Raw genomic sequence first — 57,671 nt, forward strand, 5'->3', positions numbered from 1 at the left:
TTTCAACATTTCGAATTAGTGTTGCTTCATCAGAAATAGAAGCAACTTTTGGTTCGAAGTCACATTTCATTACAAAGACGAACGGATCGTCAAAGTATTTGCGAAGTTTTGCCTGAACAACGAGAAATACACCGCCGCGTACAGCACTTGTATCAATATAGGTATAGACGAGCGGTTCGTTTGTATCCTTAAAGGTTTCTTTCGTTTCTGCAAAGCGAATGCGGTTAAATAGGTTGTAGTTCGGGTTTGAATCTAATTCATGGCCAACTTCAACAATGAAGCAACCGATTTTTGTCGGAACTTGTTCACTTTTAGGATGACGGTCTACTTTTCGCTTCGAAATTTTTAATAATTCTCCGTCTAGAAAGTCTTTTAATGGACTGTCTTCGTATTCTTCTGCATCTAACGTTTGAAAATGTTTATAACGTTTGTCTGCTTGTTCACCTTGTCCGTCTACTTGTACGACGTAAAAGGAGAGGAAATTTATTTCAAAATCCATGATTATCACCTTGTTTCATTTCGTTAACTCTTTTCAGTATAGAGATGGAGAAAACATTCGTCAATTTAATAACAATGGTGTTTTCATTCGTGCGGATGGGGGACACTTATTTATCTTAAAAAGAGTCATTATGTATTACATTTTTAAGTAATATTGGTATAATAAAATATCGAGTGTATAAAAATTGTCACAGTGTATTTTTTGGTATATACTGGATGAGTAAGGCGATAAAATTTTCACATGAAATATGTGTAGACTTTTATGAAGGAAAAGAGTAACTTAAGATATGGTATAAATAAGACAGTAATACATAAAATTTATTTTAAAAAGTAATGTAATTATACATACATAGAATTGTTGAAACTAGAAAAAAAGATAGAGAATAGAAGGAGAGAGTAATTTGTTGCGTAGGGTTCGAATTTTAGTCGTAGGAACATTCTGCTTAGGTGTAGTTAGTGGGTGCGGAACGAAAGCTAATGAAGTTGCATTAGTGAGTGGCGTTGGTGAACATGCTGTAGAAGCGAAAGCAGAGGTAAATAAAAGTATTAGTTTAGTAGATGGCAGAACTGGAAAAGAAGTAAAAAAGATAGATTTAGCAAGTTTAGGTTATTTTGAAGATGAAAAGACCTTTAAAAAAGAAGTCTCTAAGGTAGTTAGCGAAGTTGCAAAGAGTGTAGATACAAAGATGGTTCCTTCTCGTATGAAGAGTGATGGTACATGGGTAGAAGGAAAGCCTGCTTACGAATTAATGGAAAAAGAGTTAGTAGATAAATTAATGAATGTTGGAATGTGGGATTCTACTTATCAGTTGCCAATTGTAGAGAAAAAGCCTGTTGCTACAGCAGAAGCTGGAAAAGGAAATGGAACAGTCGTAGGGAGATTTGAAACGAATTTGGGTGGTTCTACTGGTGGTAGAATAGAAAATATCCGTTTGTCTGCAGGCACTGTCAATGGAGTTGTATTAGGTAAGGGAGATAGATTTTCCTTTAACGCTTTAGTAGGAGATACAACACCTGACAAGGGCTATCAATTAGGGAAAGAGATTGTAGATGGTAAATTAGTAGATGGATATGGCGGAGGGGTATGTCAAACTTCTTCCACATTTTAATGCTGCAGATCAAGCTGGATTAAAAATGGTGGAGAGATCAACACATTCAAAAGAAGTAGGTTATGTACCTAAAGGCAGAGATGCGACGATTGCATATCCATATTTAGATTTAGTATTTGAAAACGCAAGTGATAACCCAATAAAGCTTGTAATGTACTTAGATGGTCAGAAATTAGTTGCAGAGGTACGTGCTGTATAGGTTGTTATAGGTGTAGGTATTGCGCTCTTTTTAGAAAACTTCTGAAAAGATGTGAATTGAAGTAAATAGATGTACACAAAAAGGTGCTACTTATGAAAGCGCCTTTTTGTATTGCCAATTAAATGTATCTTTACTTCATACGTTATAATGCAATCCAATATCTTTTTACGACATTACCATCTTCTTCAATATAATTTGAATCAGGTATACCGCCATTTTTGATAATTGTTTTTTCTGAATCGATATTACTCTCGTCACAAACAAGAAGCGCTTTTTTGATACCTAGTTCTTTCGTTTTTTCCAATGCTAAATGTAATAAAATAGTAGCGTACCCTTTTTGTCTTTCGGAAGGGCGAATGCCATAACCGATATGCCCGCCGCAATCCAATAGTTTCTCTGTTAATTGGTGGCGTATATTTACAGCGCCAACGACTTTATTTTGTTCGGTAATTAACCAATACGTAGAATCAGGTACCCAACCCTTAGGAAGGTTTTTACCTTTCTCAGAGTCTATTAGAAACTGAATCATACCATGAAAATCTGTTGGGTCTTTACTAATGACCCACGGCACCCTATTTTCTCCGCTATTTTTCCATCCTTGATAGAAATTTAAATATGCATCTTGTAGTTCCAGTGTAGGTTTTACTAATGAAACATTCATTTGCATGCCCCTTTAATATAGAATATTTATAATATTAACACAGTTTTTGTTATTTATAATATGGGTTCTGAAGTAATAGCTGTTTCTACTTAACTGAGATAATTTAATTAGGTATTCTTTTTCATAGAAGAGATTTATATGTTGAGAAATGAAAATCGATATAAAATATACTAATTAATAATCAATTTCCAAATTATTTTTCTGTATTCTTTTTATAATATCAATTAATATATATAAAACAATGCTAATTCAACAAACTAGGAGTGAAACATAATGGACTACCAACAAATAAAAATGAAAACATTAGAGGGGAAAAAATTAAGTAGATTGAAATCATATATAGCAGAAACAAAGTCTGTTTTAAAGAATTCTTTACATATTAATCCGCTTATAAAAAATAATCAAAAAAACAGCGAGAGGGAAATTAGATATTATGCGATAAATTCTTGTCTAACAAAATTAAATCATTATATTGATTTGACCTTTGAGGTAGCTGGATTTTCCGAAGAAGAAATTAACAAAAATGTTTTTTCTGGAGAAAAAGTAGTTTCTGTTTTAAAGTTCATTGACTTTTCAATCGCTAACAACAAAATAAATATGAAAACATTGAAAGATCGTGAATTTTGTATTTTTTCTGATGCTGAACATACGAATCTGTTTTTATTACAGGCTAAGCACGAGATGTTAGTGTATGGGGATATTAAAACTTGGATTATTAATTCACTTTCATATAAGGAATATATATAGACTATAGAGAAGTGAATGATTGATAAGGAATAAAGAAATTTTATTAGTATGATTTGTATTTTTTCTGATTAAAATGTGCTGATTTATGGAAGCGGGGTATTTTTTCTCCTATTAAAGAGCTAAATAGTCATAAAAAAGAGGTATAATGAAAGACTTTGTCGAATTTTTTGTGAAATATCAAATTCCGAAATGTAAATAATTTAGGGATTTTAGACAGAAAAAGGGGTCTTATCATTGGAGAAAATAAAGGAACTATCAATCCCAAATAACGTAAGAATTATTGTTATTTCCGATATTCATGGGGAATTAGAACTTTTCAAAGCGCTATTAGAAAAGGTTAAATTTAGTAAAGAAGATTATTTAATCATTAATGGTGACCTTTGTGAGAAGGGGAGTAACAGTAAAGGTGTTGTAAACTACGTAATGGAACTCTCATTTAAGAATCCAAATGTTCACGTTATAGAAGGGAATTGCGATACTGTAGTTGAAGAACTTTTAAATGAAAATCCACATTTAATAAACTATTTATGTACAAAGCAGCACTCTATATTGAATGAATGGTTGGAGCATATAGGCTATTTTGTGAGTGAAGATACAAACATCAGAGAGATAAAGGAGATACTGGAAAATCGATTTTCAAAAGAAATAAAGTGGCTTACAGAATTACCTACTGCAATTGAAACGGACGATTACATTTTTATTCATGCAGGATTAGATGAAATAGAGAATTGGAAAGATACAAATCGAGATACTGCCATTACATTGCCGGCATTTTTACATAAGTCACATCGTGCAAATAAATATGTAATCGTTGGACACTGGCCAGTTGTTAATTATTCTTCAGAATTACCATCAGATAATCCAATTATTGAACATACAAAAAAAATAATTTCAATTGACGGTGGAAATGCGATTAAAGAGACGGGTCAATTAAATGCATTTATTATTCATAAGTCATCTAGTGAAGATACATTTTCACATACATATGTTGATCATTTTCCAAAATATAAGGTGTTAGAGGACTTTTGTGCGGAACCTATGATGAGCGGTTTGATTACATATCCACGATATGAGATTATACCAGTTAAAAAAGGTAAGCATTTTACTTTATGTGAGCAGCTTGAAGCAAAACAATTACTTAACGTTAAAAACGAATATATACATCAAAATGAAGCGGGAAGTTCTTATGCTAAAACGGATGTTTCTTGTGCGCAAATAGGTGTAAATAAAGGGGATACTGTCTCTATAATTGATGACAGCTGCACAGGATATGATTTGATAAAAAGAGATGGTGTAGTTGGTTGGGTAGCTAAAGGTATCTTAGCTAGTGAAATGGAGGTGTGACAATTGGTTTCTCAACTGGAAATAGAAGAAGTGAAAATAATAGATAAAGATATTGAAAAGCTTGCGGAACTTTTGAGAGTAGTAGTAGATGACGGGGCATCGATAGGTTTTTTACCACCAATGACACAAGAAGAAGCGATAAAGTACTGGAAATCCGTGTTAAGTTCTGAAGTTATACTATTCATAGCAAAGATAAATAATGAAATAGCGGGCAGTGTACAATTGCATTTAAGTACGAAGCAAAACGGAAGGCATCGAGTTGAAATTGGAAAACTAATGACTCATCCGAAATTCAGACGTAATGGAATTGGACGTGCACTTATGCAAAAAGCAGAAAAAAGAGCGATACAAGAAAATAAATCGCTTTTAACATTAGATACTAGAGAAGGGGATCCTTCGAATCAACTCTATATATCATTAGGGTTTGTAGAAGCGGGGAAAATTCCCCACTATGCTAGGTCGGCAAATGGAGAATTACATACAACGGTGTTTTATTATAAAATGATTTAGTGAATTTTTGAATGCAAAATGTAAGCGACTATGATGATCTTTATTTTGTGTGAAATTACTTGGAAATGACATGATAAATTAACATTTTATAATAATCTATTAGCAGCACTATTTTAGAATTTTGTTAGCAAGGTTCTAAGATAGGGTTTTATGTTTTTATAAAATATTTCTTTTTTTAAGAAAAATATTGAGAAAATCTTTCATTTGTCAGATTTATAAAAATTAGAAAGGTGAAATTTTACCTACCCTAGAATTACTCGTACATTCGAAACAATTCTAGAGTAGGAGAGTGATAGTTTTGTTGAAAAAAGTTGTCACAGTTGCTACCGTAATTCCATTGATTTTTGGTATGATTCATACTGTTTCAGCGGTAGAAGAGATACAAGGAAAAGTGCAAAATGTCTCACTACAAGAACAGGCAACCGAATATTTAAAAGGGAATGCAGCGCAGTACTCTTTGAAGTCGGATATATCAGATTTACAATATGTTTCTACGACAGATACAGAGGTGGCATCTTATGTTAGATTTCAACAAGCAGTTAATGGATTTCCTGTATTCTCTAGACAAGTAACCGTAACGCTCAATAAAGGAGGACAAGGTGTGTTGGCAGTTTCGGATTACCTTCCTGTACAGAGCGTGAAGGAAATTAAGCAAAAGCTAAGTGAAAAGGAAGCGGAAGGTAAATCTACTCAGTATCTAGAAGCTGATGATGCGACTTTATGGGCTCCAACTACGCGTGAATTTGGATATATAATAGAAGAAGGTGTGGCAATTCCCGTGTATCGGGTTGTCATTCATTCTCAAAAACCATTTGGTGCTTGGGAAACATTTATTGATGCAGAAAATGGGAAATTACTTAAGAAAAAAGATTTAAACCGAAAAGCAGAAGGACAAGGGAAGGTGTTTCTTCCAAACCCTGTAGCAACGAGTGGAAACTTGGCCAGATTGACTGATAATAAAGACTCAGATTCTACTGCGTTGAATAACCAATTGAAAACGGTCACTTTAAAAGGTCTCAATGGGTCAGGATATTTGGTTGGAGATTATGTGACGATTGCGTCGAAAGTAAAAACGTATTCTGCTTCTCTTCAATATAACTACACACGTTCAAATGATAGATTTGAAGATGTTATGGCATATTATCACATCGATACTTTGCAGCGATATATACAACAACTTGGGTTTAATAATATTAACAACCGTTCTATTAAAGCAAATGTGAATACATCTACAGCAGATAATTCTTTTTATTCGCCTTCAACTAAGGCGCTGACATTTGGTTCTGGCGGAGTTGATGATGCGGAAGATGCAGGGGTGATTGCCCATGAATATGGCCATTCTATACAAGATAATCAAGTTGCTGGATTTGGGAACTCTTCGGAAGGCGGAGCTATGGGAGAAGGGTTTGGAGATTTCTTAGGAGCTACATATGAAGATGCTGTATCAGATACAGGTTATGGAAAAGCTTGTATTGGAGAATGGGATTCAACTTCTTATTCCAATATGAATCCAACTTGCCTTCGTAGATTAGATAATAACAAAGTGTATCCGAAAGATATAGTGAATGAAGTTCATGCGGACGGTGAAATTTGGTCACAAGGTGAGTATGACATGGCGCAAGCTTTTGGCCGAGATATTGCGACAAAAATTATTTTACAATCGCATTGGTCTCTTACTCCTAACGCTACTTTCCGTGACGGTGCTAAAGCGATTAAGCAAGCGGATGCCCTCCTATATGGAGGACAGCACGGTGCAGAAATTGATCGCATTTGGACGGCGCGAGGCATCAGTACAAACTAGTTGTAAAATAGTGAATTTAAAGGGAATAGATCTAGAAATATAGAAGGTAACAGGGTATCGACATTTGTTGATATCCTTTTATATATGCTTAAATTGGAAAAATATCGGGTGAATTTATTGACAATAAGTATAATTGTAACTAAAATGATTACATCTAATTTATTATTCTATATTCTTGTGAAGTGATGCAGGTGAAAAGGATAGACATAATTTGGAACATAAAATGAAGCTTCTAGTATTGGGAGTTTGTTTCATTCTGCACACTTGTGCAGGAGAAAAAGGAGGTTAAATAATTGCAAACAGAATTACAAATGAAAGTACAAGTCGCTAAGGATAAGCGAATTATTTTAGCAATCATTCTCGGAAGTTTATCTGCGATTGGACCGCTTTCTATTGATATGTATCTTCCAGCTTTTCCAGCTTTAACAGACGATTTGCATGCGACAAGTGCACTTACACAGTTAAGTTTAACGGCATGTTTGTTAGGAATTGCGTTAGGACAATTGTTGGTCGGTGCATGGAGTGACCGTCAAGGAAGGAAAAAACCAATTGTAATTGGTCTTGTTATTTATGCAGTTACGTCATTATTATGTGCGCTAACCCCCTCTGTCTGGACACTTATTGTATTACGTTTTATTCAAGGGGCAGCTGGTTCAGCGGGGATTGTACTTTCACGTGCGATTGTGAGAGATTTATACACGGGATCAGAGCTTACGAAATTCTTTTCTGCTTTAATGTTAGTAAATGGAGCTGCACCAATCTTCGCACCTATTATTGGGGGACAAATTTTAAGTTTTGCTTCTTGGCACTGGGTATTCATTGTGTTAGGTATACTAAGTGTATTTATGTTATTAAGTGTTATATTTATATTGCCAGAAACGTTGCACGAAGAAAAAAGAACCGCAGGTGGTTGGGGAGAGAGCTTATCGCATTATAGACGCTTATTACAAGATCGTGTATTTATGGGGTATGCACTTTCTCAAGGATTTATTACAGCAGCGATGTTTGCCTATATTTCAGGATCACCGTTTGTCATTCAAAATATTTTTGGTGCTTCGCCGCAATTATATAGTTTATTTTTTGCGATTAACGGTTTTGGGATAATCATTGCCTCACAAGTTACAGGGCGTTTGGCAGGGAAAATTAAAGAACGTACTTTATTAGTAACGGGACTTCTTTTAGCTTTATTCGGAGGCACAATGCTTCTTCTGATTATTTTGCTGGCTCCTTCTTTAATAGGGGTGTTAATCTGCTTCTTTATGATTGTTTCTAGTGTAGGGATTGTTGGGACGACGGGGTTTACGTTGGCGATGCAAAATCAGCAAAAGGCAGCGGGAAGCGCTGCGGCTTTACTAGGACTGTTACCTTTTATCTCTGGCGCTGTAGTAGCACCTATAGTGGGCATTCAAGGAGAGCAGACTGCCGTACCAATGGGAATAACAATTGTTTGTTGTCATATCGGTGCAATGCTTAGCTTTATCATTTTAACGAAACGAACAAAAAATTAAAAATTCTAATTTGAAATTATTATGCATGATAATGTTTACATTTTAAAGGGGCACAGTTTTTAGGTAGCTTTTATATTAATTATATAAGTCGTTTAAGTATACCCCTCTTTTGTTGTGAGCGGGGGTTTTTTATAACGTTTGAAGGTGAGAAAAGATGGATGGAAATACGGGAAGCGAGCACATATTAATAAAGAGGCATGCTGATCTTTTCTCACCGATTAACGGTAAATGGGAGAGATATTCTTTGATGTGACAAGGAGAAAATGATAAAGATATCTATATATTTTGTTCAAGAAAAAACGGTTTAGCTGAAGAGATATTATTACATTACTGGCTATTATATGATTATTGATTCAGGTAAGGGAATGACAATCCAATTTTTAATATAACGTAGAGGAATCCGAGAACGGATTGGATATATGAATTGATTGTGGCCGTTATGCGGATTTATTTGATTATGATGAAGAAGTGAGACAATTGTTTATAGAAGAATAAATGGGAGTATGTTTTATGGTATTCTTATGAGAGCAAAGGTCGATTATTAGAAGATAGGGGTGAAGAAAATGACGTTGCAAGAGATTGCACTTCATATACTTGTAGCTATATTTGCTGGGGCCCTTATCGGGACGGAGCGTCAGTGGCTTCATCGTATGGCAGGTTTAAGAACAAATGCTTTGGTTTCATTAGGTGCATGTTTGTTCGTTTTATTATCAGTGATTGTGACAGGGGAATCGAGTCCCACCCGGATTGCAGCTCAAGTTGTTAGTGGAATTGGCTTTTTAGGAGGGGGAGTCATTATTCGCGACGGCTTTAGTATTCGAGGGTTAAATACAGCTGCAACATTATGGTGTTCTGCAGCGGTAGGAACTCTTGTTGGAGCAGGTTTTCTAAAAGTGGCTATACTAGGGGCATTTGGCGTTTTAATAGCTAATATTTTCCTTCGTCCAGTTGCACTATTTATGAATAAGAAATCAACTGATCAAATGCCAGAAAAAATGAGTTATGTATTATCCGCAACATGCTCTAATACAGATGAAGTTCATATTAGGTTGTTACTTATGCAAATGTTAAATACAGAAGACATTGAGTTAAGAGAATTATATAGTGAAGAGATTGAAGAAGGTAAAAAAGTAACGATTCACGCAGTTTTACATTGTAATACTAAGAAAACAATTCTTATTGAAAAAGTAGTGAATGGTCTTAGATTAGAAGTAGGCGTTACAGCTACTGGATGGAAAGCTATTTTTGAGCAAGAGGGCGATTAAAAAGATACAAGTATAAATTTCGTACGTGTCAAAGAACAATTACAGTCAACTACCCACCACTGGGCTCTTGCCCGTCACGCGCTTGAAGGTGAAGGCTTCTTTCGGAAATACGTTAAAGTGGAAACGCCATCATGTAAGGATGAATTAACATAGTGTGTATGTTGATTCATTTTTATTTGAATGACGTTTTAAATATTTAGATTATTCTGTATAATTGAAAGCAAAACTTTTTAAATTATACAGTGAGGCGGTTAAAGATATGAAAAATGTGAAAGAAATGATCAAAATTGAGGATATTCTCGTTGCATATAATACGTTAAAAGATGTGATTCGAAATACATCTTTAGAGCGCGATTCAATTTTATCAGAGAAATATCAATGTAACATATATTTAAAACGAGAGGACTTACAAGTTGTTCGTTCTTTCAAAATACGAGGTGCCTATAACTGTATTAGCAGTTTACCGATGAAAGACTTGAAAAAAGGAGTTGTCTGTGCAAGCGCTGGTAATCATGCACAGGGCGTAGCTTATACATGTCATAAATTACAAATTCCAGCAAAGATTTTCATGCCAAATACCACACCAAGCCAAAAGGTATCACAAGTACGCTTTTTTGGAGGGGATTACATAGAGGTAATCTTGCAAGGAGATACATTTGACAGCTCATATGGGCAAGCTGTGAAATATTGTGAAGAATTTGGATTAACATTTATTCATCCGTTTGATGATCCAAGGGTTATTGCAGGACAAGGGACGGTTGGTGTAGAAATTTTACATGATACGGATTGTACGATTGATTACATGTTTATGGGAATTGGCGGAGGAGGCTTAGCAGCAGGAGTAGGAACATACATAAAAGGAATTAGTCCTTTAACGAAAATTGTTGGGGTGGAACCAGAAGGTGCTGCTTCGATGAAAGAGGCGCTTGCGCAAGGAGTGGTTGTCACGCTTCCACATATTGACTCATTTGTGGATGGAACAGCGGTTAAACAAGTTGGTTATCTTACATATGAAATTTGTAAACGTGTGCTAGATGATATTGTTGCTGTACCGGAAGGAAAAGTATGTACAACATTACTTGAGCTTTATAATAAAAATGCGATTGTAGCAGAGCCATCTGGTGCACTGCCAATTGCAGCGCTTGATTTATACCGAGATGAAATTCGCGGAAAGACAGTTGTTTGTATCGTAAGTGGTGGCAATAATGATATCGATCGGATGCAGGAAACAAAGGAAAGATCATTAATTTATGAGGGACTGAAGCATTATTTTATTATTAATTTCCCGCAGCGGCCTCGGGCGTTACGTGAGTTTCTAGATAACGTACTCGGACCACATGATGATATTACACGTTTTGAGTATACGAAGAAGAATAATAAAGATAATGGTCCGGCACTAGTTGGGATTGAACTGCAGAAAAAAGAAGATTATGAGCCTTTTATTAGAAGAATGGAAGAACAAGGAATACATTATATGGAAATCAATCACAATCCAACATTATTTAATCTATTGATTTAAAAGGAGCATGAAAATGAATTTAGAAAAAAGGAAATCAGCTGAAGAAGAAATAGTAGAATTAAAGGAGCTTGTAAAAGAGTTGCATGGTTCTATCCATCAACTGCAATCAGAAGTGCAGCAACTGCGGCATGAAAGGCCAGTTGTACAAATGAAAAAGGGGATTGAATGGACACCAACAATGGTTGGACAGGTTGGCGGAATCATTTTAGGTGGTCTTGCAATTATCGGTATCTTTTGGTGAAAAAGAAAGGTTTACGGCTCATGCCGCAAACCTTTTTACATTAAATAACGTAAATAAATATATGCATGTGATAAAAGTAGTGCAACAATTGTTAATGGTAACCCGATTTTTAAGAAATCCATGTACGAGAAACCGCATCCTTCACGTTTAGCAATGCCTGCTACAACGACGTTGGCAGAAGCACCAATTAGCGTACCATTTCCTCCTAAGCAAGCTCCAAGTGATAATGCCCACCATAATACTTCAATTTGCGGGGAATCTGCTGCAAGTCCAAGTCCGCTTGCTAAGTTTTGAATAAGCGGAATCATCGTTGCGACAAACGGAATGTTATCAATTGTGGCAGAAGCAGCGCCGGATACCCATAAAATTAAGATAGATGCATAGCCGATATCTCCATTTGTTACGTCTAATACTTTTTTTGCAAGTGAGGAAATAAGTCCGATATCAACAAGTGCACCGACAAGAACGAATAAACCTGCAAAGAAGAAAATCGTTACCCATTCAATATGTGCAAATACATTTTCAATTTCGTGCTCTTTTACACCGATTAGCATTAAAAGGACAGCGCCAAGTAGAGCGATAACGGCAGCATCAACATGAATAATAGAATGGAAAATAAATCCAAATATTGTTAGTCCTAAAATGGATAAAGACTTAACGAGTAGGCTGCGATCACGAATATAATCAGTTTCATTTAAAGACATCAGTTTCTGGACTTGTTCGTCTGTTGTTTTTAATTTGTTACGATACATGATATATAAAATAAGTAACGTAACGGCAGAAATAATAGCAACAATCGGTGCTAAATTCAGTAAAAATGCATTAAAATCAAGATGCTTATTTGCAGATCCAATCATAATGTTTGGAGGGTCACCAATAAGCGTCGCTGTTCCGCCGAGATTAGAAAATATTACTTCTGAAATTAAAAATGGAACAGGAGGTACCTTCAAAATACGTGTAATCGATAATGTAACAGGTACAACTAATAAAACCGTTGTTACATTGTCTAAAAATGCAGAACCAACTGCGGTTAAGAGGGATAGAAGCAGTAAAATGCGAATTGGCTTTCCGCCCGCAACTTTAGCAGCTTTAATTGCCACATATTCAAAGACACCAGATTGACTTGTGATATGTACGAGGATCATCATTCCGATTAATAGAGTGATGGTTTCCCATTGAATATGTGTAGAAAAAGCAGTATGTAAATCTACTATTCCCATAATCACCATAATAGCAGCGCCAAGTAAAGCAATAACAGCACGGTTAATTTTTTCAGAGATAATAAAGCCGTATGTGATTAAAAATACAGCAATGGCAAAATAGTATTGCCAGTTTGCAACTTCGTGTGCGGAATGATCCAATGTGTTCACCTTCTTTTTAAGAATCCTATACGTAGTAGTGTATAAAAATGTCGAAATGCACCCTTCTGCATAAATATTATTGTAGCAAATTCACATGCAGAAAGAAATGAAAATACGGAACACATCAAAAAGATAAATAATTTCATATACCGTATTAAATATAAAAAATAAAAAGCAAAAAAATATGCAAAGTAATCATTGTCCTCTATTATAAGAGATAGCAATTTACATTATTTTTTCGTAAACTGATTAAAAGAGGTGAAATCCGATGGAAATAATTACAGATACTACTGTCGTACAAAGTGAAATCGAACATTTTCTAAATCAAGATGTATACCTTCATTTAGAGACGACAAATGGTGCATATGCTTCACATGTAAATGAAAAAACGATGACAGTTGGGGCGTTTATCCGTAATACAGTGATTCGCTTTGAACGCGGCAAGATTACAGGAACGAATCCATATCGTATAGGTTTAAAAATGGAGCATGGCTGGGTATACGCAGAAGGTGTGACACATTGGGAAAAAGATGAAAAAAATCGTCTTTTATTAGCGGGACATGATGAAAAAGGGCGTCTTGCAGTTGCACTGCAATTAAGTTTAACGCCATTTGCATAAGGAGTGGAGATAATGGAAAGACACGTACTTGTAGTATTTCCGCATCCAGATGATGAATCATTTGCGGCGGGGGGAACAATTCGTCAATATCGAAATAATGGAGTCCCTGTTACGTATGCTTGTGGGACACTTGGTCAAATGGGACGGAATATGGGGAAAAACGTATTTGCCAATCGTGAAACAATTCCAAGTATTCGTAAGCGAGAATTAGAAGAAGCTTGCCAAGCGATGAGAATTGAAGATTTACGTTTACTTGGCTTCCATGATAAAACGTTAGAATTTGAAGACGTTGAATTTGTAGCGGATAAAATTGAAGAAGTAATTCGTGATGTGAATCCGTCTTTAATCATCACATTTTATCCTGAACACGGTGTACATCCAGATCACAATGCATTTGGACGCGCAGCTGTTCGTGCAGTAGAACGTATGCCGAAAGAAGAGCGTCCAGTTATTCATGCGGTGGCTATCACGAAAAATCGTGAGGAAGCATTAGGAAAGCCAGATGTAGTTAATGATATAAGTAACGTATTACCGCAAAAATTAGCAGCGCTTCGTGCACATCGTTCCCAAACAGAAGCGATGTTAGAAGAAATGGAAGAAAAGCTAAAAAAACAAGATCCAGCAACGACAAAATGGTTACAAGGTGAACAATTTTGGACGTATAAATGGGAATCATGAGTTAGAAGTAGCAAACCTTCTAGCTTGTGAAATAGAACGAGAGGCCGTAATGATGGAATCTCGTTTCTTTGTGTAAATAGGCACATCGAGCTAATTCCTTTCATACAATACAAGCGAGTTGTAGAAAGAGGGGGATATTAATGGACTATTCATACGAAGATGTATACGGAGATTTTCGAAATGGTTATCAATTAAGCGGAGAAGTAGTTTCTAGCGTGGATCCATATGTTGTGCAAACGTTACAAATGATTGTTGGGAAAAATGTTGTTGTCGACACAATGCGCGGTAGCTTGCAGGGGATGTTAAGGGCTGTTAAACCAGACCATATTGTAATTGAAGAGGAAGATACACCGTTCTTTATTCGGATGCAGCAAATTGTTTGGATCACGCCGGAAGGATAGTGTGGATGAAAGAACATTTAACTTTTATACATTAGTAATGATGGTAATAACCAAGAAGTCTGCTAAGTTGTAATGTAGGTTTATAAAAAAATTTGATAAAAATCACCTCGTGAGATATTACAATCTTAAGAGGTGATTTTTTGTCTAATAGAAAAAGAGTAACTTCTATAAAAAAGAGGTTGAAGATTATAAGTAAGGTGAAACTTTAATCAGAGGGGGGGCTTCATTCCCCACTGATTATCAGCCCTCACCAATTGGGCTTTTACGGGCAGTTTATCTCCTACCTAACTTCTTTGTTTTTGCCGAATTTTGAGGTAGGAGTATTACTACCCACGACTAGCGGGATAAATCTTTAGGCTTTCTTATTGTTGTAAAGAGCGAATGTTACTTCTGCTTCACAAGCGATTTCTCCATCTACTAAAGCAACAGCATTTGCTTTTGCAATTAAACCACGAACTCTTGTTATTTCTACTTCTAAATGTAACTGATCTCCAGGGTGGACTTGTTTCTTGAAACGACAACGATCAATGCCAGCAAACAACCCAATTTTTCCTCGGTTATCATCTTTCATTAACATGATAACTGCACTTACTTGTGCCAACGCTTCTATTATTAGAACGCCCGGCATTACTGGATAATCTGGAAAGTGACCATTAAAGAATGCTTCATTAGCAGTAATATTTTTAATTCCGACTGCGCGTTTTCCTTCCTCTATTTCAAGTATGCGATCAACTAATAAAAATGGGTAACGATGTGGAATAATCTCTTTAATTTGTTGAGTGTTGAACATGAATCCCTCTCCCTTATACTTTCACAAGTAATTATTTAATTTCCATTATTTTTATTTTATATTATTGACACAAATTGGTATGTGATACTAATATTAGATTATAATATCAAGTGTAAAAATAGTAAAGGAGGACAAATAAATGAGGTCAAAAGCAAGAATTACAGCTATTGGTACATATGTACCTGAAAAGAAATTAACAAATTTTGAGCTGGAGCAAATGGTTGAAACAAATAATGAGTGGATTATTCAAAGAACAGGAATTCACGAACGCAGAATAACTCGTCCTGATGAATTTACTAGTGATTTATGTGTATCTGCCGTAAAGGACTTAATGTACCGATATAATAAAAAAGTCGAAGATGTAGATATGATTATTGTGGCAACTAGCACACCAGATTTTCCATTTCCATCTGTCTCCAGTATAATACAGGACCAATTAAATATATCCCAAACTGGTGCCATAGATTTAAGTGCAGCATGTGCAGGGTTTGTTTATGCATTGCATACAGCAAACAGTTTAATTTCTTCTGGGCTCCACAAAAAGGTGCTAGTTATTGGAGCAGACACAATCTCAAAAATTACAGATTATAAAGATAGAAGTACATGTGTTTTATTTGGTGATGGTGCTGGCGCGGTATTAGTTGAAAGGGATGAACAATCAAAAAGCTTTATTGAATTCCACCTAGGAAGTGATGGGAGAGGAGCACAACATGTATATCGTCCTGGACTATCAAAAAAGATCAATGGAATTGAATTAATCGATACTCAATATCTTGTACAAAATGGTAGAGAAGTTTTTCGATGGGTTGTAAGGAATGTTCCAGATAGTATAAGACAGATTTTAGAAAAAACGCAAACGAGTTTAGATCAGGTTGATTGGTTTATACCTCATAGTGCTAACTTACGGATAATAGAACCGATTTGCGAAAAATTAGAATATCCATTGGAAAAAACCCTTTATAGCTTAGTTAACTTTGGAAATACTTCTGCTGCAACAATTCCTTTAGCTCTTGACCTTGGAATCCGTGAGGGAAAAGTCAGAAATGGAGATCGAGTTCTTATGTACGGATTTGGATCTGGTTTGGTTCACGCTGGACAGCTTTTAGAATTAAATTTTGATGAACAAATTAATACTCCTACACCGTTGTGATGTATACCAAATCATTATTTAACTAACCAATGATTTGATGAACAGGGCTGCTCTTATCGACATACTACTTTTCTTATTCACTACCATAGAGGAACTTAATCCTCTTAAAAATACCTTCAATATTATAAAATCTAACCTTTATTTATTCCACAGAAGTTCGATTACTTAGTTGTTGAATTAAATCTACTAACTCAGGTATGTCGTTTGAAAAAGCTTTCTAAACTTCAATAAAATCCCCTCCTTTGAATAAATGATGTATTTATTTTAAATTTTGCTTCTAGTATAATCAATTTAATTGTTATTATGAAAAAAATTCCAAAGGAGGGGTTGTTTTTGAAAAGAGTGAATGTAGTTTCAGCTTTAATTTATGATGATAATGACCATATATTAATAGTTAAAAACAAAAAGGGTGATTCTTATTATTGGAGTCTGCCGGGTGGGGCAGTTGAAGGAGATGAGACTCTAGAAGAGGCTGCAATTCGCGAAGTAAAAGAGGAAACAGGGTTTAATATTGCTGTAGATAAATTACATTCTATTAGGGAAGTGTTTTTTGAAGAAAGAGGTCATCATGCTTTAATTGTTACATTCCATGCAAAGATTATTGATGGAGAAATAAACATTAATGATCCAGATAATGATATTGTAGAAGTTAGATGGGCACATAGTGAAGCCGTAAAGAAATTGATGCCGTCTTTATTTGAGATGTTAAAAATAAATTTTGATAAGGATAACATACAGGCTTTTTATGCATTTGAAGGTACCAAATAAAATCAAGAACAGGTTCTATTGTTAATAAAAGAGTAGTGTACATAGTGGTAATTAAATATTTATTGTATTTGTGTTTTTTCTATTAAGTGAGAATTTTGGTAGCATTAGATTTGTAATTAGAGGAAAGAGGCTGTCCTAGAAGTGAAACTTTTAGGACAGCCTCTTTCATTATATAAAGGAGAGTGGAACCTATTTCACACCAACTGCATCATATGACTGCTTCACGGCTGTCACTTCTGCAGAGTTTGCGCCGTATAAATCAGCTGCTGCTTGTACTAAACCAGCACGTGCTTGACTAAAAGTTGCAGATTCAGTTAAGTATACAGTATTTGCACGATAGTAGATTGCACCTACTTTATCTTTGCCAATACCATTTACCGTTACACCATAATGTGTACCACCATTTGCTAATAAGTACGCAGCTTTATTGATAATACCGCTATTTGTATGAACGCCGCCATTATCACTTGAACCTGTATAACGTTTAGAGTAATGATCTGGATCATCATATTTTGTTGGATCACTCATCGAACGAAGTGCATCCCCAGCTGTACCAGGTGTATAAATATCTTCTCCAACTTCCCAATCTGGGTTACGGTTATCATAGTATTCTATTAATGTTCCAAAGATATCAGAAAATGCTTCATTTAATGCACCAGATTCATTTTGATAAATAAGGTTTGAACTATATTCTGTAACGGCATGCGTTAACTCATGTCCGACAACATCAATCCCTCCAGAAAATGGAATGAATGTATATCCATCTCCATCACCGTACACCATTTGTGATCCATTCCAAAAAGCATTGTTATAATTTTTTCCATAATGAACCGTCGATTTTAACTGTGCGCCAGCATCGTTATAAGAGTTGCGGTTAAAGGTTTTCTTATAATAATCATATGTTACACCTGCATAATAATGTGCATCCACCGCTGCCGCATCACGGGTAGCATTAAAGATGTTATCTGTATCAGCCCATAAAGTTCCTGGAAGAGTCGAACGATTCTTTGCATCATATGTGTAAATGGTTGCACCGTGTGTATTGTCTTGTAAATAATAGCTAGATCTAGATAATGTTGTATTAATAGATTTTGTATCGCCTAATACTCCTTTACCTGTTCCAACTTTATTTGTTCCTGTTACAGGTTTAATCGGTGCAGTATTCTCAGTATTAGCATTATGAATTGTATTGTATTTATTCAGTACTTTACCGCTATCAGCTTCAATGAAATAATAATAGTTTCCTGGCTCTGGATCTAAGAAATTTAATTTCACAACATATGCGTATGTTGTTTCCTCACCATTTTGATATATAAATAAATCTGCCGCCGGCTCTACTTCATATTTTGGATTCATTCCTAAGTCTTTTTGCGCAGCAGCAATTGCTTCTTTTCCGTCAATTTTATTTTTATTTCTCAGCTTCTCTTTTTTATCTAAATCAGGCGCAACTGTTCCTGATACAACCTTTAATACACCATCTTTTCCAACATGAGCTACTTGAGTATATCCCCATACCGGTACGCCTTCATACATTTGCTGCAGGCGGACAACAGTTGCTTCTCCAATAGGATCTTTTATAATTTTTTGTACTTTAAAGGATTCTTCTGCACCTTTTTCGCCTAGTTTATAATCTTTTTTAGCAGAGTTTAAATAATCAAATACAACAGACTCTGCTTTCTTTCCTGATTCGCTTGTTAGGTTTCCTGATACAAACTCTGGAGACTGAGTAGTCTCATTGTATTTTTTTGTGGAAAGTACATTCTTTGAATCTGCAAAGGCAGAGCTTGTCCCCCCGAACGTTGTCACTGCCATTCCGGTTGCCAACACAAACGCTAGACTCTTTTTCTTCATCATTCTTTCCCCCTAACAAAAATTTAAAAGAATAGATTTATAGTAACATTAAGTTTCTATTATTAGAATACTGAAAATTCAAATAATTTTTTTCTCAAGTTTTTTTGAGTTTTGATAAACAATTTAAAAAGTTGGGATTTTCAAAAGAAAATTGTAACTCTAGAAAACAAGCGAAACGATCGAGTGTTTTTGGCTAAAGTCGTTATGAAACGGTACATATAAGCATAATTCATGTTGCTACAGCATATAAAACTGATAGCACCCATACAAATGATAGAGGCTATTTAGAGTAGGTTTACATAATGGGAGGGGGAATATTAATGAATCAAAATCTTTCTACAAAACTAGTTGTAGCAATTGGAATTGGCTCAGCAATATATGGTGTATTAGGATTATGGGGATTTTCTATTGCGCCGAATACTTTTATTAAACCAGCACTTGCTTTATTAACGATTTTCGGTGCTATCTTTGGACCAATCGCAGCTTTATTAATTGGACTTATCGGTCATACAATAACAGATGCTATTGCTGGTTGGGGCATTTGGTGGGGCTGGGTATTAAGTTCAGGAATCATTGGTTTATTTATGGGATTTGTCCAAAAGCGCCCTGCATTTAGTGTGAAAAATGGAACGTATAGTAAGGGAGATATCGTTTACCTTTCTATTACGGGTGTAATTGGTATTCTTTTGGGAATCGTCTTTGCTGGTATATTTGACATTTTCATTATGGGCGAACCGTTTGATAAAATTGCTATTCAAGTAGGTGGTGCGATTATCGCAGATGTTCTCGTGTTCTTTATCCTCGGTTTACCAATCGTGTTAGGACTTGCGAAGGCAAATAAAAAGAATACACAATTAAAGGTCGAGAAGTAAAAATATGCATATGAAACCCATTGTTTCGTTTGAAGAATTTACATTTCAATATAAAAGCGTAGCTGAACCGACTCTAAGGGATATTACCTTTCATATTTATCCTGGCGAAAAAGTATTAATTGCTGGGCGAAGCGGGTCGGGAAAATCTACATTGGCTCATTGTATCAATGGGCTCATTCCTTTTTCTTATGAAGGGACAAGTACAGGAAACCTTTCCGTGTGCGGTATAGATCCTAGACATACGAGTATATTTGAGTTAAGTCAATATGTAGGAACGATTCTGCAAGATCAAGATTCTCAATTTATCGGATTAACGGTTGAAGAAGACGTTGCGTTTGCGATGGAAAATGATTGTACGGGGCAAGAGGAAATGAAGCAAATTGTAGAACGTTCACTTGAAGAGGTAGACATGATTAAGTTTCATTCACATAGCCCTCACGATTTATCAGGAGGACAAAAACAGTCCGTTTCTCTTGCAGGCGTACTAGCTACAAATGCCGAGATTCTCCTGTTTGATGAACCTTTAGCGAATTTAGATCCTGTAAGCAGCGAAAAAGCAATTCAACTTATGAAAAAGATTCATAGACAAACGAATAAAACAATAATCATTATTGAGCATCGCATTGAAGAAATACTCAATCTTGATTTAGATAAAATTATTATTTTGGAAAATGGCCGTATCATTGCAATCGAAACACCGCTTAAGCTATTACAGAAAAATATTCTACAAAAGGCAGGGCTAAGGGAGCCTGTATACGTAGAAGCATTAAAAACATTGGAATATCCACTTTCGGACGAGGAAGTGTATCCTATAAAAAGTGTTAATTCTCATATATTACACGAAACGCTATCAAAATGGATGTTACAAAATCGAATACATGCAGAAAGATTCGAAAACAAATGTATATGTAAAATAGAGAATATATCGCATGCATATCCAAATAGAAATTTTGCATTAAAGGATATATGTATGCCTATATACAAAGGAGAAGTTCTCGCTCTTTTAGGAAACAACGGTGCTGGAAAATCAACACTTGCTCATATCATGACAGGAATGAAAAAAGCCCAGCAAGGTAAAATTCTTTTAGAAGGAACGGATGTGACAAGATGGTCAATCCGAAAGCGGGGAGAGGTGGTCGCTTATGTGATGCAAAACCCTAACCATATGATTACACAAGCGACAGTATGGGAAGAAGCCGCTTTTGCTTTAAAATTGAAGAATACTTCAGAAGAAATACATAAAAAAGTAGAACAGGCATTACAAATTTGCGGTTTGTATCCATTTCGAAATTGGCCAGTACAAGCATTAAGTTATGGACAAAAAAAGCGTCTAACGATAGCTTCGATTCTCGTTACAAGTCCAAAAATTATTATTTTAGACGAACCCACTGCAGGACAAGATTATTTTCATTACAAAGAATTCATGAATTTTATAGAAAAAATAGCTAAATGTGGAATTTCTTTTTTGTTGATTACACATGATATGAACTTAGCGATAGAATACGCCAAACGGGCGATTGTCTTACATAATGGCGAAATCATTGCAGATGATGCGGTAACTACCGTGTTAGCCAATGAGCATGTTTTAAAACGTGCAAACCTCCGCGAGAGCACACTTACCCGTCTAGCGAAACATGGGAACATACCACTTCCGCAGCTATTTGTTCAATCTTATATAGAAGCAAAAAGGAGGAACCGTCGTGAGTAAGAGGGGGACACTATACATAGAAGATGAATCATATTTCCACCGTATGGATGGTGCTGTAAAGCTCATCCTATTTATTATATGGATGATTCTTACATTCCTGTTTTTTGATTTTCGTATTTTATTATTCTTATTACTAATTGGCTGCATACTAGTAGGTATCGCTAAAATTCCATCGCGTAGGATAGTACTTATTTTTACTGTTATTTTCACATTTAGTATTCTGAATTCTACCATGATTTTATTTATTACCCCAACACATGGATCGGAGCTAACTGGTACATATACACCACTTCTTCACATTAATTATGCGACTATTACACTCGAGACTCTTTTTTATGCAATGACATTATCATTAAAATATTTTACCTTATTACCGTTTACACTTATTTTTATTTACACAACTCATCCAAGTCAATTTGCCAGCAGCTTAAATAAAATTGGATTCCATTATAAAATAGCCTATGCAGTTAATATTGCACTGCGCTATATTCCGAATATACAAACAGAATATGAGCTCATTAAACATGCGCAGGAAGCAAGGGGGATTCCGTTTCATAAAGGAGAAGCAACTCTACTTCAACGCATTAAAAATCGAGTGACGATTTTTGGGCCGCTTGTAATCAATTCATTGGATCGAATTGATACCGTTTCGAATGCTATGGATTTACGAGGTTTTGGAAAAAAGGAGAAACGAACTTGGTACTATAGAACGGAAATGCAGTTTCTTGATTATCTGGCGCTTCTTATTGGGGTATGTGTTTTGATTTTCGCTATTTATTTAAAACTTACAACTTTTCATTCGTTTTGGTATCCATTATGAATAATAGAAGAATGATTAGATAAGAGAGGAGGAAACTGTATTAGTTTCCTCTTTTCTTGCATATTGATTGTTTTCTTTGAGCGGAGAAGCCGTAGTTATAATTGAAACTTTTAAGTCACTAAGCTCGCCACCAATTAGTTGTAAAAATTGCTTTTTGATTTGTCCCGTGAAGAAGCCGTTAGAGGTTAATAATAATTTACTCATTTTAGATCCCGATCTTTTGAATCATTGACACCGGGACGGCAAAGAGCATATATTATTTATTTTTCTCAGCCCAAACAATCTAAAACTCGAGAGTCAAGGATTGGGAAATGTATCGAGAAAATTCTCGATGGAAAGGGATTAAATGATTGTACTTGTGGGCTATCTCAAAAGCAACCTAACTGTGACGGTTCACACAAATCATTGGATAAGAAAAAAATTTAATCAAACTTTAGGATATTATCTCACTTTGCGTTACCTGTGAACTCTTTTTAGTTCGCAGGTAACGCTCAATCAAATAATTTAAAATGAAAAAACAAAAAAATGATTCGTAGAGTATAAGCAAACTACCGTATAACAGGCTTACGCATTACCAGTTAAAAAAACTGCACACAAAAGTGTACACTTTGGCTTTTTGCTGAAAGGTACACTTTTCTTGAATTAATGGGTGCACTTCACCTGTACGCTAAGAACTTCGGATTTTTATCATTCCATTATTCTTTAAATTGGTTTCACAAGCAATGCTATGCATGAGTATTTTGAATAAAATCTATCATTTTCTCCTTTAATTCAGTAGCAAATTCTGTACGTGTACTGAGATAGAATTGATTATTACTAGACAGATGTACACGTATAAGGTTTGCTGATCGCAATATCATCAGGTGATGATGGAGATTCCCTTTCGCTCCGCCTATATAATTTAGAATATCCGTAAATTTATATTTATCTCTTGAAAGAAACTGAAGTATATCTAAACGTTTTTGATCTGCTAGCGCTTTTGAAATGTTAAATATTTTTTCTCTTGATTCTTCAAAACTTACAGGATACCAAACAAATATTTTTTCTTTAAAAATACTAAAAGTATGGAGCGGACAAAAGTGAAGAGAAGGAATTAGAACAACGTGCTTAATTGTTGGAATTTCTATTTTAAGGCCAGTCGCAAACACTTCTACCAATTTTTCTGGTGAATATGTTTCAGCTTTTTCACTAAATCTTGAAGCCTCGTTAGCTATTTTTTTCTCTATATTCTCAAATTTAAAGTACTGGTTATACCACTCCGACAGGAAATAGAAATAATTATTTTTTTGATTTTCTAAACCAAGTAAAAAATGAGAATCCTCTTTTTTTAAGTGTGGCGCTAGTAATTCATACAATGTCGTTATTGATGCTTTCTGGAACCAATTTAAAAATGAATGAATATTCTCTTTTTGAGGACATCCTTCAATTATTAAGCATAGTACATCCCCGAACGATACATCTTCAAATTGATCAAGTTTATTTTTATATTCATCAGTTATTTTAGAATCAACTTCTTCAACCCAATTCATACCTTTATACAAATATTTTAGATTTTTCCTTCTTTTATATAATAAAAAACTTAAAAGTAATTCATAAACTATTGAATCATCCACTGCTACACGATATGACATTACTTACCTCCTACTAGGATATTAATTATAGAATATCAAAAAATATAACAATTGAACAATGTGTAAAATTCCGGATTTATTTACATTTTCATGATTTTCTAATATTATTGAACTGTAAATGAGTTCTTTATTTGAAGAACTAAATAAAATACCATTGGAGGTTGTATTTATGAATCAAATTTCTCATGAGCCTACATGTTGGAATTTACAAAGATTATATCCAAATGGATTGAATCAAACTTTATCCAATGAATTAAATGAAATTAAAACCTTAATTCATTATTTAAAAGAAGAGACTTATTCAAAATTCAACTCTGAAAGTTTTATTGATGAAAAAATGCTGCAAACCTTCTCCAAGGTCCGCAGCAGGCTTGAAAAAGCGGAATATTATTGTTACTGTCTTAGTTCTGAATCAAAAGATCATTCTATTCTTACTTCATTGCATAGCGATATAACTTCTTTCAAAGACGAAGTTCATTCTTTATTATTGGATTGGAAAAAATATATAAGTGAACTTCCTGTTGAAATCCAGAAGGAATGGTATAGTCTTCCTTTTGTGCAACCCTTTATTTTTGATTTATCTCCTAATATTTATAATGATATTGAAGAACAAATAATAAGCATAACAAAAAATGAATTAAATCATTGGAAAGCTATGTATACTCAACTTAAAAATAAATTAGAGATTGAATTAATTTATGATGATAATAAAAAGATAGTTTCTTTTAGTGAATTGAATCATTTAGCTATGAATCATGATGATCCCATCAAAAGAATGGAAGCGTTTGAGTTGCTAACGATTAAACTAGATAAGGAAAAGGCTCTTTTTGCTACCGTTTTTAATAACTTTGCACGGTTACGTCTGTTCCAAAACTGCACCCTACAAAAAGACGATATATTATCAGATTCTCTTCATTTAAATGGAATTTCTCGAAAATCACTCTTTACAATGTGGGAGACAATAGATGAGAATTTGAAAAATTTAACTGTTTTTCTGAACTTTAAAAGGAAGAATGTAGAAAAGCTAACATGGCATCAATTGATGACTTCTCAAGAAAATGAGCAAAGAAAAATGCCTTTTTCAAAGGCCGTAGAAGAAATATTCAATGCATTTAAAAATATTGACGATGAAATTGCTCAATTTGCACTTCATGCCATAACAGATGGCTGGGTAGATGCAGAGCCAAGAACGAATAAACCTTCTGGAGGTTTTTGTGCGCCTTTTCTAAGTGAAGGAGAATCTAGAATTTCTTTACGATATGACGGAACGATAGAGAGTGCAAGGATACTAGCACATGAACTAGGCCATGCATGGCATTTTAAGCAATTAGAAGATGATCCCTCAATTTCCTTTTTAGAAGAACGTTTTCCAATGAGTATCGCAGAGTGTTCATCTATTTTATTTGAATTAATTTTTGTGAATCATTTAATTACAGTTACAAGTGATTTAGAAATTAAACAATCTTTACTTAACTATAAAATACAAAGTAGTTTAAATTATTTAATGGCAGTTCGAGGATCATTTATATTCGAGCAACTTTTCTATGAAAAAAGTAAAGATGGCCCATTAAGTCCTATTCAGATAGAAGAATTATCAATTGAATCTCAGAAAAGAGCCTATGGTAATAGCTTAGAACAGTATCAACCTTTTGTTTGGATGAAATATGAGCATTTTTATGAACCTACCGTTCCTTATTATAATTATCCTTATACTTTTGGTTATCTATTAAGTCTAGGTCTGCTAGCCATCGCAAAGCAAGATGGTAGTGAATTTCATTCGAAATATAAAAGGTTCTTAAGTGAAACTGGAAAAAGGCCAGTTGAAGAATTAGTATACCATTACTTTAATATTGACCTTTCTAATCCACAATTTTGGCAGCAGTCTGTTAATCAAATTATTACGGATATAGAAGAATATATTCATCTTTCAAATAATTAATTTTAATCCCGTTAATTTCAAAGCCAGAATAATTTTCTTGTGTCAAAGATACCTTTAGTAACTATTCAAGTCTCATAAACGACCGTTTTTAGAAAATAGAATGACTTGACTGTCCTTACAACTTTTAATTCGGATTTCTAGGACTAAAAGTATCACCAAAATTAAATAACTGAAATTTCAATGTATTAACCGTTTTTGGTACAGAATTAGCGTGGGTTTTATGTTATTTGGTGGCGGTGACCCATGCTATTGGTGAATTTATTTCTGATTTCTACATACTTCCTGATATTCTACTATTAATTGGTGAGTTAATGGTAAACGTCAAGTAACTCCAAAATATACAATAAAGATTGCTTTTAGAGTTGTTTGCCGTATTTATTATTTTGGTTCTAGATGCTAATTATTTTGTTGTGTGGTTTTCTCTGAAGGTTTTTAACTAGTAACCAAATATGTATAATTGCATAAATAAATTGAAAAATATGAGGTATTATTAAACTATATATTTCATACAGGTGAGTAGTCTTACTTAAATGTGAAACCGTTTGTATTTTTTAGAAAGAATTATTTGTTACTAATGAGAGAAAATTAAATTTTAAAGGGGATTGGTGTATATGGTGTTCCGAAATACAAAACTTGCTATTTTTACTATTTCTTCATTTTTCATTTTAGGTTCTGCATCCTTATCATTTACTAATACCGTGTATGGTGAAGGAACTTCTTCATCTTCGAAAGTAACTCAAGGGGTAACTTCAACTAATTATGATGATACATATTATAATAGCGTGAAGGGGAAAACGGGCCTAGAGTTAAAAAAGGAACTTCATAATATTATTGATAATCATACAAAGATATCCTACAGTGCAGTTTGGGAAGCGCTAAGAGATACTGATGAAGATCCAAATAATAAAAATAATGTACTTCTCTTATATACAGGGCGTTCGCAAGGGAAATTTACAAGTGGTTCAGGGGTCGATAATTGGAACAGAGAGCATGTTTGGGCAAAATCTCACGGTGAATTTGGGACGGCTGCAGGGCCTGGAACGGATCTTCATCATTTAAGAGCTACAGATGTATCTGTAAATAGCTCACGTGGAAATTTGGATTTTGATAACGGTGGTGTGAACCATCCAGAAGCAACAGAATGTAAATATGATAATGATTCTTGGGAGCCTCGTGATAGTGTAAAAGGCGATATTGCTAGAATGCTATTTTACATGGCTGTTCGTTATGAAGGGGATAACGGTGAAGTAGATTTGGAACTAAATGATAAAGTAAACAATAATAAAGCTCCCTATATGGGAAAGCTATCTGTTTTGCTAAAATGGAATGAACAAGATCCTGTTGATGATTTGGAGCGAAAGCGTAATGAAATAATCTATACAAAGTATCAACATAACCGGAATCCATTTATTGATCATCCTGAATGGGCAAATAAAATTTGGAAATAAATAAGTAAAAACATAGTTTGAAAAATATAAAGTGGAAAGGAGTGGTCATAAGGATCACTCCTTTTTCGTGTTTATTATACAATAATTGGTCTGTAATGGATAAGTGAGGAAAGTAAAAGACTTTTTGCTAAACCTCTATTATTATGTATAATTGAATTATCTGAAAAATATAATCGCATGCTTACGGAGACGGTATTATGAATTATATGGATTCTAATAATTTTGTTTTACATGCAAAAAGTAAACAGTTTTATTGGGAAGGTCACGGCCAATTATCTATTAAAACATTTTCTAACGGAAAAGCACATTATAGGACTAGTAAAGGTTTTTTTGCTGTCGAGGAAAGTAGATATTTACTTCTTAATAAAGGGTCTTATACAATTTCAATTGATGAAAATAAGGAAGTTGAATCTTTTTGCATCTTTTTTAAAGACGGATTTGCAGAGGGAATTTTAAACTCATTACGAGAATCAAATAATAGACTTCTTAGTGATCCGTTTAAGAATAGGAACGATATTGAATTCTTTGAAAAAACTTATGATACAAGTAAAACTTTATTATCTCAAATAACAAAATTTAAAGAGAATTTACCTATTCTTGAGAATGACCCAGTTGGCTATGAAGAACAATTTCATAAGTTAATACAAATCATTCTATTTGAACATTTTGACGCATGGAAAGAAGTCGAATCATTAAGAGCAGTACGTAATTCTACAAGAGAAGAATTGTATAGAAGGATTAGTATCGCACATGAATATATAAGGGCCTATTATGATAGACCAATTAAATTGAATGAAATTGCCCAAATTGCTTGTTTATCGCCAAACCATTTGTTAAGAACATACTCACAAATATATCGTAAAACACCTCATCAGCACATATCAGAGTTTAGAGTTCGGAAAGCGAAAAAGCTTTTAACACAACTAGATTTCAATATGACTGATATAACATTTGAACTAGGATTACAAAACCCTGTATCTTTTAGCAAAATGTTTAAACAACATGTTGGGATTTCCCCTATTGAATTTCGGAAAAAGGTGATTTTGGATAAGAAATACAAAGTTTAATCGTATATTCTTAGAATGAAATGATTTTGAAAGGGGAATTCTCATTGGAAACTACTATGATTCAAAAAATCGGACAAATTGGGGTACCAGTTAAAGATTTAGATAGGGCAATTCATTTTTATAAAGATAAACTGGGGCTATCACTTCTATTTAATACTGATAGTATGGCATTCTTTGAATGTAACGCGTTGCGTCTCTTTTTAAGTCTTCCAGAAAAAGAGAAATTTGCTCAATCTAGTTCAGTCATTTATTTTCAAGTTGAAAACATTAAAGAGACTTACGAAGATCTATTAAGCAAGGAAATTATTTTCATCGATGAACCACATATTGTAGCGAAAATGGGACAATTAGAAACATGGATGACATTCTTTAAAGATACAGAAGGTAATACACATGCATTAATGAGTGAAGTGCAATGTCAATGAAAGAGACCGTTGATAACGGTCTCTTTCACTACTTTTAGTTTTTTAGTATTTCACAAAATAGAAAAAATTTCACTTTGTTTGGTGGTACGATACTAGCGAAAATGTGAATAAGACAGATAAAAGGATAGTACTAATATCGGAGGGAGAATAAGTTGGTCATTGAATTGTTTATCAAAGGATTAATCATTGGGCTTAGTATCGCTGCTCCTGTTGGACCTATTGGAGTTTTATGTATACGACGCACATTGGAGTACGGAAAATGTATTGGTTTTATGTCAGGATTAGGTGCAGCAACAGCTGATGGGCTGTATGGGCTGATTGCTGGACTTGGTTTAACATTTATAACTAATTTTTTAGTTGAACAACAAGGGTGGATTCATATTGTTGGTAGTATATTTTTATTATATCTAGGATTGAAGATTTTTGTTTCAAAACCATCAAAAACATCAGCTAAGGCCAATGGTAATAATGTTTTTGGAGCATATGCTTCAACCTTTCTTTTAACTATTACAAATCCAGTAACCATATTATCTTTCTTAGCCATTTTTTCTGGACTTGGAATGTCTAATTCGAATAATGATACAATAATTAGCTTAGTCGTAGTATTAGGAGTATTTTCTGGTTCTACATTATGGTGGTTCATTCTTAGCAGTGTAACAGGAGTATTGATGAGTCGAATGAAAAATTTCCCTTTAAAAATTGTAAATCGTATTTCTGGATTCATTATAATAATGTTTGGTTTATGGTCTATGTACAATTTAATGAAAGGCTTTGTTACATAAAATAAGAGATTTTAGATTACCACTTTTTTCTTTGTTAGAATAATATTATTACGATATTACAAATAATTGACAGTTATGTATTGGTAAAATATAATTCATATGTGAAATATTTGTTAACTTATAGAAAAATGAGGAAAGTATGTAGGGATAGTTGTAAAACTCCAGATAAATGATTGGGAATACAATTATTTTTATTTTCCTTGTTTAGTGTAGAATTTGTTCTCTGCAGAAAGGGTGTTTTCTATGCAAGTAGCAGCAAGGGAATTATATGCTTTAATTAGAGAGGTATATCATCAATTACAAAATAATCTCGAGAATCAATTGAAACAATTCGATATTAGTGTAGTTCAATTTGGAGTTATACAAGTGTTATCAGATTCAGAAAAAACTTCGATGTCTCATTTAAAACAAAAAATTGGTTGTGCTCCTAGTAATGTTACTACTATAATTCAACGGATGAAGAGAGATGGGTTTGTAACAACGACTAAAAATCCAAACGATCAAAGAGAAACGTTAGTATATTTAACTGAAAAAGGTAAAGAAACGAAAGAAAAGGTAAATCTTCAATACAAAGCATTTCTTAAAGAAAATTTTTCATATTTTGATGAAGAAAAATGTATTACTTTATCAGAAATTCTCAAAGACTATAAGCATCATTTGTTAAATGTTGGGGAAGAAGTGCAAAAGTGTAACTAATAATTGCATTTTTGTTTACAAAAATAATTCATATATGAATTATTTTTCTGAGTATTTATTTCATATATGAAATAAAGTCTGAAGCCGAGGGGAAGATGGAAATGATTGATAAAGGAATGAGACATATGCTAATTCTACTAGCAATTGTAGCATTTTTTATTGGAATGGATTCTTTAGTGGTATCACCTTTAATTCCTGATATTGCTAAAGCTACTGCAACACCACTGGAAAGGGGAGGATGGTTAATTACTTCTTATGCATTATTCTATGGAATAACTGCTCCATTTTTTGGTCCAATTTCTGATAAATTTGGGCGTAAACAAATGATTGTGACAGGGATGGTTATATTTTCAATAGGAACGTTTTGTACAGGACTATCAGAAAATTTTAATACAATTTTAGTTTTTCGTGCTTTAACAGGCTTATCCGGGGCTATGGTGATGCCAAGTATTTTTGCGTTAATAGGTGATAAAGTATCATATAAAATGCGGGGCAGTGCAATGGGAATGATCATGGGGGCTATGGTTGGTTCTACTGTACTAGGGGTACCAATTGGAGCTTTCTTAACTTCCATCGGTAATTGGCAATGGACTTTTTATGGTATTGGGATTTTAGGGATGATTGTAGCATTTATTATTATGGGTATCTTGCCTAAAACACCACAAACAAATCAAATTCCGATTTTTGCATCAGTAGCAATGATTTCTGCCATAAAGACAGCCTTTACAAATACATCTGTGTTTTTTGCATTATTGTCTACTTTTTTATGGACTGTCAGTTTGCAAGGCATGTTTTCTTATATTGGAGTTTATTACAAAGAGAATTTTGACTTTAGTGTTGAAAAAATAGGAATGGTCATTTTTTTAGCAGGAGCCGGTAGTATTATTGGTAACGTCATAGGAGGTAAATTAGCAGATAAAATCGGTAAAAAAGCAGTTGTCTCAATTGCTACTATTATCGCTGCAGTTGGAGTTGTTAGTTTCACTTTGTTAACTGAACATATAATAGTTGCAGTAATTGTACATATATTATGGAGTACATCAATTGGATTTGGACAATCTTCATTAACAGCATTAATTTCAGAGTTAAGTCCCAAAGTAAGGGGTACTATAATGGCCCTAAATGGCTCAGCGATGTATATCGGAATGATGATTGCCTCTGCAGGTGCTTCCTGGCTATTGGAAGGCGGACAGACATTTTTAGCTATTGGTATAATGTGTGCAATTGCAAGTTTCTTAGTGCTGCCAATTATTCATTACTTAATAAAAGAAAATTCAATTACACCAGTAGATGAACAACGAGTTCAAGTAAAATAATTTGAGAATATATCATAGAAAATACTTTGCTATTGTGGTGGCTAATATTAAAAAAGGTCTTTTAATGGTCATATGAGTAAAGAGATTTTTTGAGAAGTAATTCCTTGGTAATTGTATAGGATTATTATTAAGGAATGATAATTAAATGTTGCTTGAAAGTGTTGAAAGGAATTAGTAACAGGTGTGTTTTTTTGCTAGAAAGAAGAAAGGAGAGCGCATATTAATCATAAATACGATGTGTTCTCCTTTTACTAAACTAAAGAGCATAAGCACTTAATAAAAAACATAATTAATTCAATTTAGAAGTTATTAATTAATCGTTGTATTGCATCAATTACTACAAATGGTTCATCATTTTGTATATAGTGGGTACTATTTTCTGCAATTATAAGCTCACTTTTTGTAGATATCTCAAGAATCTCTTTTTGCATTTCATTCCATAATTCTTGAGATTTTTTAGAATAATGATCTTTTTTTCCTGCTGATAAAACGATTAAGGGAACGTTTAATTGTTGTTTTGTTTGTTTTAGCTGCTTTAGACTTGCGGTGAATTCATCGTATGTACTTTCATAAATAAATTGGTCGTTATATGCTTGTTGAAATTCTTTTGACATTGTTGGAAGAAATCTTTCTTTATAGCTTTCTGGTGTAGAATCAATCAAAAGTAATGCAGCGACGTTGTTAGGATACTTTGTAGCATATATCCGCATGTTTACGCCACCAAAAGAATGACCTACTAATATGTATGGAGGTTGTATCTTCATTTTTATTAGAAGTCGGTTCAATTCTTCTACCATCTCTTGGCTCGTTCTAGGATTAAGGCTTTTTTCGCTTTTTCCTAATCCAGCTCTATCATAGACAAGTACTTCCGTTAGCAGAGAAATTTCATTAATTATTGAACTCCAAGTTTTAGAATAATCTCCATATCCAGCATCCATTACAATAGTAGGTTTGTCTGTTTTTTCCCCATACAGCTTTGTGAATAATTTGAAACCACTAATTTGTACAAACTGCTCTTTCTCTCGAATAGGCATTTTCTCTCTTAGTTTCACATTAATCCTCCTAGTAATTAACAGTATATTTTTTCTTTCTAAGACAGTATTGAAAATAAATGCATTTGACTAGAATCTCTAAATAGAATTGTATCATATGTGAAATAAGATGTTAGTTTTTATACGGGTTTAATTCTCCTTTAACAATCATTGTTCAAGTCATTTGGAAAAACTAAACTGTTTGCAAGAAGAGGAGGTTTATGAGGTGACCCAAATTGGTTAAGGTCATCTCTATTATTATTTTAATTTAGAACGATTGAGGACAGAGAATTTGGATAACGGTCAGTTGGTTTTATCCAATTCAGATTTAGAAAATATTATGTAAATATACTAATAAGAAACAAGCCTCAGTAAGCTTGTTTCTTATCTTGAACAGGTATATCCGTCCGATCAATAATTAAATTATATGTCAGTCCCATTAATACTAACAAACCACCAATTATCCTACCAATTGATATGTCATGTGAATTGAAAAAATCCAGTATAATGCCCATACCTAATTGACCGATAAAAATGAGTAATGTCAAATAGAAGGAAGAAATTTTAGGAATAATATAGTTTGATAATCCAATAACTATAACGCCTACCAATCCGCCTAAATAGGCAAGAAACGGTATGGACTGCAAAGTCGTGTAGGACATGTTAAAAGCTTCATTACTAAAAATTAAAAATAGCAACGAAAAAGCGAGACCAGTAATATAGTTGAAAAATGTACCTTGGAAAATTCCAATTTGAATTGCTAAGTTTGCGTTAATCACCCTTGCGATTACAATGGAACAGCCAGCTAAAATGGCAATGCATATATATAACATCATTTCTCCTCCATTAAAAAGTATTCATAATACTAATTCCAGAAGCAATTAGTAATAAGCCGACCATTTTCTTTTTTTCAAACTTCACAGCGTTCATTCCTAATAATCCAAAATGATCAATCATAATAGAAGTAATCGATTGACCGAGTAAACCTAAAGCGATTGTCAAGGATACACCGAGTGTTGAAAAGCTAACATTTGTAAAGAGTACAGTGAACACCCCGATGGCTCCGGCGCTATATAAGTAAAGTGGAATACCTTTCTGGATCTTAATTTTAAATTTACCGATTAGTAAAATGATAATGACCGCAATTAATCCAACAATATGAATAAGAACGCTAGCGTTATAATTTCCTATAACTTCTGCTAAGATGCCATTTAGTGGAATCATCAGTGCGATGAGAGCACCGATAAATGCGGAAAGTAATTTATACATAGTGTTTCCCCCTTGCATTTTTAAAGTTAATTTATCATGATTGAAGTATCGTGTATTATGACATATGTCATAGTGAAGAGGGGATTTGGAGAATTTATGAAAAAAATATATGATTCGAAGAAGTTAGATGAGTATATTCAAAAGAATAATATTGAAGATTTTTTTAGTCATGATATAAAGCCTGTAATGGAGTTATTGTTATTTAAAAAGAATGAATATATATGTAGAGAAAATGAAACGCTTGATTATCTTTATTTTTTTGTAGAGGGAAAATCCAAGGTATATACGACTTTAAGTAACGGTAAGTCGTTATTATTAACTTTTTATAATGGGTTTGAAGTCATAGGAGATGTAGAATTAGTTCGTTCTCAAAAAACGTTTTCTAATGTTCAAGTGATCGAGGACTCATATTGCGTTGGAATTCCATTAGAAAAAATTAGAACGCATTTACTTCAGGATGCAACCTTTTTAAGCTTTATTTGTGATTCTTTAGCATATAAACTTGCTAGACTTGCTCAAAATAGTTCCATTAATTTACTATATCCACTTGAGAATCGATTAGCCAGTTATATTCTTGCGACAGGTGAAAGGGGAGGAGATAAAGAAAAAACGATAATATTTCAAGGGAATTTAACCGAAATATCGGAGTTATTAGGAACAAGCTATCGGCATTTACTGCGAACGTTAAATATTCTTTGTGAAAAAGGAGTGTTAGAGAAGAAGGAGAGTTATTTGGAGGTAATAGACGAGTCTTTACTGCAAGAATTAGCGGCAGATATTTATAAACAAAATCAAATATCTGTTTGTAAGTGAAGTTGTGAGTAGGGTCAGGTGATTTTCATGAATGATGAAAATACGATAAAAAATGAAATAAGCTCGGTCTTCCTTTAGGTAGTTCTGCTTTAATGGCAATAGGTCCGATTTTCCTTAATGTACAGAAAATCGGCTTTTTGCTTGCCGAAATTAGCTTAGCGTACACTAGTCATTTATTTTTTAGAATAGCGGAAGAATATATAGAAAATTCTACATAAATAGGAAGTTTGATTAACCTAGGGGGGACAACTTTGTTCAATTGGATAGTAAAATCTATACCTAATTTATTTACGATTGGAAATTTATTGTGCGGTGTTTTTTCAATTACCTTAAATATGAGCGGCTTTTTGGAAGCGGCCTGCATTTTTATTTTCTTTTCGGCTGTTTTAGATCTTCTTGATGGAAGGATTGCGAGAAAATTAAAAGTGAATAGTGAGTTTGGCGTAGAATTGGATTCCTTAGCTGATATTGTTAGTTTTGGCGTTGCTCCTGCACTTTTGTTTCATTCGATAGCCGCACCATCTATTTTAACTTCTTTGGCATTTATCCTCTTCCCAACGATGGGTGCTTTAAGATTAGCTAAATTTAGTGTTAAACCAACCATTGGGTATTTTATGGGATTACCTATTCCAGCTGCTGGATTACCATTGGCTGTCATGGGATTGTTTTCATATAGTAATGCATGGATTACCTTAATTCTCGCTCTCTTAATGGTAAGTCCAATTAGGTTTAAAAAACTTTAAGAGGAGGTACCGTCTCTTGCCCATTAAGTTAAGATCTCTTAATACCCCCAACGAGAATATTGCCCTATGGGTAACTTGTTTTTTTTTAGGTTGATGGCAATTGGGTAATAGGTCCAAATCGTAAAAGGCTATTCCATTACCTCTTCAAGGTGTAACTACAATAAGGACAAGCCAAAACTGGCTTGTCCTTATTGTAGTTACGCCCGGCGAATTCAAACGGCAATCACACAAAGCCGCTATTCACCCCAGATCTATCACCCTTGCCACAACGCAGGTTTTGTCACCATGAACCATAACATCGCCATTAAAAGAACAATGTAAATCCAAACAGAACGCCGTAACAATCGAATCAAGGTGTCCTTATCTTGGCCCGTTTCGCTGAATTTCCGAATGGTCGGCGAAAAGGCGCGGGCCAGGAAAAATAATGAACTCGCCATGAGAATAAGGGTCATCACTATCCAAGGGGTCTTCCAAGTCCAAGGACCCGCCAGTACAAGCAGAACCCCGGATGCAACCAGCACATGCCCGGCATGCTTGGCCAGCCTGACCGAAAATCGGAATACATCCAGATAAGCCTGCCGCGCGTGGGCCTCTGAAGCCCGCAATTTTTTGATGAGCGGAAGCAATACAAAAAACGGGCCGATGGATAAGATTACACTGAAAATATGTACATATAGAAGCAGTCGATACAACATGTCCATTCTTATATCACATTAACCTTCGATGGGACAGAATTCATGAACCCAAACTCTCATATTTGGCAGCCATGGCATACCAGGGTGAAGAGACAGGATAGATTGCTTATATTCCTCCACATTCGCATAGCCTTCTTGACGGGCATGCTCATCAGTCAATTCGCCAAGTGACTGCGAATAGACCTTCTCCACAACATACCGATGACCTTGAAGCTCCATCACTTCCCCGACATCCGCATATCTCCCGTTGCGGCGAGTAGCCGTTTTCTGTCCTGCAAGCACTTTTTCTATGTCCTCCTGAATCGTGATAAGACGTTCAATCGTACATGTTTTTGGTGGTAAAGCGTTCGTTTCATTTTGGTTTGTCATCTGGGTCACTCTCCTTTTTTTATTTAAGCATAAGTCCACTTTATCATATAAAAAAATTATTCTATATAGCAAGTTTCTACTTAATAGTGATAATAAACTTTCATACAATGTTTATGCGATAAAACACCAATAATGGGAAAAAGCAGCGCTTAGTTTTGGTGCAAAGATCTCAAGATAATAGCAATTAATCGCTGAATTTTGGACATATAGATACTAGTACTCTAAAAAAGGAGGTAATCGGTATGGAAAATCAAAATTTGTTCAAATGTATCAGGAGGATTATTATGATCCGGAGACGGAGAACAAGGATGTTACAGAAATTTATGTGACAAAGCATCGGAATGGACCTGTTGGATAGGTGAAGCTGCGGTTTTTGAAAGAGTATGGAAGGTTTGTGGAAGGAGGGGAAGAAAGCCTACTGATGGTGGTTTCGTTTTATTAGAATACAAGATTTGTATTTTGTATTATTGGTGTGTGTGTCCCTATTACACTACCTCTAAAGATGTATAGAACTTTAATACTTTTAGTGGATTTAATATTGCTTGTAAATTGATATAGTTAATATTCAAGAATAGAGAGTAGGAGGGTAACCATATGATTAAAGGATTGTATGAGGCACACTTACCAGTTAGTAATTTACAAAATTCAATTGAATTTTACCGGAAATTAGGATTGGATCTTGCTTGGTGTGATGAAAATACTGCTTTCTTTTGGATTGAAGAAGGGAAAAGTTGGTTGGGTTTATGGGAAGGAAATGAGTATGAAACTCGATACCACCCTTCCTTACGACATATTGCTTTCCGAGTTTCATATGAAGGTTTAAAGGAAACTTTAAAGTGGCTAGATTCTATTCAAGTTCAAGCTGTCCCATTTGGTAATAGAAAATCTATTGAGCCATTTGTTCGCCCGCATCAAGGGAATGCTTCAGTATATTTCAAGGACCCAGATGGTAACAGTTTAGAGTTAGTATGTTATGTTGAAGTTCCTAATGAATTAAAACATATTACAGATAAGTTGTCCTTCGTAGATTGGGAGGAACGAGTTAACAATACATTTAAGTGAAAGATTGTGTGATAAGCTTATTTTACTAAACGGAGTCACAACACATCACTATCAAGCTTCCATTTTGGAGTATTTGCCTTTTTTAGGTTGATGGTGATTTGATCCCTATTAATTTATGTTGAGAAAATCAATAATTAATTGGTTTTAATTGTATTAATAGTTATATAATGGTATTTTAGGAGGGAAAGGGGATATAAAAATGAAACAATTATTCTATTATTTCTTTGTTAGTATACTAGTTTTTAGTTTGATTGGTTGTTCTTTAAATACTTCAAAAACAACTGAAACAAATAATACTAAACAGACAAAAAACGATTTGATGATATTTAAAGACAATGAAATAGAAAATATACAATTATTAAAATGGCAAAACGAAAATAATAAATTAACAACCACTAAATCTCAAACTTCAAACGAATCTTTAATTAAAGATATTGTTAAAACAATAAAAGATGGTTCACCAACTAAATTTCATTTAGATGAAAAGGAAAAAAAATCTTTAAACGCAGAAATGGAAGTTAATTTTAAAAACGGTTCAAAAGAAACTCTCTCAGTTTTAATTAATGATAAAAATGAAATTTCTGTAATAAAAGAATCTGGTGAAGGTTATAGGCTTAAAAATGATGCTCCTAAGTTAGTTGTCAATTTCTTTTTAACAGAAGAAGTAAATTTATAGTAATAACAAAGGTACCAAAATAGGTACCTTTGTTTATATATTTTTTATTAAGGGGGTACCGCCACATCACAATCAAGCTAAGAAAAGCAATTAGCCCCAAAACGAAATTTTTTTATCTTTTATATCCCTACATTCTCATTTTTATTTAATGAGAATGCAGAGATACTCGATTTGTAATATTACCGCAACAATCGTAAAGATAATTCTGAAAATTAAAAATAAAATTCTAATTCTAAGGGTATTTCCGGTTGTTTGATTGGATTTTGAGAAAGAGTAAGGTAAATACTTTTAAAACAATATAAAACGAAAATTAGGTACCTTTATGCATGTTAAACTAGCATAAATAAGAATACATGGGGAATTTCAACTCGTTTGAATTTAAAGTGTTTTTAACTCCGATGAAACATGAATCATTCTAATTATTGGTAAAATTAGAATGTAAGATTCAAGTGGAAAGAAGGGGTTAATGCGAAAGAAACAATTAGTAGTTATGAAGATTTATTGAATATGTTAGACTCATTATTGCGCGAACCAACTTAATTTTGGGATGATTTTTATTCTAATCGTGAAAAAGAGATTCCTTTTTTCACGAATAAACCGGATGAGAACTTAGTTAGTTATTTTGAAAAAAAATTACTTAATCCAGGAAAAGTTCTTGAGTTTGGATGCGGCCCAGGCAGGAATGCAATTTACTTTGCTGAAAACGGATGCTTAGTTGATGCAGTAGATTTATCACAGGAATCAATTCAATGGGCAACAGAACGATCAAAAGAAAAAAATGTAAATGTGAATTTTATTCATGACAATATCTTTGATCTACAAATTGAAAAAGGTACATACGATATTGTGTATGATTCAGGATGTTTTCATCATATTGCTCCACACAGAAGAATGAGTTACATAAACTTAGTAAAAAAGGCTTTAAAACCAGGTGGTTATTTTGCAATCACTTGTTTTGTTCAAGGTGGAGAATTAGGTGGAGCAGACATAACAGATTGGGAAGTATACAGACTACGGAGTCTTAAAGGAGGACTAGGCTTTACAGATGAAAAGTTAAGAACTATCTTTAAAGACTTCTCTGAGATAGAAATGCGTAGGATGAAGGGAATTAAACAATCAAATGAAGTATTTGGTGTACCTGCGTTATGGACAGCCTTATTTAGGAACAACCTTACTGAGTAGTAAAAAGAATGATGTTTTCTTAAACGAATTGTATATATTTCTGTTAATAAAGACTATGTGAACGAAGAAAATCTTCAAAATACATTAAATATTGATGGAATAGTAGGTTCTGGTGCAAAAAATCTATAAAACTTGGACATACTGATATTATTAATCTTCAAAAGGACGTGATCAGTATGAAAAAGCAAAATTTATTTAAGTGGAAACATTATCAATCTGATATGATTATATTAACAGTCAGATGGTACCTACGGTACAGCCTAAGCTTCCGTGATTTGGTGGAAATGATGGAAGAACGAGGCTTATCTGTTTCTCACACAACCATTATGCGGTGGGTACATCAATATGGGCCTGAGTTAGATAAACGAATTCGGCGCTATCTTAAACAAACGAATGACTCCTGGAGAGTCGATGAAACATATATCAAAGTAAAAGGGCAATGGATGTATCTATATCGTGCAGTAGATTCCAAAGGAAACACCATTGATTTTTATCTCAATGAAACAAGAGACACAAAGGCTGCAAAGCGCTTCTTCAAGAAAGCTTTGCGGTCTTTTCATGTTTCACAACCTCGTGTGATAACTATTGATAAGAATCCCGCCTATCCTGTAGCAATTGAAGAGTTGGAGGATGAAAAAAGATGCCTGTGGGCATCCAAATAATGCAAGTGAAATATCTTAATAACATCGTGGAACAAGATTATCGTTTTATCAAGAAACGAGTTCGTTCTATGTTAGGACTGAAATCACTTCGTACAGCCACTTTCATTTTAAGTAACGTCGAAGCTATGCATATGATAAGAAAAGGGCAACTTCACCAAAGGGTGAGGTCTGCCCGAAATGAAGCTGAATTCATTCATAAATTGTTTGGATTAGCTGTTTAACCTCTCCGTTAACAGAATATTGCCGTTCTATGTTTCTAGTAAAATATTCTTGCACCAGAAACATAAAAACCTAAGCTACCTATTTCTTGAAAAAACAAGTAATCGTAGCCTAGGTTTTTATTATTTATGCCCAATTACTTCTCTCTTAGATTTATTGGAAATCTGGATGACGATACGTTTCTTTCCCTTCCAAAAGAGTAAGTAAAATTTTTGTTTTATGAATATCTTGTTCTGGAATTTCAAACAAATTTTTATCTAGTACGACAAAGTCTGCTTTCTTTCCAACTTTAATAGAGCCGGTTTCTTTTTCTAAAAAGTTTGCATAGGCTCCATTTATTGTATAACTCTTAATCATATCCTCTAAGCTTACTTTTTCTTTAGGATTTAGAACATGTTCTGGATTTGTATCTTGTAAATCTGTACGAGTTATTCCCATTTGAATGCCAGCTAATGGGGAAAAATATTCTCCCTGTGTAATTGGATAATCACTGGCAGACGCCATCACTACGCCTTCTCTTACAAAGCTTTGCATAGGATATTGTTTATTTGCACGCTCTTCTCCTAACAAATCAACAGCTTGTGAAAAATATGCTCCATTTTTGAGAAACCATGTTGGTTGCGGTACTCCAATGATTCCCAAGTCTTTAAAACGTTTGAAATCACTTTCTTCAACTAATTGTAAGTGTGTAATCTTATGACGACTATCACGTTTTCCGTTCTGTTGCTGAGCAGATGCGAGGGCATCTAATGTTTCTGTTGTTGCGGCATCCCCTATAGAATGAACGTGAATTTGAAACTTTTCTTGATCTAAAGTCTGAATCATATGTGCATATGATTCCTTATCCCACACAGGAACGCCATAATAATTTGTTTTATTGTTGTATGGTTCATGCAAAAAGGCTGTCCCTCCTTCAAGCACACCATCCATAAATAATTTAACAGTATTCATTTTCACCAGTGGACCTTGTAACTTTGCACGCTGTTCCTTTAAATACGGAATACGACTTTCACCTTCACTTGGCTGAACAGATAATGAAAGGTTATGTCGAACAGATAATGCTTGTTCCTTTTCAAGCATTGTTAAAGCCTCAATAACAGTATCCTGTTGCGGGACAACTACATCATTCACTTGTGTGTATCCATTACTTGCCGCCAACTCCTGGAAAACTGCTAAAGCTTCTTTATATTGTTCAGTATTAAACTTTGGTAATTTGTCTAATACAAGATTTGTTGCTGTATCACGAAGCGTACCAGACGGTTCACCCTTTTCATCACGTTCAATTACCCCTCCCTCCGGGTTTGGCGTATCTTTTGTAATCCCTGCTATTTCAAGTGCTTTAGAGTTTACCCAAATCGAATGATAATCCTCTGAAATTAAAGCAACAGGAATATCATTTACAACAGCATCTAAAGATTCTTTTGTTGGACCTTTCGATGGAAAAAGGGTATTACTCCAACCAGCACCATGTATAACGTTTGCATCACTATGTTCTTTTGCATATTTTTCTACCATTTGGATATATTCTTCAATTGTTCTAACATTTATCAAGTTAACAGAATAAAGAGAGTTAACTGTTTCAGAAGCGTGAAGGTGACTATCAACAAATCCTGGAAGTAACATTTTCCCTTTTAAGTCAATCACTTTTGTGTTCTTTCCTTCATATTTCTTTGCACCTTTTGTATCACCAACATAAATGATTTTTCCTTTAGCAATCGCAACAGCTTCTGCCCAAGGCTGTTTTGCTTCTACCGTATAGACTTTCCCATTTATAAAAATGGTGTCAGCTATCTTTCTGAGGTGTTCCTGTTGTTTATTTACTGGTACAAATCCTGCTAGCATACAAACCATAGTCAGACTAATTAAAAGAACGATCAACTTTCTCAATGTATGCCCCCCTAATTCTCTGTTATTTAATTATTTTTATAAACCTCAATATTACAACTACTTAAATTATCAATAATGCCTTGAAATAACCTTTTTATTAAGATTGAGTTGAACAATCAATAAATTAACATTCGAATATTTATATAATCTGTAATCTAATCAATGTAAGTTTTCTTCGAAATATGTTAGTTAAGTGTATTCCTTCGTATTATTGAATTTTTAAAATAATCAATCTATTAGCCAAACCAGAGGCAGTCCTTATAAGGACTGTCTTCTGGTTAATTTTTAGTTGGTTGACTTCCAAAAATACCATATCAAATTAAAAAGTTAATTTTCCTGCACGGATATCATTAGTCATACCTTCATAAGGATCTTGAGATATAACTTTTTCATTGTTGATTCCTTCATTTTTGAAAAAAGTGATATCAGCGAACTCAGGGACAACATATTTAGGATAAGTCTCATATTTTAAACGGGATTCTTCCATTACATTAATAAAGTCATTTTGGTAACAAACTGTAATTTCTGGATGTTCATGTACCCATTTAGGGAAGAAGATGACCCCATGTATCCTTTTGTCATTTGGCATGAAATTTAGGGAAACATCAGTACCAGTAGGCTCAGTCCATGAAACTTTATAGACTCCATCAGCGATTTTTACAATATCAGCTTTTTGGTCACGAACCCAGCGACCTCCAACCATCCCACTATGAATACGATAGTCAACAGTATCCTCATTTTTTATATAAAATTCATATTCCCAACCATTTTCATAAGTATAAATGAAATGGCTTCCTAAAAATTCGTTAAGTTCTTTCATAATAGATCACTCCTTAAAATTAATTCAACATTAAACATGTAATTAATTACATGTTACATCTTACATGTTTTAATATAATCCCGCGATATAATTATGTCAAGATATGGTTATTGTTCAAAAACTTGGTTTTAGTGCGAAAATTTCAGGATAATTGCAATAAATCTACAAATCTTGGACATACTGATACTACTAATCTAAAGAAGGCGCGTGATTGGTATGGAAATGGAAAATGTATTCAAATGGAAGCATTATCAGCCTGATATTATTTTGTTAACGGTACAGCCTCAGTTTTCATGATTTAGTGGAAATGATGGAGGAACGGGGCTTATCCATTTCCCATACAACGATTATGCGTTGGGTTCATCAGTACGGTCCTGAATTGGACAAACGAATCCGACGTCATCTTAAGACAAGAAATGATTCCTGGAGAGTCGATGAGACATATATCAAATTAAAAGGTCAATGGATGTACCTGTATCATGCTGTTGATTCGAAAGGAAATACAATTGATTTTTACCTAAGCAAAACAAGAGACCAGAAGGCTGCAAAACGCTTTTTCAAGAAGGCCTTGCAGTCTTTTTATGTTTCAAAACCTTGTGTTATAACAGTCGATAAAAATCCAGCTTATCCTATAGCAATTGAACAGTTGAAAAATAAGTATACTTGGTGGTATGCGACTTAGACAATAAAAGTACTTGAATAACATAGTAGAAGAAGATCATCGCTTTATAAAGAAGCGATGATCTTCTTTTATGCTAGAGTTCAAATGTTTTGCCACAGCTATATCCATTCTTTCTGGAGTAGAAGCCATACATATGATTAAAAAAGAACGGGTTGATTTATGGGACCAGTCTGTCCAAAATCAGAAATAATTCATCCATCAATTGTTTGGACTTACAGCATAAGATACGATTCCGTTAGGAATCTATGCGCTTTATTATCTTTTATTCTCTTTTTGTACTAGAACTAATTATTTGAATTCCGTTTTCATCCTCAACGTAAAAACCGATGTGTGAAAACCTTTCTATGGAATTTTTAGTAAATAAAGTATACAATAATAAACGTTTAGTTTATTATATAGTTATCAGTAAAAATTCCTAAAAAATGGAGGTATGCACATTGGAAAAGGAAAACATTGTATATAATAGGGTCTGGTTCATTACTGGGGCTTCAAAAGGATTTGGACGTGCATTAGTTGAGGCAGCACTTGAACAAGGTGATATGGTAGTAGCTACAGCACGTAAACCAGAAATTTTAGAACAATCTTTTCAAGATAATAATCATTTATTAATCCTGCCTTTAGACGTAACAAATTCTTATCAAATCCAAGAATCAGTTGAAAAAGCCATTGAAAAATTTGGGCATATTGATATTTTAGTCAATAATGCCGGGTACGGACTGTTAGGCGCAGTGGAAGAAGCGAACTCGGAGGAAGTAAAACAAGTATTTTCTACTAATGTTTTTGGTTTGCATGCTGTAACACAGGCTGTCTTACCCCACCTTCGATCCCAAAGGTCCGGTCATATTATCAATATCTCTTCAGTTGGTGGATTTTCAGGTTCTATAGGATGGGGAATCTATAATTCCACTAAATTTGCAGTGGAAGGATTATCGGAAGCGTTATCGTTAGAAGTGAAACCTTTAGGTATTCACGTTACCATTGTCGAACCAGGAATGTTTCGTACCGATTTTCTTGCAGGTTCTATGCGTTCAGTTAATACAGTCATTAAAGATTATACAAATACTTCAGGACAAACACGAGAAACGGCTAATAAAAGTAACGGTAATCAGCCTGGTGATCCTAAAAAGGCCGCTTCAGCTATCTTGAAGGTTGTTGCAGCTGATGATCCACCACTAAGACTTGTTTTGGGGCCTGATTCCCTAAAACGAATAAAAACAAAACTTGAACAAGTCAAAACAGATTTAAATAATTGGCAAACTGTCACATTAAGCACAAATATAGAGGATGAACAAATTGGTTAATCATGAGGTAAAACAGTCAAATTCTGAGCATAAGCGAGGAAGACCCCGCAGCAATAAAGTAAGTGAGCGCATTCTAAAAGCTACTATCGAACTTTTGTTTGAAGAAGGACTTCGGAAAACAACAGTTGATGAGATTTCTGCCCGTGCTGAGGTTAGCAAAGCAACTATTTATAAATGGTGGCCAAACAAGAATGTAGTTTCAATAGATGCTTTTCTATTTAAAATGGAAGCAGAGGTTAAAATACCTGATACTGGATCTGTACGTGAAGATTTTTTACAACAGTTACTTTCAGTTATACGATTTTATAAAAGTCCTATTGGTAAGGTGTTTACCCAACTCATTGCTGAAAGTCAATACGATCCTCATATAGCTACCATATTTCGCGAACGGTTCCTAGTCAATCGACAAAATGCTGTGCAAGTTATGTTGCAGAGGGGATTTGATCGTAACGAGATTCGAAACGATATAGACTCTAAAATTATTATTGATTTAATTTATGGACCTATGATATATCGACTTCTTACAGAGCATGCACCTTTGGACGACAACCTTGCAAAATCGATTGTTGATGTGGTGATAAAAGGGATAGGAGTATAAGCTTTATATTTAGATAAAACACACCGTTTGATGCTTCGAGCGGTGTGTTTTATTTAGTTACCATTAATTAACAATTAATTAACGTAAACGATACAAATAATTTTTTAAAAATGATAGATATACTTTTTATATAAACTATTCGTTTAGTTTATATAATGGTTATTTACTCATGGGTAAGGGATTTGATCCTACATAGAACCTGCAAGCAATGCCCCTACAAATGAGAAAATTCTGTTATATTACAAGGAGGATGGACAATAATGCAGGCTATAAGAAAATGTATCAGTTAAATTGAATTAGCCGATAAGTCCTATTTAAAAGGATTCTCGGCTTTTTTGTTTTTTATAATATCTAAACTTTTATTTAACCAACAAATGTAATTTTCTTCGCGTGAAATGGCTTTTGTCAGAACAAAGTAGTGACCTAATTCTTCAGTATCTAAATATAGAGGATTCTTCTCCACTCCAAAATGAAAAGAGAACTGTTCTTTTAGAAAGAATAATTTTTCGGTTCTGAGTTTTAATTGATTATTAAATAACACTGGAATTTCTTCCTTAGGGATATCTTTTAAAAAATATAATCGTAATGCGAAGATATCCTTTTCGGTTCCCACATTATTATCTAGTTCCAGCAACCAATTCTGAAGTTCTTCTTTTCCTTTTGTTGTAAGGCTGTACATTTTTTTCTCAAGTTTGACCCCTGCCATTTCTATATATTGAGAAATCAAATCTTCGTCTAATAATTTTTTTAACTCAACATAGATTTGGCTATGCTTTGCACTCCAGAACTGCCCAATCGCTTTTTTAAATTCGGATGTAATATCATATCCACTCATATCTTCTTTACTTAATAACCCTAAAATTGCATATTTTAGTATTCTGCGGTTCACACTATAACCTCCGTTTATAATATCTTGGGTTCTGTTGCAAAAATAGAATAAAAGATAATAAAGCGCATAGATTCCTAACGGAATCGTATCTTATGCTGTAAGTTCAAACAATTGATGGATGAATTCTTTCTGATTTTGAACAGACTGGTCCCGTAAATTAACCTGTTCTTTTTTAATCATATGCATGGCTTCTAATCCAAAAAGAAAACTAAGGTTGTACCGTAGGTACCATCTTACTGTTAACAAAATAATATCGGGCTGATAATGCTTCCACTTAAATACATTTTCCTTTTCCATACCAATCACGCACCTTCTTTAGATTAGTAGTATCAGTATGTCCAAGATTTGTAGATCTATTGCAATTCTCCTAAAATTTTTGCGCTAAAACCAAGTTTTTGCACCAGAACCAGATTAGTTGAGCATAAGTATACTAATTTAGTAAAAGTAATTTTATTTTTTTTCCCATCCACCAGCATTTCGTAAAAATTGAATAGCGAAATTACGAAAGCTATTCACAACAAATGAGCTTTTCCGATCTTTCATCCATGCAATGCCAACTGTTTGAAAGCTAACAGGATTTGTAATCCTCAACATACTAGTCTTATCTAAATAGGAATCTAGAAATGAGTATTTGGGGAAGAATGAAATTCCCGCACCTTCATTCACAAGCTGTAATATAATCGACAAGTCATCACCCTCAAAAGCAATATTTGGTGTAAAGCCTGCTTCCAGGAAGAGTCGTTCTGCTGTCGTTCGCATACTTTGTCCTTTTTCACAGCAAATAAATCGTTCGTCTTTTGCTTCAATTAAAGAGATCCTTTTTCTATGGGCAAAAGGATGATTTTTAGGAACAATTAAAAACATCTCTTCTTCAAACAAGGGTATCCAAGTAATTCGATGATCTACTATCGGATTTGGCACAATCATTAAATCAAGTGTGCCCTCTAATAATCTTTGTAGAGCAGAAGCATCTTGCAATGCAAATTGTTGAATCTTGATATTAGGACGCTTTTTATAAAAACTAGAAAATAATGAAGGTAATAACTTAGAATTCATCACATTGATAGTCAAGCTATCCTCTCGAATATTTGCCAAATCTTGAATTTCCTCTTTTGCATCATTTAAATCTTTTAAAGCTTTTTCTACTTTTTTATAAAAAATATGTCCATATAGATTTAATCTAATTGATTTTCCTTTTCGGTCAAAGAGGGGGACCCCGATATCTTCTTCCAAACGTCTAATGGTCTTACTTAATGAAGATTGAGAAATCTGTAATTCCATTGCTGCCTTTGACATATGTTCAAGACGACCGACAGTTAAAAAATATTGAAGTTGAGTTATTTGCATGAATAAATCCTCTCTTTATTCCTTTTAAGGAATAACGTAAGTCTTATCTTGATATTGTACACGTTTGCAAAAAGAATTAACATATGAATGTAAATAATTTGTCATAAGTTAGACAAAAAAAATAAAAAATAGTGAACAAAAAGTAGGAGAGAAAGGACTATGCAAATAAATAAAGATTTTGAAAATCGTGTTGTATTAATTACGGGTGGGGTTACAGGTATTGGACGAGCTACTGCCATCGCATTTGCAAAACGTGGAGCAAACATTGTCATTGGCGATATCGATGAACGTGCTGAAGAAACTGTGGAATTAGCAAAAAAAGAAGGTGTGCAAGCTTTATTTAAGAAAACAAATGTGGTAGATGCTGAAAGTGTACAAGCTTTAGTAGACTTTACAATTGAAAAATTTGGTCGTTTAGACCATGCATTTAATAATGCAGGTGTTCTTCCAAAAACAAAAGAATTTACTGCGATGACAGATGAGGATTTTGATCTTACAGTCGACGTCGATTTAAAAGGTGTATTTTATACGATGCGCTCCGAATTAAAATATTTCGAAATATTAGGTAAAGGTACGATTGTCAATACGGCCTCCGTTGCGGGTTTAGTAGCGGACCAAGGTATGGCGCCATATGTTGCAGCAAAACATGGTGTTGTTGGTTTAACGAAAGCAGCAGGAATTGAATATATCGGAAAAGGTATTCGTGTCAATGCGATTGCACCGGGATTAGTAGAAACAGCGATGACAAAAAGTTGGTTAGATGATCCTAAAATAAAAGAGGTCGTTCTTGCACAAACACCAATTGGTCGTCCTGCAAAACCAGAAGAAATCGCCAGCATGGTAGTTTTCTTATCATCAGATGAAGCATCATTCACAGCTGGTCAAGTATTCACAATAGATGCTGGTCAAACAGCTCATTAACAACCACATTTATAATATTAATAGAAAGAGGGCGTATTATCATGTCATCAAATAAGTTGCAAACCAAAGTTTTTATTAGTAGCGATCAACACGGCGGTTTCGGAGTAACATCTACTATTATTTATGGTCCGACTGAAGCGTTACTCTTTGATGCCCAATTCAGCCGCTCGAACGCACTTCGTTTAGTAGCAGAAATTCTTGAAACGGGACGAGAACTTAAACAAATCTTTATTAGTCATTTTCATCCGGATCACTACCTAGGTTTGGGTATTATTAAAGAAGTATTTCCAGAAGCACGTGTAATGGCATATAAAGAAGTAGCGGAAGAAGCCAACGAAGCATTTAGTTTCAAAATTGACTACTGGGGAACTGAAATTTTAGGCAATAATGGATCAAAAATTGTTGTAAACATAGAACGCATAGATGAACCACATCTTACAGTGGATGGAGAGAAAGTAGAAATCCTCGGTCTTATGCGAGGCGATGCTGATCATGTAGCAGCTTTATGGATTCCATCAATAAAAACTTTAGTTGCAAGTGATTTAGTCTTTTCTGACGCACATGTGTGGGTAGCGGATGCTCGATTCCCAGAAGATAGACAAGCTTGGCTTGATAATCTTGATAAATTAGAAGCATTGAAACCTGAGGTTATCATACCTGGACATGCTCCAAATGACAAGCCCTACAATCCAAATGGTATCCAATTTACACGCCGTTACCTAAAAGATTTCATGCATCACCTAAAAGAATCAAATGATTCTACTGATTTAATCGAAAGAATGGAAAAGCTCTATCCTGGGGCTTCAGTTCATATTTGTTTAGAATTGAGCGCTAAAATTTTGAGGGACAGATACCGCTGGGAAGGAGATTGGCCTTATTCACTCCGTGATACTGATTCTGTATTCTAATATTGGTTCTGGTGCAAGAAGTCTATAAAACTTGGATATACTGATACTACTAATCTAAAGAAGGTGCGTGATTGGTATGGAAAAGGAAAATGTATTCAAATGGAAGCATTATCAGCCTAATATTATTTTGTTAACGGTAAGATGGTACCTACGGTACAACCTTAGTTTTCTTTCTGGAGTAGAAGCCATGCATATGATTAAAAAAAAACAGGTTGATTTACGGAACCAGTCTGTCCAAAATCAGAAAGAATTCATCTATCAATTGTTTGGACTTGCAGCATAAGATACGATTCCGTTAGAAATCTATGCGTTTTATTATCTTTTATTCTATTTTTGCACCAGAACCTTATTTTTTACCATTTATTAACAATTAATTAACGTAAACGATACAAATAATTTTAAAAAAATGATAGGCATACTTTTTATAAATAATTAAATTATATAAATTAATCTTTTAGTTTATATATATAATTATTCACTCATGAGTAATGGCTTTAATCCTACATAGAACCTGCAAGCAATACCCCTACAAATGGGAAAATTCTGTTACATTACAAGGAGGATGGAGAATTATGCAGACTGTAAAACGAGCTCTCGTAGTAGGAGCTGGAATTGGTGGGTTAACTGCAGCGGCGGCGCTTGCCCAACGAGGTATCGAAACTACTGTCATTGAGAAAAAGCCAAAATTAGGAGCATTAGGCGTGGGAATCAATCAGCCGGGTAATGCCCTTCGCGCTTTAAAAAAAATTGGAGTGCTCGAAGAGTGTTTGGAGCACGGATTTCAATTTGATCGGTGGGTGTTTGCCGATCAGCATGGAAAAACGATCGTTGAGGTACCTTCCCTAATGGGAGAAGACGGTATTCCAGCGAGTTCTGCACTTCCTAGGCCTGTTCTGGCAGAGATATTAGCCAGAGCTGCAGAAAGAGCTGGGGCCAAGTTAAAGTTCGATATAACTGTGGAGGGTGTTACTCAGGATCCCGATATAGCTCATGTAACTTTTTGCGATGGAAGTATAGAGGAGTACGATATCGTAGTGGGATTTGATGGAATACGTTCTCAAATCCGTCAGGATACTTTTGGTCCGTCCTATAATCCAGTACACACAGGCTTTTCTGTTTGGCGAATACCTCTAGAACGGCATAGCGATATCAAATGTGCCACAATGTTTCAAGGTATGGGAACCAAAGCGGGCATATTTCCTCTTACAGACAAGACGATGTACTTGCTTATTAATACCCCTGAACCAGGAAATCCTCGGTTTGAAAAAAATCGTTTTGACGAACTGCTAAAAGACCGTTTATCACAATACACAGGATTAGTAGGGGAGATTAGAGAAAATATCTCAGGACCAGGAGACATTATTTATGCTCCTACAGAAGAAGTGTTTCTCCCATCGTGGTATAAGGGACGGGTCATTGTACTGGGTGATGCTGCCCATGCTTGTGCTCCACATGGAACACAAGGGGCAGCAATGGCCATTGAAGACGCTGTTGTACTTTCGGAGATTCTTTCAATGGGTGATCCTTTATCCGATGCATTGGACATGTTCATGAATCAACGTTACCCAAGATGTAAATTCGTTCAGGATATCTCGCGAGAAACCCTATTTCGTGAGATGGACACGATGGATCAGGTAGCCTTAGAAAGACGAAAACTTCATATGTTAAAAAATCTTAGAAATGAAATGCAATCGCTAGATACATTTTTGAACCAACCACCATTAAATCTGGTACCACCATTAAATCTGGTTGGATCGTCCTCTGTATAAATTCAGAAAATCTTTTAAGTTACCAGGTCTGTGTAGCAATGGAAGCAAATCACGCAATAAGGGTTCTGGTACAAAAAATCTATCAAACTTGGACATACTGATATTATCAATCTACAAAAGGACGTGATCAGTATGAAAAAGCAAAATTTATTTAAGTGGGAACATTATCAAGCTGAATTCATTCGTAAATTGTTTGGATTAGCTGTTTAACCTCTCAGTTAACAGAACATTGCAGTTCTATATTTCTGGTAAAGTAATTTTTCACCAGAATCCATCAGCTTGACTTAAACGAAATAACAACTAAAATTATCCATATTGGCTTTATAACACTTCAGAAAGCGAGTTGGAACTATGAATCTTCACATTTGTGAAGTAACAGCAAATAATTGGCGTTCAGTCGCTGCTTTAGACGTAGCAAAGGAGCAGCAACAATTTATTGAGAATAATGCGTTTTCTTTAGCAGAATCTTTATTTGAAGAAAACGGAACATCAGTAGGCTTATATGATGGAAAGACACTTGTTGGATATGCAATGTATGGTTGGTATTCAACAAAAGATGACAGCGTATGGTTAGATCGTTTTATGATTGATTACCATTTCCAAGGAAACGGGTATGCAAAACGTTTTCTCCGCCTGCTAATCCAGTATTTACAACAAAAATTTCAATGCAAAAAGATTTATTTAAGTCTTCATCCTGAAAACAAACTAGCAATGAAACTATATGAGTCTTTCGGTTTTCACTTAACTGGTGATATAGACGAGGAGGGGCCTGTTGTTGGTGTTGTCATGGAATTACTTATAGATGAAAGAATAAGCCTGCTAAATTAGCAGGCTTATTTTACGCACTCGCCTAAATCACGAATACATACATCTCCTGCTCTTAAGGTAGCTAAGCACTCTGTACCAAATGTTTTGTCATTATTTTTTCCTGTTCCTATTTGAAAATTTAACAATTGTCCACTATGTAGGTCATATTTTAATCGGATTTTTATTCCAGTTTTCGGGAACGTCTTCCAATTTTCAGGAGTGTATTCCAGATTTAGGATATACATTCTCTAAAGTATTTGGCACTTGGAACACAGTGGCATCTAGGGTACGAATGCATTTAAAATAAAAAAGTTGATTAGAGATTTGGGTTTGTTCACATATTTTTTGTTGTAACAATAAAGAAAAAATATGTTGTAAAAACAAAACTGCCTTTGTATTTAAACGTTTATTTAAGTCCTCAGGGCTAAGAAGAGTACCCGTGGCGTGGCTGCATGAAATCTACTACATAATCGGACTAAGATATCGCTTGCCACTCATTGACTAATCCAAATATAAATTGTAGCTAAATCTGAGCCAGAAAACTTACGTTTTCGTTTTATAAATCTAATTTTTCTTGTCAGTTCTTCTAAAAATACAGGTGTCATGGATGTATCGTTTTAATTCTTTCACAAATGCTTGTAATTCATCTTGAATCGAGAGATTCATAAAAAACGTCATCCTTTCTTATCTAGCTTGTTTAGAAAGAATAACGTTTTTTGTACTTAAGAATTTTATAACACCCCAAAATAAAAAATATATATTTTTAGAACGTACTACAACTTCTGTTTGGCTACTAAAGTATCTAAAAAACAAGGTCAACGCCAGCTCTGAAACTGGGTTTAACCGATAAACGATTTACTTTAAACAATATTAATAAACTGGGCACTCATCCTCTTTTAAAAAGGATGAGTTTTTTAGAGGTTCCTATGGAATTTTATGTTAAACTTACTATGAAGATTATGAAAATTCATTCTTCAATAAACGGGCAGGATTATTGAACAAGTTTTATGAACTTTAGTGGTAGCATCATTAGTGAAATGCTTTATAACAACTAATTAAGGAGGGGTAGAATATGAGAAATAGCTTTCAAATCGTTGCGTTACAAGAGAAGGAGTTTAATAACCTATTTCTAATGAATGAAGAAGCATTAAAAAGTATCGGGGCAGTCAAAATAATAGCAAATAAAAATCCTGGATATCCTTGCAGGATAAGTTTGAAGGATGCAGAGGTAGGAGAAGAGGTAATCTTACTGAATTACCAATATCATAGTGTGAATTCGCCTTATAAAGCAAGTGGTCCTATATTTATACGAAAGGGAGCAACTACCGCTAAGCTAGATGTAAATGAAATTCCGCTTATGTTACATCATAGGTACCTATCTATACGCGGCTACAATGCTGACTCAATGATTGTAGAAGCAAGGGTTACAGAAGGTGTAAATTTAAGAGAAAATATAGATGAAATTTTTGATAATAAAGAAGTAGAATATATTCACATTCTTAACGCTAAACCAGGATGCTATAACTGCCTTGTTAATAGAGTGTGAAAAAATTGAAAATGAAAACTTCTATTATCCTATAAGGGGTACCACCAATTGCTATCAGGCTACTTCAACAAACCCTCCCCTAAAATGCAAAAATACGCTATTCTTTTTGTAGAATCATAGGAAAGGATGGCGTTTTTGTATGTCTATTTCTGTATCTGATGAATTACGGTTCTGGTGCAAAAAAATAATAAATAGTAAAAAAGTTCACATTCCTATCGAAATCTTTCCTTATGCCGTTAATCCAAACAGTTGATGGATAAAGCGATTCTGATTTTGGACAGACTGATTCTGTAGATTAATTTGTTCCTTTTTAATCATGTACATCGCTTCTACACCACGTAAGATAGACACGGCCGTTTGGTACGATTTGAACCCTAACATAGAACGCACGCGCTTCTTAATAAAACGATGATCTTGTTCTACAATGTTATTTAGATATTTGACTTGTCTCATTTGGATGCCTTCCGGCATCTTTTTTATTTCCTTCAGTTTTTCAATGGCGATTGGATAAGCTGGATTTTTATCAACGGTAATTACACGAGGTTTAGAAACATGAAAAGATCGCAAAGCTTTCTGGAAGAATCGCTTTGCAGCCTTATGATTTCTAAATTTACTCAAATAAAAGTCAATCGTGTTTCCTTCAGAATCAACGGCACGATATAAATACATCCATTCTCCCTTTACCTTTATATATGTTTCATCCACTCTCCATGAGTCGTTCGTTTGTTTAAGATGGCGGCGGATTCGTTTATCCAATTCAGGTCCATATTGATGGACCCAACGCATAATTGTTGTATGAGCCAAGGATAATCCCCGTTCCTCCATCATTTCCACCAAATCTCGAAAACTGAGGTTGTACCGCAGGTACCAACGTACTGTTAATAAAATTATATCTTGTTGGTAATGCTTCCATTTAAACAATTTTTCCTTTTCCATACTGATCACACACCTTTTTTAGAGTAATAGTATCAGTATGTCCAAGTTTTAGAGATTGTTTGTAATTGACCTGATGTTTTTGCGCCAGAACCTTTTGAAGAAAGTTGCGCCGTTTTTATCAAAGAATTTTAAATGAGATGTGTTGAATAATAAAAGTAAGGATAGTTTGATATATAGTGTAAAAATAAGGAGTTGAAAGAGGGGATTAATGTGGCATTGATAGTTCCGAAATGCATCTACTGTAAGGAAGATATTAAAAGGACGAACAAGCATTAGTGATCGTATCCTATCCTAAGAGAAAAGGATTTACAGAAATTAAAGCCTATTTAAATTTAGAGGGGAAATTTATTTGCGAAAACTGTAAAGACAAACTTAATATATAATCAGGGCTGTTTTTAATGATTTTCTTATTGAAATTATTAATCTTTTTTATAAAAAGTTCATGTATAAACAATACTCCCTCTATATTTTGTGCAATCTTTGTTCAAAAAGTATAGGGGTTGTTTATGATGGAATCAATGTTATAAACTACTTTTTAATCAAAATTTAATCAAACTTTACTCAAACCCAACACTTCGCCTTTGTCCTTGCTACCTATAATGTTACGTTATGTTAACCTCACATGAATATCCTATTCATCCAAATTTGCACAAAATTGTCCTTGATAATGGTACAATTAGGATAACGGAGGAATATTATGGGATATCTTAATGAACTTTATGTAATACTGTTTTTGATAATTGGCACTGGAATACTTGCAATTATCAAAGCTGATTCACCAAAAATCAGGAAAAAAAAACTATCATTTGTAATAATCTGTTTAGGGATAAATATACTCGCAATTCCAATGGCTTTTTTTATAGGTGGAATGGCAACAGCTCCCCCAGACAGTACTGAACTTGACTTTTGGGGAGGGTTTCTCTTTATTCAGGCAATACCGCTCCTTATATTAATAATAGGAATCTTAAAATGGCTTATTGAAAGAGGAAAAAATAAATGAGCTTATAAATAGAATTGCTTTATAATATGTATAGTTGCACAAAATCGAGAAGTCAACATAAACAGCAGCATTTATAAATTTCGCAGAAAACAAATGGCACAAGCTTTCGAGGAAGACAACCCGGAATTATTTAATCAGAATGCATCATATAAGCTTGTATTAGAGGAATTGGACAACGTTTCTAAGCAATTGACAACGCTACTATACAACCAAACGTTATTTATGCAGGAAATACAGGAATTGAAAAAAGGTAGGGTGACGATATGAAAAAGAAATACATGATCACAGGCATAGTGTTTTGCGTGGCCGCGGGTTTTGCAGCAACAAACACAGTTTTAGGCAAGTATAAATAGCAGAAAGCACGAGTCAAATATGAACAACAGCAACGTGAACAAAGAACAACCGAAACAGGATTATGAAGATAAAACGCCAAACGAAAAAACAACAAAAGAGCAGCGCGACAAAATAAACGCTTACTATGAGCAATTTGCGAAAGAAGGGGATATATGGAAATGAGGGGTGACGATATGAAAAATAAGTATGTGATCATCGGCATAGCGTTTTGCGTGATCACAGGTTTCGTAGCAACAAACATAATTGTAAATAAATACTGTCAGCAGCAGGGCGAACCAACACAAGATGGTTTACACAATTGGCATAAAACAAAAGATCAGTATTGTGAATGATCGTTATGTGGTCTCGCCACATCGCTATCAAGCTGACAAAACAAAATACCCCCCTAAAATGAAAAAATACGCTATTCTTTCTGTAGAATTATAGGGAAGGATAACTTTTTTTCATTTTAGGGATACAATTTCGCTTTAGTTAAATGGTGATGGGTGATCTCCTAACAAAAAATTAGTTTAGTATTTTTTAATCGTATTAAGTATATAACTATTTTAATACCATAAAAGAGTATTGCAATGGTCATTATTTTCCCGAAAATTTTTATCGTTAATTCTAATAGAGCACCTTGTTTAAATGCTTTCTTTAGAATGAATTCAAATAGAAGTCCAAATACCCCAATTATAGCTAAAAAATTAACAGGGAAACTATTTTGTTGGAATACGTAGTGCATTAAAAATAAGCTATTCTGGAAAGATGACAAAATCTATTACAGGGCTTAATGTGTTACATATTTGATTATCACATATATCTGTTATAGAAGTTGATTCTGTTATGGATTTAACTAATTTTTCAATTGATTTTTTCATGTCTTCTCCTTTTAGATTTATGCAAAATTGTTAATATAATAATGTTCTTTAAATGCTGATCTATAATAAAATAATAACAAAAAAGTAAAAAATTAAAATTTTACAAAAAATGATTTCGATTAAAAGGTGTATGGCAACAAATCTTATTTCTATCGTTTTGGGGGCATTATAAAATTTTAACTTGATGGTGATAGGGCAGGATCTCTATAAGCAAACAAAAGATGTAGCCATGTTATAAGAAATACTGAATCGTAGTACACTCCAAATGACACTTAAATATACTGGAATGAACAAAGAAGAAAAGATAATATCTTGGATGCGTTTTTAATCTAACGTTAAATCTTTTAAAGATACGTTATAGGATAGTCATGCTTGTTTTTTTATTTTCAAAAAAAACAGTCCAAGATAACATAGGAGAATAAGACTAAATATGTATAATGTATTTGTTAATCCAAATAAATCGGATAGACTTCCGCTTAACGTTGGACCGCAGAACATGCCAATTGAGTATGCCATGTTATAGATAGCAAAGAGTATACCGTATGCACGAATACCATTTTTGTCTGCGAGGTATGTCAGTTCGGGCAGAGCGGGTGCTAGT

57 protein-coding genes and 10 pseudogenes (2 of these 67 running past the window's edge) are annotated in these 57,671 nt (G+C 34.2%); 46 read left to right on the plus strand and 21 right to left on the minus strand.

All coding sequences use genetic code 11. The features are described from left to right. Window positions 1-499, minus strand: the start of a protein-coding gene (locus AB1280_RS04405) for a DUF3900 domain-containing protein (protein ID WP_429754990.1). It extends 590 nt beyond the left edge of the window; only the first 499 of its 1,089 coding nucleotides appear in the window; it begins with the start codon at window positions 497-499; its stop codon lies beyond the left edge, outside the window. Window positions 500-899: 400 nt separating this feature from the next. On the opposite strand from AB1280_RS04405, the pseudogene AB1280_RS04410 reads away from it, so the two are divergent. Continuing rightward, window positions 900-1,806 (plus strand): annotated as a pseudogene (locus AB1280_RS04410) (VanW family protein). Window positions 1,807-1,948: 142 nt separating this feature from the next. Here AB1280_RS04410 and AB1280_RS04415 read toward each other — a convergent pair. After that, complete coding sequence (locus AB1280_RS04415; RefSeq protein ID WP_429754991.1) at window positions 1,949-2,467, minus strand: GNAT family N-acetyltransferase; 519 nt, start codon at window positions 2,465-2,467, stop codon at window positions 1,949-1,951. A 273-nt stretch (window positions 2,468-2,740) separates the two neighbouring features. On the opposite strand from AB1280_RS04415, the gene AB1280_RS04420 reads away from it, so the two are divergent. From AB1280_RS04420 to AB1280_RS04455, 8 genes are all read left to right on the plus strand, one after another. After that, entirely contained in the window at window positions 2,741-3,214 is a 474-nt protein-coding gene (locus AB1280_RS04420) for a hypothetical protein (RefSeq protein WP_429754992.1), read from the plus strand. A 234-nt stretch (window positions 3,215-3,448) separates the two neighbouring features. Then, window positions 3,449-4,558, plus strand: coding sequence for a metallophosphoesterase (locus tag AB1280_RS04425; RefSeq protein ID WP_429754993.1), 1,110 nt, complete (start codon window positions 3,449-3,451; stop codon window positions 4,556-4,558). 3 nt (window positions 4,559-4,561) lie between these two features. Next, window positions 4,562-5,068 carry an N-acetyltransferase family protein gene (locus tag AB1280_RS04430; protein WP_429754994.1) on the plus strand — a complete coding sequence of 169 codons (507 nt, stop codon included), beginning with the start codon at window positions 4,562-4,564 and terminating at the stop codon, window positions 5,066-5,068. Window positions 5,069-5,417: 349 nt separating this feature from the next. Then, window positions 5,418-6,869, plus strand: coding sequence for a M36 family metallopeptidase (locus AB1280_RS04435; protein ID WP_429757269.1), 1,452 nt, complete (start codon window positions 5,418-5,420; stop codon window positions 6,867-6,869). Between the two features lie 311 nt (window positions 6,870-7,180). After that, entirely contained in the window at window positions 7,181-8,377 is a 1,197-nt protein-coding gene (locus AB1280_RS04440; RefSeq protein WP_429757270.1) for a multidrug effflux MFS transporter, read from the plus strand. 563 nt (window positions 8,378-8,940) lie between these two features. Beyond that, entirely contained in the window at window positions 8,941-9,642 is a 702-nt protein-coding gene (locus AB1280_RS04445; RefSeq protein ID WP_272190142.1) for an MgtC/SapB family protein, read from the plus strand. Between the two features lie 259 nt (window positions 9,643-9,901). Beyond that, window positions 9,902-11,161 carry a threonine ammonia-lyase IlvA gene (ilvA, locus tag AB1280_RS04450; RefSeq protein WP_429754995.1) on the plus strand — a complete coding sequence of 420 codons (1,260 nt, stop codon included), beginning with the start codon at window positions 9,902-9,904 and terminating at the stop codon, window positions 11,159-11,161. 13 nt (window positions 11,162-11,174) lie between these two features. Continuing rightward, window positions 11,175-11,402, plus strand: a complete 228-nt coding sequence (locus tag AB1280_RS04455) for a hypothetical protein (protein ID WP_429754996.1) — start codon at window positions 11,175-11,177, stop codon at window positions 11,400-11,402. Between the two features lie 35 nt (window positions 11,403-11,437). On the opposite strand, the gene AB1280_RS04460 is transcribed toward AB1280_RS04455, so the two are convergent. Then, the gene (locus AB1280_RS04460; RefSeq protein WP_429754997.1) at window positions 11,438-12,763 is read right to left on the minus strand and encodes an ArsB/NhaD family transporter; all 1,326 of its coding nucleotides are present in this window, start codon (window positions 12,761-12,763) and stop codon (window positions 11,438-11,440) included. A 268-nt stretch (window positions 12,764-13,031) separates the two neighbouring features. Between AB1280_RS04460 and AB1280_RS04465 the strand changes: the two genes are divergently transcribed. The 3 genes from AB1280_RS04465 (at window position 13,032) to AB1280_RS04475 (ending at window position 14,461) form a co-directional block, all read left to right on the plus strand. Then, window positions 13,032-13,382 carry a YojF family protein gene (locus tag AB1280_RS04465; RefSeq protein ID WP_429754998.1) on the plus strand — a complete coding sequence of 117 codons (351 nt, stop codon included), beginning with the start codon at window positions 13,032-13,034 and terminating at the stop codon, window positions 13,380-13,382. A 12-nt stretch (window positions 13,383-13,394) separates the two neighbouring features. Beyond that, complete coding sequence (gene bshB2, locus AB1280_RS04470) at window positions 13,395-14,060, plus strand: bacillithiol biosynthesis deacetylase BshB2 (protein ID WP_429754999.1); 666 nt, start codon at window positions 13,395-13,397, stop codon at window positions 14,058-14,060. A gap of 140 nt (window positions 14,061-14,200) precedes the next feature. Continuing rightward, window positions 14,201-14,461 carry a YuzF family protein gene (locus tag AB1280_RS04475; RefSeq protein WP_272190134.1) on the plus strand — a complete coding sequence of 87 codons (261 nt, stop codon included), beginning with the start codon at window positions 14,201-14,203 and terminating at the stop codon, window positions 14,459-14,461. A 352-nt stretch (window positions 14,462-14,813) separates the two neighbouring features. On the opposite strand, the gene fabZ is transcribed toward AB1280_RS04475, so the two are convergent. Next, the gene (fabZ, locus tag AB1280_RS04480) at window positions 14,814-15,251 is read right to left on the minus strand and encodes a 3-hydroxyacyl-ACP dehydratase FabZ (protein ID WP_429755000.1); all 438 of its coding nucleotides are present in this window, start codon (window positions 15,249-15,251) and stop codon (window positions 14,814-14,816) included. A 139-nt stretch (window positions 15,252-15,390) separates the two neighbouring features. Here fabZ and AB1280_RS04485 point away from each other — a divergent pair, with 139 nt between their 5' ends. Next, window positions 15,391-16,401 carry a ketoacyl-ACP synthase III gene (locus tag AB1280_RS04485; RefSeq protein ID WP_429755001.1) on the plus strand — a complete coding sequence of 337 codons (1,011 nt, stop codon included), beginning with the start codon at window positions 15,391-15,393 and terminating at the stop codon, window positions 16,399-16,401. A gap of 333 nt (window positions 16,402-16,734) precedes the next feature. Beyond that, a complete protein-coding gene (locus AB1280_RS04490; RefSeq protein ID WP_272190131.1) occupies window positions 16,735-17,169 on the plus strand; it encodes an NUDIX hydrolase in 435 nt (144 codons plus the stop codon). Between the two features lie 189 nt (window positions 17,170-17,358). On the opposite strand, the gene AB1280_RS04495 is transcribed toward AB1280_RS04490, so the two are convergent. Continuing rightward, window positions 17,359-19,020, minus strand: a complete 1,662-nt coding sequence (locus AB1280_RS04495; RefSeq protein WP_429755002.1) for a M4 family metallopeptidase — start codon at window positions 19,018-19,020, stop codon at window positions 17,359-17,361. Window positions 19,021-19,340: 320 nt separating this feature from the next. Here AB1280_RS04495 and AB1280_RS04500 point away from each other — a divergent pair, with 320 nt between their 5' ends. Genes AB1280_RS04500 through AB1280_RS04510 form a run of 3 tightly spaced genes read left to right on the plus strand, consistent with a single transcriptional unit; the run spans window position 19,341 to window position 22,420 of the window. Continuing rightward, window positions 19,341-19,892 (plus strand): ECF-type riboflavin transporter substrate-binding protein, encoded by a 552-nt coding sequence (locus AB1280_RS04500; protein ID WP_429755003.1) that lies wholly within the window; start codon window positions 19,341-19,343, stop codon window positions 19,890-19,892. A 10-nt stretch (window positions 19,893-19,902) separates the two neighbouring features. Further along, a complete protein-coding gene (locus AB1280_RS04505; RefSeq protein ID WP_429757271.1) occupies window positions 19,903-21,600 on the plus strand; it encodes an ABC transporter ATP-binding protein in 1,698 nt (565 codons plus the stop codon). A 16-nt stretch (window positions 21,601-21,616) separates the two neighbouring features. Beyond that, entirely contained in the window at window positions 21,617-22,420 is an 804-nt protein-coding gene (locus tag AB1280_RS04510; protein WP_429757272.1) for an energy-coupling factor transporter transmembrane component T family protein, read from the plus strand. A 15-nt stretch (window positions 22,421-22,435) separates the two neighbouring features. Here AB1280_RS04510 and AB1280_RS04515 read toward each other — a convergent pair whose 3' ends face one another. Continuing rightward, entirely contained in the window at window positions 22,436-22,624 is a 189-nt protein-coding gene (locus AB1280_RS04515; protein WP_272190128.1) for a hypothetical protein, read from the minus strand. 12 nt (window positions 22,625-22,636) lie between these two features. Between AB1280_RS04515 and AB1280_RS04520 the strand changes: the two are divergent. Next, window positions 22,637-22,846, plus strand: a pseudogene (locus AB1280_RS04520) (YdeI/OmpD-associated family protein); the annotation flags it as partial. A 299-nt stretch (window positions 22,847-23,145) separates the two neighbouring features. Here AB1280_RS04520 and AB1280_RS04525 read toward each other — a convergent pair. Continuing rightward, window positions 23,146-24,051, minus strand: a complete 906-nt coding sequence (locus tag AB1280_RS04525; protein ID WP_429755004.1) for a winged helix-turn-helix domain-containing protein — start codon at window positions 24,049-24,051, stop codon at window positions 23,146-23,148. Between the two features lie 169 nt (window positions 24,052-24,220). Between AB1280_RS04525 and AB1280_RS04530 the strand changes: the two genes are divergently transcribed. From AB1280_RS04530 to AB1280_RS04560, 7 genes are all read left to right on the plus strand, one after another. After that, window positions 24,221-25,990, plus strand: a complete 1,770-nt coding sequence (locus tag AB1280_RS04530) for a M3 family metallopeptidase (protein ID WP_429755005.1) — start codon at window positions 24,221-24,223, stop codon at window positions 25,988-25,990. Window positions 25,991-26,601: 611 nt separating this feature from the next. Next, complete coding sequence (locus AB1280_RS04535; protein ID WP_429755006.1) at window positions 26,602-27,438, plus strand: endonuclease I family protein; 837 nt, start codon at window positions 26,602-26,604, stop codon at window positions 27,436-27,438. A gap of 197 nt (window positions 27,439-27,635) precedes the next feature. Further along, window positions 27,636-28,505, plus strand: a complete 870-nt coding sequence (locus tag AB1280_RS04540) for a helix-turn-helix domain-containing protein (protein WP_429755007.1) — start codon at window positions 27,636-27,638, stop codon at window positions 28,503-28,505. A 44-nt stretch (window positions 28,506-28,549) separates the two neighbouring features. Further along, the gene (locus AB1280_RS04545; protein ID WP_429755008.1) at window positions 28,550-28,930 is read left to right on the plus strand and encodes a VOC family protein; all 381 of its coding nucleotides are present in this window, start codon (window positions 28,550-28,552) and stop codon (window positions 28,928-28,930) included. A 152-nt stretch (window positions 28,931-29,082) separates the two neighbouring features. Further along, window positions 29,083-29,712, plus strand: a complete 630-nt coding sequence (locus AB1280_RS04550; RefSeq protein ID WP_429755009.1) for a LysE family translocator — start codon at window positions 29,083-29,085, stop codon at window positions 29,710-29,712. A gap of 243 nt (window positions 29,713-29,955) precedes the next feature. Continuing rightward, window positions 29,956-30,408 (plus strand): MarR family winged helix-turn-helix transcriptional regulator, encoded by a 453-nt coding sequence (locus AB1280_RS04555; RefSeq protein ID WP_429755010.1) that lies wholly within the window; start codon window positions 29,956-29,958, stop codon window positions 30,406-30,408. 101 nt (window positions 30,409-30,509) lie between these two features. Continuing rightward, on the plus strand, window positions 30,510-31,724 hold the full coding sequence (locus tag AB1280_RS04560) for an MFS transporter (protein WP_429755011.1): 1,215 nt from the start codon (window positions 30,510-30,512) through the stop codon (window positions 31,722-31,724). 299 nt (window positions 31,725-32,023) lie between these two features. Here the strand turns inward: AB1280_RS04560 and AB1280_RS04565 are convergent, their stop codons facing one another. The 3 genes from AB1280_RS04565 to AB1280_RS04575 all read right to left on the minus strand — a co-directional run bounded on the left by AB1280_RS04565 (window position 32,024) and on the right by AB1280_RS04575 (window position 34,024). Beyond that, on the minus strand, window positions 32,024-32,758 hold the full coding sequence (locus AB1280_RS04565) for an alpha/beta fold hydrolase (RefSeq protein WP_429757273.1): 735 nt from the start codon (window positions 32,756-32,758) through the stop codon (window positions 32,024-32,026). Between the two features lie 365 nt (window positions 32,759-33,123). Continuing rightward, the gene (locus AB1280_RS04570; protein ID WP_429755012.1) at window positions 33,124-33,588 is read right to left on the minus strand and encodes a DMT family transporter; all 465 of its coding nucleotides are present in this window, start codon (window positions 33,586-33,588) and stop codon (window positions 33,124-33,126) included. 13 nt (window positions 33,589-33,601) lie between these two features. Further along, complete coding sequence (locus AB1280_RS04575; protein WP_272190113.1) at window positions 33,602-34,024, minus strand: DMT family transporter; 423 nt, start codon at window positions 34,022-34,024, stop codon at window positions 33,602-33,604. Between the two features lie 96 nt (window positions 34,025-34,120). Between AB1280_RS04575 and yeiL the strand changes: the two genes are divergently transcribed. Together yeiL and pssA are read left to right on the plus strand one after the other, a co-directional pair. Beyond that, the gene (yeiL, locus tag AB1280_RS04580; protein ID WP_429755013.1) at window positions 34,121-34,837 is read left to right on the plus strand and encodes a transcriptional regulator YeiL; all 717 of its coding nucleotides are present in this window, start codon (window positions 34,121-34,123) and stop codon (window positions 34,835-34,837) included. 251 nt (window positions 34,838-35,088) lie between these two features. Further along, on the plus strand, window positions 35,089-35,580 hold the full coding sequence (pssA, locus tag AB1280_RS04585; protein ID WP_336474615.1) for a CDP-diacylglycerol--serine O-phosphatidyltransferase: 492 nt from the start codon (window positions 35,089-35,091) through the stop codon (window positions 35,578-35,580). Between the two features lie 254 nt (window positions 35,581-35,834). Here the strand turns inward: pssA and AB1280_RS04590 are convergent, their stop codons facing one another. Together AB1280_RS04590 and AB1280_RS04595 are read right to left on the minus strand one after the other, a co-directional pair. Further along, window positions 35,835-36,275 (minus strand): hypothetical protein, encoded by a 441-nt coding sequence (locus AB1280_RS04590; RefSeq protein WP_429757274.1) that lies wholly within the window; start codon window positions 36,273-36,275, stop codon window positions 35,835-35,837. An 18-nt stretch (window positions 36,276-36,293) separates the two neighbouring features. Beyond that, window positions 36,294-36,644: an ASCH domain-containing protein gene (locus AB1280_RS04595; protein WP_429755014.1), complete on the minus strand. Its 351-nt coding sequence runs from the start codon at window positions 36,642-36,644 to the stop codon at window positions 36,294-36,296. Window positions 36,645-36,909: 265 nt separating this feature from the next. Here AB1280_RS04595 and AB1280_RS04600 point away from each other — a divergent pair. From AB1280_RS04600 to AB1280_RS04620, 5 genes and pseudogenes are all read left to right on the plus strand, one after another. After that, window positions 36,910-37,002 (plus strand): annotated as a pseudogene (locus tag AB1280_RS04600) (DnaB-like helicase C-terminal domain-containing protein); the annotation flags it as partial. 236 nt (window positions 37,003-37,238) lie between these two features. Continuing rightward, entirely contained in the window at window positions 37,239-37,706 is a 468-nt protein-coding gene (locus AB1280_RS04605; protein WP_429755015.1) for a VOC family protein, read from the plus strand. 199 nt (window positions 37,707-37,905) lie between these two features. Then, entirely contained in the window at window positions 37,906-38,382 is a 477-nt protein-coding gene (locus AB1280_RS04610; RefSeq protein ID WP_272190109.1) for a hypothetical protein, read from the plus strand. 507 nt (window positions 38,383-38,889) lie between these two features. Beyond that, window positions 38,890-39,564: pseudogene (locus AB1280_RS04615) on the plus strand (class I SAM-dependent methyltransferase). A 176-nt stretch (window positions 39,565-39,740) separates the two neighbouring features. After that, window positions 39,741-40,447 (plus strand): IS6 family transposase gene (locus AB1280_RS04620; protein WP_429755016.1). Its coding sequence is split into 2 segments (ribosomal slippage): window positions 39,741-40,206 and window positions 40,206-40,447, totalling 708 coding nucleotides; the frame shifts between segments, so codons are not numbered across the junction. Between the two features lie 151 nt (window positions 40,448-40,598). Here AB1280_RS04620 and AB1280_RS04625 read toward each other — a convergent pair. Together AB1280_RS04625 and AB1280_RS04630 are read right to left on the minus strand one after the other, a co-directional pair. Then, window positions 40,599-42,296, minus strand: coding sequence for an amidohydrolase (locus AB1280_RS04625; RefSeq protein WP_429757275.1), 1,698 nt, complete (start codon window positions 42,294-42,296; stop codon window positions 40,599-40,601). Between the two features lie 355 nt (window positions 42,297-42,651). Then, window positions 42,652-43,152 carry a phenolic acid decarboxylase gene (locus AB1280_RS04630; RefSeq protein WP_429755017.1) on the minus strand — a complete coding sequence of 167 codons (501 nt, stop codon included), beginning with the start codon at window positions 43,150-43,152 and terminating at the stop codon, window positions 42,652-42,654. A gap of 216 nt (window positions 43,153-43,368) precedes the next feature. Here AB1280_RS04630 and AB1280_RS04635 point away from each other — a divergent pair. The 3 genes and pseudogenes from AB1280_RS04635 to AB1280_RS04645 all read left to right on the plus strand — a co-directional run bounded on the left by AB1280_RS04635 (window position 43,369) and on the right by AB1280_RS04645 (window position 45,733). Next, window positions 43,369-44,024: pseudogene (locus tag AB1280_RS04635) on the plus strand (IS6 family transposase). 247 nt (window positions 44,025-44,271) lie between these two features. Next, window positions 44,272-45,135 carry an oxidoreductase gene (locus tag AB1280_RS04640; RefSeq protein WP_429755018.1) on the plus strand — a complete coding sequence of 288 codons (864 nt, stop codon included), beginning with the start codon at window positions 44,272-44,274 and terminating at the stop codon, window positions 45,133-45,135. Continuing rightward, window positions 45,119-45,733 carry a TetR/AcrR family transcriptional regulator gene (locus tag AB1280_RS04645; protein WP_429755019.1) on the plus strand — a complete coding sequence of 205 codons (615 nt, stop codon included), beginning with the start codon at window positions 45,119-45,121 and terminating at the stop codon, window positions 45,731-45,733. The genes AB1280_RS04640 and AB1280_RS04645 overlap by 17 nt, the downstream gene beginning before the upstream one ends. A 310-nt stretch (window positions 45,734-46,043) precedes the next feature. On the opposite strand, the gene AB1280_RS04650 is transcribed toward AB1280_RS04645, so the two are convergent. The 4 genes and pseudogenes from AB1280_RS04650 to AB1280_RS04665 all read right to left on the minus strand — a co-directional run bounded on the left by AB1280_RS04650 (window position 46,044) and on the right by AB1280_RS04665 (window position 47,969). After that, on the minus strand, window positions 46,044-46,622 hold the full coding sequence (locus AB1280_RS04650; protein ID WP_429755020.1) for a PadR family transcriptional regulator: 579 nt from the start codon (window positions 46,620-46,622) through the stop codon (window positions 46,044-46,046). A gap of 90 nt (window positions 46,623-46,712) precedes the next feature. Then, window positions 46,713-46,832, minus strand: a pseudogene (locus AB1280_RS04655) (IS6 family transposase); the annotation flags it as partial. Next, window positions 46,806-46,919: pseudogene (locus AB1280_RS04660) on the minus strand (IS6 family transposase); the annotation flags it as partial. The pseudogenes AB1280_RS04660 and AB1280_RS04655, both read right to left, overlap by 27 nt. A 153-nt stretch (window positions 46,920-47,072) precedes the next feature. Next, window positions 47,073-47,969, minus strand: a complete 897-nt coding sequence (locus AB1280_RS04665; RefSeq protein ID WP_429755021.1) for a LysR family transcriptional regulator — start codon at window positions 47,967-47,969, stop codon at window positions 47,073-47,075. Between the two features lie 159 nt (window positions 47,970-48,128). On the opposite strand from AB1280_RS04665, the gene AB1280_RS04670 reads away from it, so the two are divergent. The 6 genes and pseudogenes from AB1280_RS04670 (at window position 48,129) to AB1280_RS04695 (ending at window position 52,395) form a co-directional block, all read left to right on the plus strand. Then, entirely contained in the window at window positions 48,129-48,890 is a 762-nt protein-coding gene (locus AB1280_RS04670) for an SDR family NAD(P)-dependent oxidoreductase (protein WP_429755022.1), read from the plus strand. 41 nt (window positions 48,891-48,931) lie between these two features. Next, window positions 48,932-49,798, plus strand: coding sequence for an MBL fold metallo-hydrolase (locus tag AB1280_RS04675; RefSeq protein WP_429755023.1), 867 nt, complete (start codon window positions 48,932-48,934; stop codon window positions 49,796-49,798). 76 nt (window positions 49,799-49,874) lie between these two features. Next, window positions 49,875-49,988: pseudogene (locus AB1280_RS04680) on the plus strand (IS6 family transposase); the annotation flags it as partial. Continuing rightward, window positions 49,962-50,081: pseudogene (locus tag AB1280_RS04685) on the plus strand (IS6 family transposase); the annotation flags it as partial. The pseudogenes AB1280_RS04680 and AB1280_RS04685, both read left to right, overlap by 27 nt. Before the next feature lie 289 nt (window positions 50,082-50,370). Then, a complete protein-coding gene (locus AB1280_RS04690) occupies window positions 50,371-51,567 on the plus strand; it encodes an FAD-dependent monooxygenase (RefSeq protein ID WP_429755024.1) in 1,197 nt (398 codons plus the stop codon). 351 nt (window positions 51,568-51,918) lie between these two features. Next, entirely contained in the window at window positions 51,919-52,395 is a 477-nt protein-coding gene (locus AB1280_RS04695; protein ID WP_429755025.1) for a GNAT family N-acetyltransferase, read from the plus strand. Between the two features lie 20 nt (window positions 52,396-52,415). Here AB1280_RS04695 and AB1280_RS04700 read toward each other — a convergent pair. Continuing rightward, window positions 52,416-53,040, minus strand: a pseudogene (locus AB1280_RS04700) (IS4 family transposase); the annotation flags it as partial. A gap of 406 nt (window positions 53,041-53,446) precedes the next feature. Between AB1280_RS04700 and AB1280_RS04705 the strand changes: the two are divergent. Further along, window positions 53,447-53,920 (plus strand): DUF1203 domain-containing protein, encoded by a 474-nt coding sequence (locus tag AB1280_RS04705; RefSeq protein ID WP_061530420.1) that lies wholly within the window; start codon window positions 53,447-53,449, stop codon window positions 53,918-53,920. Window positions 53,921-54,148: 228 nt separating this feature from the next. Here the strand turns inward: AB1280_RS04705 and AB1280_RS04710 are convergent, their stop codons facing one another. Next, window positions 54,149-54,856, minus strand: a complete 708-nt coding sequence (locus tag AB1280_RS04710; protein WP_429755026.1) for an IS6 family transposase — start codon at window positions 54,854-54,856, stop codon at window positions 54,149-54,151. A 697-nt stretch (window positions 54,857-55,553) separates the two neighbouring features. On the opposite strand from AB1280_RS04710, the gene AB1280_RS04715 reads away from it, so the two are divergent. From AB1280_RS04715 to AB1280_RS04730, 4 genes are all read left to right on the plus strand, one after another. Further along, window positions 55,554-55,856, plus strand: coding sequence for a hypothetical protein (locus AB1280_RS04715; RefSeq protein WP_429755027.1), 303 nt, complete (start codon window positions 55,554-55,556; stop codon window positions 55,854-55,856). Window positions 55,857-55,949: 93 nt separating this feature from the next. Next, on the plus strand, window positions 55,950-56,123 hold the full coding sequence (locus AB1280_RS04720; RefSeq protein ID WP_429755028.1) for a hypothetical protein: 174 nt from the start codon (window positions 55,950-55,952) through the stop codon (window positions 56,121-56,123). Between the two features lie 105 nt (window positions 56,124-56,228). Beyond that, entirely contained in the window at window positions 56,229-56,372 is a 144-nt protein-coding gene (locus AB1280_RS04725) for a hypothetical protein (protein ID WP_429755029.1), read from the plus strand. Next, window positions 56,363-56,542 carry a hypothetical protein gene (locus tag AB1280_RS04730; protein WP_272190104.1) on the plus strand — a complete coding sequence of 60 codons (180 nt, stop codon included), beginning with the start codon at window positions 56,363-56,365 and terminating at the stop codon, window positions 56,540-56,542. The genes AB1280_RS04725 and AB1280_RS04730 overlap by 10 nt, the downstream gene beginning before the upstream one ends. A gap of 894 nt (window positions 56,543-57,436) precedes the next feature. Here the strand turns inward: AB1280_RS04730 and AB1280_RS04735 are convergent. Then, window positions 57,437-57,671, minus strand: the 3' end of a protein-coding gene (locus AB1280_RS04735; RefSeq protein WP_429755030.1) for an MFS transporter. 944 nt of this gene lie beyond the right edge of the window; the window shows 235 of its 1,179 coding nt (coding positions 945-1,179); its start codon lies beyond the right edge, outside the window; its stop codon occupies window positions 57,437-57,439.

The sequence above is a fragment of the Bacillus sp. S10(2024) genome, assembly GCF_050473865.1.
Classification (GTDB): Bacteria; Bacillota; Bacilli; order Bacillales; family Bacillaceae_G; genus Bacillus_A.

What these genes read in the sequence shown, in the direction of transcription:
- AB1280_RS04535 (WP_429755006.1), top strand. Translation starts at nt 26,602, where the DNA reads ATGGTGTTCCGAAATACAAAACTTGCTATTTTTACTATTTCTTCATTT.
- AB1280_RS04575 (WP_272190113.1), bottom strand. Translation starts at nt 34,024, where the DNA reads ATGTATAAATTACTTTCCGCATTTATCGGTGCTCTCATCGCACTGATG.
- AB1280_RS04630 (WP_429755017.1), bottom strand. Translation starts at nt 43,152, where the DNA reads ATGAAAGAACTTAACGAATTTTTAGGAAGCCATTTCATTTATACTTAT.
- AB1280_RS04500 (WP_429755003.1), top strand. Translation starts at nt 19,341, where the DNA reads ATGAATCAAAATCTTTCTACAAAACTAGTTGTAGCAATTGGAATTGGC.
- AB1280_RS04715 (WP_429755027.1), top strand. Translation starts at nt 55,554, where the DNA reads ATGGGATATCTTAATGAACTTTATGTAATACTGTTTTTGATAATTGGC.
- AB1280_RS04605 (WP_429755015.1), top strand. Translation starts at nt 37,239, where the DNA reads ATGATTAAAGGATTGTATGAGGCACACTTACCAGTTAGTAATTTACAA.
- AB1280_RS04445 (WP_272190142.1), top strand. Translation starts at nt 8,941, where the DNA reads ATGACGTTGCAAGAGATTGCACTTCATATACTTGTAGCTATATTTGCT.
- AB1280_RS04725 (WP_429755029.1), top strand. Translation starts at nt 56,229, where the DNA reads ATGAACAACAGCAACGTGAACAAAGAACAACCGAAACAGGATTATGAA.
- ilvA (WP_429754995.1), top strand. Translation starts at nt 9,902, where the DNA reads ATGAAAAATGTGAAAGAAATGATCAAAATTGAGGATATTCTCGTTGCA.
- yeiL (WP_429755013.1), top strand. Translation starts at nt 34,121, where the DNA reads ATGAAAAAAATATATGATTCGAAGAAGTTAGATGAGTATATTCAAAAG.
- AB1280_RS04730 (WP_272190104.1), top strand. Translation starts at nt 56,363, where the DNA reads ATGGAAATGAGGGGTGACGATATGAAAAATAAGTATGTGATCATCGGC.
- AB1280_RS04505 (WP_429757271.1), top strand. Translation starts at nt 19,903, where the DNA reads ATGAAACCCATTGTTTCGTTTGAAGAATTTACATTTCAATATAAAAGC.
- AB1280_RS04455 (WP_429754996.1), top strand. Translation starts at nt 11,175, where the DNA reads ATGAATTTAGAAAAAAGGAAATCAGCTGAAGAAGAAATAGTAGAATTA.
- AB1280_RS04415 (WP_429754991.1), bottom strand. Translation starts at nt 2,467, where the DNA reads ATGAATGTTTCATTAGTAAAACCTACACTGGAACTACAAGATGCATAT.
- AB1280_RS04670 (WP_429755022.1), top strand. Translation starts at nt 48,129, where the DNA reads ATGCAAATAAATAAAGATTTTGAAAATCGTGTTGTATTAATTACGGGT.
- AB1280_RS04625 (WP_429757275.1), bottom strand. Translation starts at nt 42,296, where the DNA reads ATGGTTTGTATGCTAGCAGGATTTGTACCAGTAAATAAACAACAGGAA.
- AB1280_RS04590 (WP_429757274.1), bottom strand. Translation starts at nt 36,275, where the DNA reads ATGTTGTATCGACTGCTTCTATATGTACATATTTTCAGTGTAATCTTA.
- AB1280_RS04705 (WP_061530420.1), top strand. Translation starts at nt 53,447, where the DNA reads ATGAGAAATAGCTTTCAAATCGTTGCGTTACAAGAGAAGGAGTTTAAT.
- AB1280_RS04515 (WP_272190128.1), bottom strand. Translation starts at nt 22,624, where the DNA reads ATGAGTAAATTATTATTAACCTCTAACGGCTTCTTCACGGGACAAATC.
- AB1280_RS04610 (WP_272190109.1), top strand. Translation starts at nt 37,906, where the DNA reads ATGAAACAATTATTCTATTATTTCTTTGTTAGTATACTAGTTTTTAGT.
- AB1280_RS04465 (WP_429754998.1), top strand. Translation starts at nt 13,032, where the DNA reads ATGGAAATAATTACAGATACTACTGTCGTACAAAGTGAAATCGAACAT.
- AB1280_RS04570 (WP_429755012.1), bottom strand. Translation starts at nt 33,588, where the DNA reads ATGTTATATATATGCATTGCCATTTTAGCTGGCTGTTCCATTGTAATC.
- AB1280_RS04665 (WP_429755021.1), bottom strand. Translation starts at nt 47,969, where the DNA reads ATGCAAATAACTCAACTTCAATATTTTTTAACTGTCGGTCGTCTTGAA.
- AB1280_RS04560 (WP_429755011.1), top strand. Translation starts at nt 30,510, where the DNA reads ATGATTGATAAAGGAATGAGACATATGCTAATTCTACTAGCAATTGTA.
- AB1280_RS04595 (WP_429755014.1), bottom strand. Translation starts at nt 36,644, where the DNA reads ATGACAAACCAAAATGAAACGAACGCTTTACCACCAAAAACATGTACG.
- AB1280_RS04695 (WP_429755025.1), top strand. Translation starts at nt 51,919, where the DNA reads ATGAATCTTCACATTTGTGAAGTAACAGCAAATAATTGGCGTTCAGTC.
- AB1280_RS04540 (WP_429755007.1), top strand. Translation starts at nt 27,636, where the DNA reads ATGAATTATATGGATTCTAATAATTTTGTTTTACATGCAAAAAGTAAA.
- AB1280_RS04420 (WP_429754992.1), top strand. Translation starts at nt 2,741, where the DNA reads ATGGACTACCAACAAATAAAAATGAAAACATTAGAGGGGAAAAAATTA.
- AB1280_RS04710 (WP_429755026.1), bottom strand. Translation starts at nt 54,856, where the DNA reads ATGGAAAAGGAAAAATTGTTTAAATGGAAGCATTACCAACAAGATATA.
- AB1280_RS04720 (WP_429755028.1), top strand. Translation starts at nt 55,950, where the DNA reads ATGGCACAAGCTTTCGAGGAAGACAACCCGGAATTATTTAATCAGAAT.
- AB1280_RS04555 (WP_429755010.1), top strand. Translation starts at nt 29,956, where the DNA reads ATGCAAGTAGCAGCAAGGGAATTATATGCTTTAATTAGAGAGGTATAT.
- AB1280_RS04565 (WP_429757273.1), bottom strand. Translation starts at nt 32,758, where the DNA reads ATGCCTATTCGAGAGAAAGAGCAGTTTGTACAAATTAGTGGTTTCAAA.
- AB1280_RS04530 (WP_429755005.1), top strand. Translation starts at nt 24,221, where the DNA reads ATGAATCAAATTTCTCATGAGCCTACATGTTGGAATTTACAAAGATTA.
- AB1280_RS04435 (WP_429757269.1), top strand. Translation starts at nt 5,418, where the DNA reads ATGATTCATACTGTTTCAGCGGTAGAAGAGATACAAGGAAAAGTGCAA.
- fabZ (WP_429755000.1), bottom strand. Translation starts at nt 15,251, where the DNA reads ATGTTCAACACTCAACAAATTAAAGAGATTATTCCACATCGTTACCCA.
- AB1280_RS04675 (WP_429755023.1), top strand. Translation starts at nt 48,932, where the DNA reads ATGTCATCAAATAAGTTGCAAACCAAAGTTTTTATTAGTAGCGATCAA.
- AB1280_RS04645 (WP_429755019.1), top strand. Translation starts at nt 45,119, where the DNA reads ATGAACAAATTGGTTAATCATGAGGTAAAACAGTCAAATTCTGAGCAT.
- AB1280_RS04485 (WP_429755001.1), top strand. Translation starts at nt 15,391, where the DNA reads ATGAGGTCAAAAGCAAGAATTACAGCTATTGGTACATATGTACCTGAA.
- AB1280_RS04475 (WP_272190134.1), top strand. Translation starts at nt 14,201, where the DNA reads ATGGACTATTCATACGAAGATGTATACGGAGATTTTCGAAATGGTTAT.
- AB1280_RS04525 (WP_429755004.1), bottom strand. Translation starts at nt 24,051, where the DNA reads ATGTCATATCGTGTAGCAGTGGATGATTCAATAGTTTATGAATTACTT.
- AB1280_RS04440 (WP_429757270.1), top strand. Translation starts at nt 7,181, where the DNA reads ATGAAAGTACAAGTCGCTAAGGATAAGCGAATTATTTTAGCAATCATT.
- AB1280_RS04690 (WP_429755024.1), top strand. Translation starts at nt 50,371, where the DNA reads ATGCAGACTGTAAAACGAGCTCTCGTAGTAGGAGCTGGAATTGGTGGG.
- AB1280_RS04495 (WP_429755002.1), bottom strand. Translation starts at nt 19,020, where the DNA reads ATGAAGAAAAAGAGTCTAGCGTTTGTGTTGGCAACCGGAATGGCAGTG.
- bshB2 (WP_429754999.1), top strand. Translation starts at nt 13,395, where the DNA reads ATGGAAAGACACGTACTTGTAGTATTTCCGCATCCAGATGATGAATCA.